46 protein-coding genes (1 of these 46 running past the window's edge) are annotated in these 45,609 nt (G+C 71.5%); 25 read left to right on the top strand and 21 right to left on the bottom strand.

Annotated elements, in window-relative coordinates; all coding sequences use genetic code 11:
* The first annotated feature begins 407 nt into the window (after positions 1–407).
* Positions 408–2,177, top strand: a complete 1,770-nt coding sequence (locus tag AB0N03_RS34570) for an MFS transporter (protein ID WP_364380681.1) — start codon at positions 408–410, stop codon at positions 2,175–2,177.
* A 66-nt stretch (positions 2,178–2,243) separates the two neighbouring features.
* Here AB0N03_RS34570 and AB0N03_RS34565 read toward each other — a convergent pair whose 3' ends face one another.
* The 3 genes from AB0N03_RS34565 to AB0N03_RS34555 form a co-directional block, all read right to left on the bottom strand.
* Positions 2,244–3,341 carry an acyltransferase gene (locus AB0N03_RS34565; protein WP_364380678.1) on the bottom strand — a complete coding sequence of 366 codons (1,098 nt, stop codon included), beginning with the start codon at positions 3,339–3,341 and terminating at the stop codon, positions 2,244–2,246.
* A gap of 97 nt (positions 3,342–3,438) precedes the next feature.
* Complete coding sequence (locus AB0N03_RS34560; protein ID WP_364380675.1) at positions 3,439–4,101, bottom strand: peptidylprolyl isomerase; 663 nt, start codon at positions 4,099–4,101, stop codon at positions 3,439–3,441.
* 24 nt (positions 4,102–4,125) lie between these two features.
* Positions 4,126–4,380, bottom strand: coding sequence for a DUF2631 domain-containing protein (locus AB0N03_RS34555; RefSeq protein WP_155545384.1), 255 nt, complete (start codon positions 4,378–4,380; stop codon positions 4,126–4,128).
* 94 nt (positions 4,381–4,474) lie between these two features.
* Between AB0N03_RS34555 and dxr the strand changes: the two genes are divergently transcribed.
* The 4 genes from dxr to AB0N03_RS34535 all read left to right on the top strand — a co-directional run bounded on the left by dxr (position 4,475) and on the right by AB0N03_RS34535 (position 8,746).
* Complete coding sequence (gene dxr / locus AB0N03_RS34550; RefSeq protein ID WP_364380672.1) at positions 4,475–5,677, top strand: 1-deoxy-D-xylulose-5-phosphate reductoisomerase; 1,203 nt, start codon at positions 4,475–4,477, stop codon at positions 5,675–5,677.
* A 2-nt stretch (positions 5,678–5,679) separates the two neighbouring features.
* Positions 5,680–6,897: a site-2 protease family protein gene (locus AB0N03_RS34545; protein WP_364380669.1), complete on the top strand. Its 1,218-nt coding sequence runs from the start codon at positions 5,680–5,682 to the stop codon at positions 6,895–6,897.
* A 114-nt stretch (positions 6,898–7,011) separates the two neighbouring features.
* Complete coding sequence (ispG, locus tag AB0N03_RS34540) at positions 7,012–8,163, top strand: flavodoxin-dependent (E)-4-hydroxy-3-methylbut-2-enyl-diphosphate synthase (RefSeq protein WP_364380666.1); 1,152 nt, start codon at positions 7,012–7,014, stop codon at positions 8,161–8,163.
* 16 nt (positions 8,164–8,179) lie between these two features.
* Positions 8,180–8,746, top strand: a complete 567-nt coding sequence (locus AB0N03_RS34535) for a methyltransferase domain-containing protein (RefSeq protein WP_364380663.1) — start codon at positions 8,180–8,182, stop codon at positions 8,744–8,746.
* Here AB0N03_RS34535 and AB0N03_RS34530 read toward each other — a convergent pair.
* Positions 8,735–8,989 carry a hypothetical protein gene (locus AB0N03_RS34530; RefSeq protein WP_364380660.1) on the bottom strand — a complete coding sequence of 85 codons (255 nt, stop codon included), beginning with the start codon at positions 8,987–8,989 and terminating at the stop codon, positions 8,735–8,737. The two genes, AB0N03_RS34535 and AB0N03_RS34530, sit on opposite strands and share 12 nt — an antisense overlap.
* Before the next feature lie 82 nt (positions 8,990–9,071).
* Here AB0N03_RS34530 and AB0N03_RS34525 point away from each other — a divergent pair, with 82 nt between their 5' ends.
* Positions 9,072–9,884, top strand: a complete 813-nt coding sequence (locus AB0N03_RS34525) for an AraC family transcriptional regulator (RefSeq protein WP_364380657.1) — start codon at positions 9,072–9,074, stop codon at positions 9,882–9,884.
* Positions 9,874–10,263, top strand: a complete 390-nt coding sequence (locus AB0N03_RS34520; protein WP_364380654.1) for a VOC family protein — start codon at positions 9,874–9,876, stop codon at positions 10,261–10,263. Before AB0N03_RS34525 ends, AB0N03_RS34520 begins: the two co-directional genes overlap by 11 nt.
* 89 nt (positions 10,264–10,352) lie before the next feature.
* Here AB0N03_RS34520 and AB0N03_RS34515 read toward each other — a convergent pair whose 3' ends face one another.
* The gene (locus AB0N03_RS34515; RefSeq protein WP_364380651.1) at positions 10,353–10,520 is read right to left on the bottom strand and encodes a DUF4177 domain-containing protein; all 168 of its coding nucleotides are present in this window, start codon (positions 10,518–10,520) and stop codon (positions 10,353–10,355) included.
* Positions 10,521–10,619: 99 nt separating this feature from the next.
* Here AB0N03_RS34515 and AB0N03_RS34510 point away from each other — a divergent pair, with 99 nt between their 5' ends.
* The 3 genes from AB0N03_RS34510 to map all read left to right on the top strand — a co-directional run bounded on the left by AB0N03_RS34510 (position 10,620) and on the right by map (position 14,214).
* Complete coding sequence (locus AB0N03_RS34510) at positions 10,620–11,474, top strand: DUF4081 domain-containing protein (protein ID WP_364380648.1); 855 nt, start codon at positions 10,620–10,622, stop codon at positions 11,472–11,474.
* A 62-nt stretch (positions 11,475–11,536) separates the two neighbouring features.
* On the top strand, positions 11,537–13,333 hold the full coding sequence (locus AB0N03_RS34505; RefSeq protein ID WP_364380645.1) for a penicillin-binding transpeptidase domain-containing protein: 1,797 nt from the start codon (positions 11,537–11,539) through the stop codon (positions 13,331–13,333).
* A gap of 23 nt (positions 13,334–13,356) precedes the next feature.
* Positions 13,357–14,214 carry a type I methionyl aminopeptidase gene (gene map, locus AB0N03_RS34500; protein WP_364380642.1) on the top strand — a complete coding sequence of 286 codons (858 nt, stop codon included), beginning with the start codon at positions 13,357–13,359 and terminating at the stop codon, positions 14,212–14,214.
* 45 nt (positions 14,215–14,259) lie between these two features.
* Here the strand turns inward: map and AB0N03_RS34495 are convergent, their stop codons facing one another.
* From AB0N03_RS34495 to AB0N03_RS34475, 5 genes are all read right to left on the bottom strand, one after another.
* Positions 14,260–15,063 (bottom strand): ABC transporter permease, encoded by an 804-nt coding sequence (locus tag AB0N03_RS34495; RefSeq protein WP_364380639.1) that lies wholly within the window; start codon positions 15,061–15,063, stop codon positions 14,260–14,262.
* Positions 15,063–16,019, bottom strand: a complete 957-nt coding sequence (locus AB0N03_RS34490) for an ATP-binding cassette domain-containing protein (protein ID WP_364380636.1) — start codon at positions 16,017–16,019, stop codon at positions 15,063–15,065. Before AB0N03_RS34490 ends, AB0N03_RS34495 begins: the two co-directional genes overlap by 1 nt.
* A 29-nt stretch (positions 16,020–16,048) precedes the next feature.
* The gene (locus AB0N03_RS34485) at positions 16,049–16,891 is read right to left on the bottom strand and encodes a DUF4097 family beta strand repeat-containing protein (RefSeq protein WP_364380633.1); all 843 of its coding nucleotides are present in this window, start codon (positions 16,889–16,891) and stop codon (positions 16,049–16,051) included.
* A 66-nt stretch (positions 16,892–16,957) separates the two neighbouring features.
* Positions 16,958–17,449, bottom strand: a complete 492-nt coding sequence (locus AB0N03_RS34480; RefSeq protein WP_364380630.1) for a hypothetical protein — start codon at positions 17,447–17,449, stop codon at positions 16,958–16,960.
* Between the two features lie 193 nt (positions 17,450–17,642).
* Positions 17,643–18,326 carry a FadR/GntR family transcriptional regulator gene (locus AB0N03_RS34475; protein ID WP_364380628.1) on the bottom strand — a complete coding sequence of 228 codons (684 nt, stop codon included), beginning with the start codon at positions 18,324–18,326 and terminating at the stop codon, positions 17,643–17,645.
* Between the two features lie 49 nt (positions 18,327–18,375).
* Here AB0N03_RS34475 and AB0N03_RS34470 point away from each other — a divergent pair, with 49 nt between their 5' ends.
* From AB0N03_RS34470 to AB0N03_RS34460, 3 genes are all read left to right on the top strand, one after another.
* Positions 18,376–19,605, top strand: coding sequence for an MFS transporter (locus tag AB0N03_RS34470; protein WP_364380625.1), 1,230 nt, complete (start codon positions 18,376–18,378; stop codon positions 19,603–19,605).
* 154 nt (positions 19,606–19,759) lie between these two features.
* Positions 19,760–20,656 (top strand): XRE family transcriptional regulator, encoded by an 897-nt coding sequence (locus tag AB0N03_RS34465; RefSeq protein WP_364380622.1) that lies wholly within the window; start codon positions 19,760–19,762, stop codon positions 20,654–20,656.
* An 85-nt stretch (positions 20,657–20,741) separates the two neighbouring features.
* Positions 20,742–22,544, top strand: a complete 1,803-nt coding sequence (locus AB0N03_RS34460; protein ID WP_364380619.1) for a proprotein convertase P-domain-containing protein — start codon at positions 20,742–20,744, stop codon at positions 22,542–22,544.
* A 61-nt stretch (positions 22,545–22,605) separates the two neighbouring features.
* Here the strand turns inward: AB0N03_RS34460 and AB0N03_RS34455 are convergent, their stop codons facing one another.
* A complete protein-coding gene (locus tag AB0N03_RS34455) occupies positions 22,606–24,000 on the bottom strand; it encodes a mycothione reductase (protein WP_364380616.1) in 1,395 nt (464 codons plus the stop codon).
* Positions 24,001–24,098: 98 nt separating this feature from the next.
* Positions 24,099–24,935, bottom strand: a complete 837-nt coding sequence (locus AB0N03_RS34450; protein ID WP_364380613.1) for a M15 family metallopeptidase — start codon at positions 24,933–24,935, stop codon at positions 24,099–24,101.
* A 247-nt stretch (positions 24,936–25,182) separates the two neighbouring features.
* Here AB0N03_RS34450 and AB0N03_RS34445 point away from each other — a divergent pair, with 247 nt between their 5' ends.
* Together AB0N03_RS34445 and AB0N03_RS34440 are read left to right on the top strand one after the other, a co-directional pair.
* Positions 25,183–25,998: a serine protease gene (locus tag AB0N03_RS34445; RefSeq protein ID WP_364380610.1), complete on the top strand. Its 816-nt coding sequence runs from the start codon at positions 25,183–25,185 to the stop codon at positions 25,996–25,998.
* A gap of 18 nt (positions 25,999–26,016) precedes the next feature.
* Entirely contained in the window at positions 26,017–26,451 is a 435-nt protein-coding gene (locus AB0N03_RS34440; protein WP_364380608.1) for a GNAT family N-acetyltransferase, read from the top strand.
* 117 nt (positions 26,452–26,568) lie between these two features.
* Here the strand turns inward: AB0N03_RS34440 and AB0N03_RS34435 are convergent, their stop codons facing one another.
* The 3 genes from AB0N03_RS34435 to AB0N03_RS34425 form a co-directional block, all read right to left on the bottom strand.
* Complete coding sequence (locus tag AB0N03_RS34435; RefSeq protein ID WP_364380605.1) at positions 26,569–27,744, bottom strand: 8-amino-7-oxononanoate synthase; 1,176 nt, start codon at positions 27,742–27,744, stop codon at positions 26,569–26,571.
* Positions 27,745–27,852: 108 nt separating this feature from the next.
* Positions 27,853–29,448, bottom strand: coding sequence for a DEAD/DEAH box helicase (locus AB0N03_RS34430; protein ID WP_364380602.1), 1,596 nt, complete (start codon positions 29,446–29,448; stop codon positions 27,853–27,855).
* Between the two features lie 328 nt (positions 29,449–29,776).
* Positions 29,777–30,622: an RIO1 family regulatory kinase/ATPase gene (locus AB0N03_RS34425; RefSeq protein ID WP_364380784.1), complete on the bottom strand. Its 846-nt coding sequence runs from the start codon at positions 30,620–30,622 to the stop codon at positions 29,777–29,779.
* 617 nt (positions 30,623–31,239) lie between these two features.
* Between AB0N03_RS34425 and AB0N03_RS34420 the strand changes: the two genes are divergently transcribed.
* Positions 31,240–32,778, top strand: a complete 1,539-nt coding sequence (locus AB0N03_RS34420; RefSeq protein ID WP_364380599.1) for an NAD(P)/FAD-dependent oxidoreductase — start codon at positions 31,240–31,242, stop codon at positions 32,776–32,778.
* Between the two features lie 203 nt (positions 32,779–32,981).
* Here the strand turns inward: AB0N03_RS34420 and AB0N03_RS34415 are convergent, their stop codons facing one another.
* Entirely contained in the window at positions 32,982–33,878 is an 897-nt protein-coding gene (locus AB0N03_RS34415) for an MBL fold metallo-hydrolase (protein ID WP_364380596.1), read from the bottom strand.
* Positions 33,879–33,977: 99 nt separating this feature from the next.
* On the opposite strand from AB0N03_RS34415, the gene AB0N03_RS34410 reads away from it, so the two are divergent.
* Genes AB0N03_RS34410 through AB0N03_RS34400 form a run of 3 tightly spaced genes read left to right on the top strand, consistent with a single transcriptional unit; the run spans position 33,978 to position 35,288 of the window.
* Positions 33,978–34,184 carry a hypothetical protein gene (locus tag AB0N03_RS34410; protein ID WP_364380593.1) on the top strand — a complete coding sequence of 69 codons (207 nt, stop codon included), beginning with the start codon at positions 33,978–33,980 and terminating at the stop codon, positions 34,182–34,184.
* Positions 34,181–34,420 carry a hypothetical protein gene (locus AB0N03_RS34405; protein WP_364380590.1) on the top strand — a complete coding sequence of 80 codons (240 nt, stop codon included), beginning with the start codon at positions 34,181–34,183 and terminating at the stop codon, positions 34,418–34,420. The genes AB0N03_RS34410 and AB0N03_RS34405 overlap by 4 nt, the downstream gene beginning before the upstream one ends.
* Position 34,421: 1 nt before the next feature.
* Positions 34,422–35,288, top strand: a complete 867-nt coding sequence (locus tag AB0N03_RS34400) for a LysR substrate-binding domain-containing protein (RefSeq protein ID WP_364380587.1) — start codon at positions 34,422–34,424, stop codon at positions 35,286–35,288.
* On the opposite strand, the gene AB0N03_RS34395 is transcribed toward AB0N03_RS34400, so the two are convergent.
* Positions 35,258–35,812: a suppressor of fused domain protein gene (locus AB0N03_RS34395; RefSeq protein WP_364380584.1), complete on the bottom strand. Its 555-nt coding sequence runs from the start codon at positions 35,810–35,812 to the stop codon at positions 35,258–35,260. The genes AB0N03_RS34400 and AB0N03_RS34395 overlap by 31 nt on opposite strands.
* An 84-nt stretch (positions 35,813–35,896) precedes the next feature.
* Here AB0N03_RS34395 and AB0N03_RS34390 point away from each other — a divergent pair, with 84 nt between their 5' ends.
* Positions 35,897–36,967 (top strand): FAD-dependent oxidoreductase, encoded by a 1,071-nt coding sequence (locus tag AB0N03_RS34390; RefSeq protein WP_364380581.1) that lies wholly within the window; start codon positions 35,897–35,899, stop codon positions 36,965–36,967.
* 7 nt (positions 36,968–36,974) lie between these two features.
* Here AB0N03_RS34390 and yaaA read toward each other — a convergent pair whose 3' ends face one another.
* Positions 36,975–37,721 (bottom strand): peroxide stress protein YaaA, encoded by a 747-nt coding sequence (yaaA, locus tag AB0N03_RS34385; protein WP_364380578.1) that lies wholly within the window; start codon positions 37,719–37,721, stop codon positions 36,975–36,977.
* 96 nt (positions 37,722–37,817) lie between these two features.
* Here yaaA and AB0N03_RS34380 point away from each other — a divergent pair, with 96 nt between their 5' ends.
* The 3 genes from AB0N03_RS34380 (at position 37,818) to AB0N03_RS34370 (ending at position 39,852) form a co-directional block, all read left to right on the top strand.
* A complete protein-coding gene (locus tag AB0N03_RS34380) occupies positions 37,818–38,771 on the top strand; it encodes a GNAT family N-acetyltransferase (protein WP_364380576.1) in 954 nt (317 codons plus the stop codon).
* A gap of 66 nt (positions 38,772–38,837) precedes the next feature.
* Positions 38,838–39,671, top strand: a complete 834-nt coding sequence (locus AB0N03_RS34375; RefSeq protein ID WP_364380573.1) for a helix-turn-helix transcriptional regulator — start codon at positions 38,838–38,840, stop codon at positions 39,669–39,671.
* Positions 39,672–39,687: 16 nt separating this feature from the next.
* A complete protein-coding gene (locus AB0N03_RS34370; protein ID WP_364380570.1) occupies positions 39,688–39,852 on the top strand; it encodes a DUF397 domain-containing protein in 165 nt (54 codons plus the stop codon).
* Here the strand turns inward: AB0N03_RS34370 and AB0N03_RS34365 are convergent.
* The 3 genes from AB0N03_RS34365 to AB0N03_RS34355 all read right to left on the bottom strand — a co-directional run bounded on the left by AB0N03_RS34365 (position 39,833) and on the right by AB0N03_RS34355 (position 43,196).
* A complete protein-coding gene (locus AB0N03_RS34365; protein WP_364380567.1) occupies positions 39,833–40,735 on the bottom strand; it encodes a 2-hydroxyacid dehydrogenase in 903 nt (300 codons plus the stop codon). The genes AB0N03_RS34370 and AB0N03_RS34365 overlap by 20 nt on opposite strands.
* A gap of 16 nt (positions 40,736–40,751) precedes the next feature.
* Entirely contained in the window at positions 40,752–42,590 is a 1,839-nt protein-coding gene (locus tag AB0N03_RS34360; protein WP_364380564.1) for a S1 family peptidase, read from the bottom strand.
* A 261-nt stretch (positions 42,591–42,851) separates the two neighbouring features.
* Positions 42,852–43,196: a VOC family protein gene (locus AB0N03_RS34355; RefSeq protein WP_364380561.1), complete on the bottom strand. Its 345-nt coding sequence runs from the start codon at positions 43,194–43,196 to the stop codon at positions 42,852–42,854.
* Positions 43,197–43,319: 123 nt separating this feature from the next.
* On the opposite strand from AB0N03_RS34355, the gene AB0N03_RS34350 reads away from it, so the two are divergent.
* Both AB0N03_RS34350 and AB0N03_RS34345 read left to right on the top strand, forming a co-directional pair.
* The gene (locus AB0N03_RS34350; RefSeq protein WP_364380559.1) at positions 43,320–45,068 is read left to right on the top strand and encodes a proline--tRNA ligase; all 1,749 of its coding nucleotides are present in this window, start codon (positions 43,320–43,322) and stop codon (positions 45,066–45,068) included.
* A protein-coding gene (locus AB0N03_RS34345; protein WP_364380556.1) for a hypothetical protein crosses the window boundary here: on the top strand, positions 45,068–45,609 show its 5' portion. 352 nt of this gene lie beyond the right edge of the window; 542 of the gene's 894 nt are visible here — the first part of the coding sequence; the start codon lies at positions 45,068–45,070; the stop codon falls past the right edge of the window. Before AB0N03_RS34350 ends, AB0N03_RS34345 begins: the two co-directional genes overlap by 1 nt.

The raw sequence follows: 45,609 nt of genomic DNA, 5'->3' as shown, positions 1-45,609 counted from the left end.
ATTGGGTGCGTTGAGCGCACCGAAGGCCACATTGGGTGCGTTGAGCGCACCGAAGGCCACATTGGGTGCGTTGAGCGCACCGAAGGCCACATTGGGTGCGTTGAGCGCACCGAAGGCCACATTGGGGCGCTGGCACATCGCCAACGAGCAGCCGCGAGCTCCCGGCCAGCGAGTGTCCCCAATGACTCATTCCGGACCTCCGACGCCCCGAATGAGTCATTCGGGACGTCCGAACCAGCTCTCGCCCAGGCTCGCCCCCCGAAACGAACCCACCCGAGTAAAGGATCCACAAAGGACAATCAACCCAGTGTGATCATGCTCTCGCAGGGGATTCGCCAAGTTGGTTGCCATACGCAAGCAAGTTGCTTAGCCTAGCTAAGGGACTTTGCGAGCAGAAGGGTTGCACAGTGGCGGAACGCCGGACGTATTCGATCGCGGAACTGGGGCCGCGGTACAAGTGGATCGCGCTGTCCAACACGACGCTGGGCATGCTGATCGCCACGATCAACTCCTCGATCGTGCTGATCGCGCTGCCCGACATCTTCAAGGGCATCGGCATCAACCCCCTCGAGCCCGCCAACACGAGCTACCTGCTGTGGATGATCATGGGCTTCCTCGTGGTCACCGCGGTGCTGGTGGTGAGCTTCGGCCGGCTCGGCGACATGTACGGCCGCGCGAGGATGTACAACCTCGGCTTCGCCGTCTTCACCGTTTCTTCCATCATGCTGGCCGTCACCTGGTTCGACGGTGACGCCGCCGCGCTGTGGCTGATCGGCTGGCGGATCGTGCAGGGCGTCGGCGGCGCCTTCCTGATGGCCAACTCCTCGGCGATCCTCACCGACGCCTTCCCGGCCAACCAGCGCGGGCTCGCGCTCGGCATGAACGGCGTCGCGGCCATCGCGGGCTCGTTCCTCGGCCTGGTCGTCGGTGGCGTCCTCGCCCCGGTCGACTGGAACCTGATCTTCCTGGTGTCGGTGCCCTTCGGCGTGATCGGCACGATCTGGGCGTACCTCAAGCTGCACGACACCGGCATCCGCAAGCACGCGCGGATGGACTGGTGGGGCAACATCACCTTCGCCGTCGGCCTGATCTCGGTGCTGGTCGGCATCACCTACGGCATCCAGCCCTACGGCTCCTCGCAGACCGGCTGGGGCAGCCCGATGGTGCTTTCCTGCCTGATCGGCGGAGCCGCGGTGCTGATCGGGTTCGTGATCATCGAGACCAAGGTCGACAACCCGCTGTTCCGGCTCTCGCTGTTCAAGATCCGGTCGTTCACCTGGGGCAACGTCGCCAACCTGACGGCGTCGCTCGGCCGCGGCGGGCTGCAGTTCATCCTCATCATCTGGCTGCAGGGCATCTGGCTGCCGCAGCACGGCTACACCTTCGAGCAGACGCCGTTGTGGGCGGGCATCTACATGCTCCCGATGACGGTCGGCTTCCTGCTGGCCGCGCCGACGTCGGGCATCCTCGCCGACCGGATCGGCAGCCGCCTGCTCGCCTCCACCGGACTGCTGATCACGGCGATCACGTTCCTGCTGCTGATCATCCTGCCGGTGAACTTCGACTACTGGGCGTTCGCCGCGATCCTGCTGATCAACGGCATCGGCATGGGCATGTTCTCCTCGCCCAACCGCGCCGAGGTGATGAACAGCCTCCCGGCGGACGCGCGCGGCTCCGGCGCGGGCATGATGACGACCTTCCAGAACGCGGCGATGGTCCTGTCGATCGGCTTCTTCTTCAGCCTGATCATCTCGGGCCTGTCGAGCAGCCTCCCGTCGACGATGCACGACGGCCTGATCGCCCACGGCGTCCCCGAAGCGGCGGCCTCGCAGGTGGCGAACCTGCCGGCGGTGGCGGTGCTGTTCGCGGCGTTCCTCGGCTACAACCCGATCCAGCAGCTGCTGGGCAGCCAGCTGTCGTCGCTGCCGCCGGACCAGGCGTCGTTCCTGACGGGCCGCAGCTTCTTCCCGAACCTGATCTCGGGGCCGTTCCAGTCGGGCCTGGCGGTGGCGTTCGGCTTCGCGATCGCGGTCTGCCTGATCGGCGCGGTGGCGTCGTTGCTGACGAAGGACGCCCGCCCGAAGGACCGCGAATCGGTGGGTGAAGAGCTGGCGGCGGTCGCCGGGGAGGCGGGCACCGGTCCGAGCGAACTGGTCGCGCCCGCCGTCGAACGCTGACCGTGGTTTCGAAAAGCCGGGTGCCGCACTGCGCGGCACCCGGCTTTTCCCGTCCTGGGGCGTGCGTCAGGCCGTGACGAGCGCGGGTTCGGCGACCTCGGCCGCCGGTGCCGTCTTCTTCGCGCGCCGGCGGGTGATGATCCTGCGCCCGACGTCGATCATCGGGACCTCGACCCAGCGGTAGAGCAGGTCGGCGGCCAGCAGCCCGACGATCGTCACGGCGACCGCGGTCAGCGTCCGGTGCGGGGCGAACTGCGGGATCGCGCCCGCGAGCGCCACCGCGACGACGCCCTGCATGAGGTAGAGCGAGTACGACCGCTCCCCGACGAACCGCATCGGCCGCAGCGACAGCACCCAGTTCAGCGGTCCGCCGCCGGCGACCAGCGACGGCACCAGCAGCGCGGCGAAGAGGATGTAGATCGTGCCGGTGACCGAGCCGCCTTCGTCGCCCAGCAGCTCGGTGATCTCGCCGAACATGGTCTGGACCGTGATCAGCGCGGCGGCGACCACCAGCCCGACGGCGGGGTGCGTGAACACGCGCAGCGCGGCGAAGCCCTTGCGGTGGTGCAGCGCGATCGCCAGCGTGCAGCCGATGAGGATCGGCGAGTACGCGCCCGCGTAGGGCATGAAGGGGATCAGGGCGAGCATGAGGGCGACGAGGCCGAGGGAGAGGCTCAGGCGCTTCACGAAGCTGAGCGCGCCGATGCCGAACGCGAGCAGCGGCCAGACGAGGTAGAACTTCTGCTCGACGCCGAGCGTCCAGGCCTGACCGAACAGGGCCATCTGGTGGTATTCGCCGACGAAGGCCACGTTCCAGGGAAGGGCGGCGATGATCCCGCTGTGCCGCAGGCCCATGCCCCGGAAGTAGGCGAAGACGACCACGATGCCGATGACGACGTAATACACGGGCAGGATCCGGAACGCCCGCCGGATGTAGAACTCGGCGAGCGACACCCGGCCGTTGCGGGCTTCCTCACGCAGGGCCAGGGTGGTGATCAGGAAGCCGGAGAGCACGAAGAACAGGTGGACGCCGATCCAGCCGTTGGCCCGCACCCAGTTGGGTCCCCCGTAGTGGAAGACGACGACGAGCACGGCGGCGATGGCGCGCACCCCGTCGAGGGCGCCGAATCTGCGGGTGGCCAGGTATTGCTCGTGCGTCATCATCGCGGGTCCCCCTCAGGCTGCTCGACTCGCCCAATGTAATCGGGCGATCCTCTCATTCACTCTTTGGGGTGACGTTCCGGGTGGCGCCCGTGATCCGCTACCAGCCGAGCGACGCGCGCTGGATCTTCACCGGGTGCGCCGGAGCGCCGTCCAGCGGCCCGTTCGGGTCGGTCGGGATGATGCCGTCCGCGACCATGTGGTCGATCGCCGACATCCCCCGGACCACGGTCCCCAGCACCGAGTAGCCGGCTGGGATGTTCGCGAACGAGTGCACGACGAAGAACTCGGACCCATTGGTCCCCGGCCCCTGGTTCCCCATGGCGACGGTCCCGCGCGGGTAGGTCTCGGCACCGGAGACCTCGTCCGGGAACTTGTACCCCGGCCCGCCCTTCTCGACCTCGTGGATGTCCCCGCACTGGAGAACGCCCAGCCGCGAAGAGTTCGAAAGCCGCCAGCACTGCGACCGGTCGTAGAACCGCTGGAGGATCAGCGAAACCATGTTGTGCACCGCGCAAGGCGCCGCCCCGGCGCGGTTCAGCCGCACCGTCACCGGGCCGTAGTTGAAGCGGAACGTCACGTCCACGGTCCCGCGCGTCAGCGCGAACGGCAGCGGACGCACCACCGGCCGCGCCGCGGGGTTGTCCGGGGTCGGCGTGAACGAACACCGGACGACCGGCGCCGAAGCGGCGGACGCCGAGGCCGGCGCCGCCAGCAGCGCACCCAGGACACCGATGAGAGCCAGACCCCAGCGCAGCTTCATGCCGGGGACGTTAGCCCTGACCGACTACTTGCGCCAGGCGGTGCGCTGCTTGCGGATGTCCAGCACGAGCAGCAGGATCAGGAACAGCGAGAGGCCGACCAGCCAGACGTTCTCGGTGTTGTTCTCGTGGTTGCCCTTGATCATCACCAGCAGGATGATCGCGCTGACCCAGCCGGCGATCCGGGTGGCCTTCGGGAACGAACCGTGCCAGCCCCAGGCCGCGGACGGCTCGTCGCGGGGGTCGACCTCGGGCCGCTTCTCGACCGCCTTGCCTGCCACGATGAACTCCTCAAGACCCTTGAACCACGGACGCGCCGATGATCCCACACCTCCGGGTGCACCGCGGAGACGCCCCGCGCGACAATGACCCGCGATGACTACCTCGCGAAGCGTTCTCGTGCTCGGCTCCACCGGGTCCATCGGCGTGCAGGCCTTGGACGTCGCGGCCCGCAACCCGCACCTCTTCCGGGTGGCCGGCATCGCGGCGGGCGGCGCCGATCCGGGCGCGCTCGCCGCGCAGGCGCTCGCCCACGGCGTCGAGGCCGTCGCCGTGACCAAGGCCACGGCCGCCGAAGACGTGCAGCTCGCGCTGTACGCCGAAGCGCAGAAGCGCGGCTACGACCAAGGCGAGTTCAAGCTCCCGAGGCTCTTCGCGGGTTCGGACGCGGTCACCGAGCTGATCGACGCCGTACGCGTCGACACCGTCCTGAACGCCCTGCCCGGCTCCCGCGGCCTCGAGCCCACGCTCAAAGCGCTCGCCACCGGCGCCACCCTCGCGCTCGCGAACAAGGAGTCGCTCATCGCCGGCGGGCCGCTCGTGCTCGCCGCCGCCAAGCCGGGGCAGCTGGTGCCCGTCGACTCCGAGCACTCCGCCATCGCGCAGGCCTTGCGGGCCGGGAACGAAAGCGAAGTCGCCCGGCTCGTGCTCACCGCTTCCGGTGGCCCGTTCCGCGGCCGCCAGCGCGCCGACCTGGCCGACGTCACCGTCGAGCAGGCGATGGCGCACCCGACCTGGTCGATGGGCCCGCTGATCACCATCAACTCCGCCACCCTGGTCAACAAGGGGCTGGAGCTGATCGAGGCGGCGCTGCTGTTCGGCATCGAGCCGGCGCGGATCGACGTCACCGTGCACCCGCAGTCGATCGTGCACTCGATGGTGACCTTCACCGACGGCTCGACGATCGCCCAGGCCAGCCCGCCCGACATGCGGCTGCCCATCGCGCTCGCGCTGCACTGGCCCGACCGGGTTCCCGCTGCCGCCCCCGCCTGCACCTGGGACAAGGCCGCGACCTGGACGTTCGAGCCGCTGGACGACGACGCGTTCCCGGCCGTCGAGCTGGCCCGCCACTGCGGCACGGTGGGCGGCTGCCTGCCCGCCGTCTACAACGCCGCGAACGAGGAGCTCGTCGCGGCGTTCCTGGCGCAGAACACCAGCTTCACGTCGATAGTGGACACTGTTTCCGAGGTGGTGGGAGCTGCCGACGAGTGGCGTCGCGAACCGCGCGACGTCGACGACGTTCTCGCCGCCGAGCGCTGGGCTCGCGCGCGGGCCGGTTCGATCATCGAGGGGAAGTAGCGGTGTCCTACATCATCGGTGTGGTGCTCTTCGCGCTGGGGATCTGCGTCTCCGTCGCCCTGCACGAGGCCGGCCACATGGTCACCGCGAAGGCCTTCGGCATGAAGGTCCGCCGGTACTTCGTGGGCTTCGGGCCCACAGTGTTCTCCTGGCGTCGCGGCGAAACCGAATACGGCCTGAAGTGGATCCCGCTCGGCGGGTTCTGCGACATCGCCGGCATGACCGCGCTCGACGAGGTGACGCCGGACGAGGCGCCGCGCGCGATGTGGCGGTTCAAGACCTGGAAGCGCACGGTCGTCATGTGCGCCGGGTCGGTCACGCACTTCATCCTCGGCTTCGTCGTGCTCTACCTGATGGCCGTGACGATGGGGCTGCCGGACCTGACCGCCCCCACCACGACCGAGCCGGTGCTGGCTTCGACCTCCTGCGCCCGCGCGGCCACGACGAAGGAGCAGGCACAGGACCCCGCCTGCCCGAAGGGCGCGGCGCGTCCCGCGGAGGAGGCGGGGCTGCGGGCCGGCGACAAGGTCCTCGCGATCGGCGGCAAGCCGGTCGCGACGTGGGACGAGATGCTCGCCGCCGTGCAGGGCACCAGCGGCCGGACTGAGTTCGACGTCCAGCGCGGCGATCAGCGGCTGGCGCTCATCGTCGACGTGCCGAAGGTGCAGCGCTGGTCCACCGCCGGCGTCAAGGAGGTCGGCATGATCGGCGCCTCGCCGAAGCTCCCGGCCGCGACCACGCAGTACGGCCCGGTCGCCGCGGTCGGCGCCACGTTCAGCTTCACCGGCACGATGTTCTCCGAGACGGCCCAGCGGCTCGTCGAGTTCCCCGAGCGCATCCCCGCCGTCGTCACCGCGATCTTCGGCGGCGAGCGCGACCCGAACACCCCGGTCAGCGTCGTCGGCGCGAGCCGGATCGGGGGCGAGGCCGTCGAGCGGGGCATCTGGGTGCTGTTCTTCTTCCTGCTGGCCAGCCTGAACTTCTTCATCGGCGTGTTCAACCTGCTGCCGCTGCTGCCGCTCGACGGCGGGCACATCGCGGTGGTCTGGTACGAGCGCGTCCGCGACTGGATCCGCGCCCGGCGCGGCAAGACGGCCGGCGGCCCCGTGGACTACACCAAGCTGTCCGGGATCACGATGGTGCTGGTGTTGATCGGCGGCGCGGTGACGCTACTCACGGTGACGGCGGACATCGTCAATCCGATCCGGATCGGGCAATAGCCGCCACGGAGGGGGTCCGGTCCCTCCGCGGCGGGTCACACCGGGCGTAATACTGCTCACCGTGACGGTTGACATGGTGAAGGTGGCCCGGTCGGGGTAGGTACGCTGGAAACCGTGACCGTCGCACTCGGTATGCCCGCCCTGCCCCCGCCCGTCCTCTCCGAGCGCCGCAAGACCCGCCAGCTCCAGGTGGGCCCGGTCGGCGTCGGCAGCGACTTCCCGATCTCCGTGCAGTCGATGACGACGACGCTCACTTCCGACGTCAACGCGACCCTGCAGCAGATCGCCGAGCTGACCGCCGCGGGTTGCGACATCGTCCGCGTCGCGTGCCCGTCGGCCGACGACGCCGAGGCGCTGCCCGCGATCGCGAAGAAGTCGCAGATCCCGGTGATCGCCGACATCCACTTCCAGCCGAAGTACGTCTTCGCCGCGATCGAGGCCGGCTGCGCCGCGGTGCGCGTGAACCCGGGCAACATCCGGAAGTTCGACGACCAGGTCAAGGAGATCGCGCAGGCCGCGAAGGACCACGGCACGCCGATCCGGATCGGCGTCAACGCCGGTTCGCTGGACAAGCGGCTGCTCGAGAAGTACGGCAAGGCGACGCCGGAGGCGCTGGCCGAGTCGGCGCTCTGGGAGGCGTCGCTGTTCGCCGAGCACGACTTCCACGACATCAAGATCTCGGTGAAGCACAACGACCCGGTGGTCATGGTCCGCGCGTACGAGCTCCTCGCCGAGCAGTGCGACTACCCGCTGCACCTCGGCGTCACCGAGGCGGGCCCGGCGTTCCAGGGCACGATCAAGTCGGCCGTGGCGTTCGGCGCCCTGCTGCGCCAGGGCATCGGCGACACGATCCGCGTGTCGCTGTCCGCGCCGCCGGTCGAAGAGGTCAAGGTCGGCATCCAGATCCTGCAGTCGCTGAACCTCAAGCAGCGCAAGCTGGAGATCGTTTCGTGCCCGTCCTGCGGGCGCGCGCAGGTGGACGTCTACACGCTCGCCGAGCAGGTCACGGCCGGGCTCGAGGGCATGGAGATCCCGCTGCGCGTGGCGGTCATGGGCTGCGTCGTCAACGGCCCGGGCGAGGCCCGCGAGGCCGACTTGGGCGTGGCTTCCGGCAACGGCAAGGGCCAGATCTTCGTCAAGGGCGAGGTCATCAAGACCGTGCCCGAGCACGCGATCGTCGAGACGCTGATCGAAGAGGCCATGCGCATCGCCGAAGAGGCGGGGGAGTCCCTGGGCGAGGGCGAGCCGGTCGTCACCGCCGGCTGATTTTCGGGGGGTCCGGGTGGCGAAGCCCCCGGCCCGGGGCGAAGCCCCGGATGTCCTCGGCTTCGACATCCTGGGCCTGCCGCCGGGCGCGCGCTGGCTGGATCTCTGCTGCGGCAGCGGACGCGCGCTCCTCGACGCGGCCGCGGCCCGGCCGGACCTGGACCTCACCGGCGTCGATCTGGTCGGGTACTTCGCCGCGACCGGCCCCGTGCGGTTCGAGACCGCGTCGATCGCGGCGTGGGCGCCCACGGGCCGGTTCGACCTCGTGACCTGCGTGCACGGGCTGCACTACGTCGGCGACAAGCTCGGCGCGCTGCTGCGGGCGGCGTCTTGGCTGAACGAAGACGGCGTGTTCGTGGCGAACTTCGACGTGTCCGGCGTGTGCCTGCCGGGCGGCGCGCGCCGGCTCCTCCCGGCTCTGCGGGCCGCGGGGTTCGCCTACGACTCACGCACCCGCCGGATCCGGCGGACCGGCCCGTTCACCGGGACCCTGCCGTTCCGCTACCTCGGCGCGGACGACCGGGCCGGCCCCAACTACACGGGCCAGCCGGCGGTCCACTCGCACTACGAGTCATCCCTGTAGGTGGTGCTGGGCGGCGTCGCGGATCTGCAGGCGGACGTTCTCCAGCGCGGCGGCGACCTCGTCGATCTGCTGCGACGCCAGCTGGATCGCGCCCTGGATCGCGGTCGCGGTCGAAGTCTCCCCGAGCAGGCCGAGCACCTGCGCCTGCAGGTCTTCGAGCTCGCTCTTGGTGGCGAGCGCGATGCCGGTGGGCACCTCGTCGGCGAGCAGCTCCAGCTGCTGCGCCTGCTCCTGGATCGTCATCGGTGGTTCCTTCCGTCCTGCGGTCGCATCTTCCGTGTTAGCAGAACCGGAACTGTCGGTGGTGACGTTTACGCTGGTTTTCGTGAGCGTGACCTGGGCCGTCCGGCAGCCGCACCCGGTGGTGCGGCCCCTGGTCACGCGCTATGTCGGGTACGCGCAGGACGAGGTGACGCTGCCCGTGCACCGCGGGCTGCCGTCCCGGCATGTGACGCTGGTCATCAGCCTGGCCGGTCCGGTCCGGATGGCCGGGCACAGCCTGCAGGCGCTCGTCGGCGGCCTGCACACGCGCGCGGTGCTGATCCGGCAGGACCGCAGCCAGGCCGGGCTGCAGCTGGAGCTCGACCCGCTGGGCGTGCGGACGCTGTTCGGCGTCACGGCGGCGGAGCTGAGCGGCGAGGTGCACGACCTGGCCGAGTTCGGCCTGGGCTCGCTGCCGGACCGGCTGCGGGAGCTCCCGACCTGGCACGAACGGTTCGCCCTGCTCGACGACGTGCTGGCCGCCCGGGCGGTCGAGCCGGTGCCGCCGCCGCCCGAGCTGGGGGAGGCGTGGCGCCGGATGCGGGGCGCGGACGGACGGGTGCGCGTCACGGAGCTGGCTGGCGAGGTCGGCTGGAGCCGCCGTCACCTGGGCGAGCGGTTCCGGACGGAGCTGGGCCTGGCGCCCAAGCAGGCGGCGCGGGTGCTGCGGTTCGAGCGGGCCGGTCGGCTGCTCCGGCAGGGGCAGGCCGACCTGGCGTCGCTGGCCGTCGAATGCGGGTACTACGACCAAGCGCACCTGACGAACGAGTGGCGGGCGCTGGCCGGGTGCACGCCGGGGACGTGGATCGCCGAGGAGCTCCCGTTCCTCCAAGACGAGGGGGTGCCGGCGGGGCAAGACTCGCCGTATGACTCCTGAACCGAACGTCTGGCCCGCCCTGCGCTACGACGACGCCCCGGCGGCGGTCCGTTTCCTCGTCGACGTGCTGGGCTTCACCGAGGCCTTGGTGGTGCCCGAAGGCGACTTGATCGCGCACGCGGAGCTGCGCTGGCCCGAGGGCGGCGCGGTGATGCTGGGCAGCGTCCGCCCCCCGGACGGAGTCCACGACGCGATGAAGCCCGGCACGGGCGCGGTGTACGTGGTGTCGGACAAGGTGGACGAGATCCACCGGCGCGTGAAGGACTCGGGCGCGCAGATCACGGCCGAGCTGACGGACACCGGCTACGGCTCCCACACGTTCAGCCTCCGCGACCCGGAGGGCAACGCCTGGACGATCGGCACCTACCGCGGCGCTTGACCAGGGCAGGGCCGACCGATCGCGGCCACGCCGGTGCGGCCCCGAGCGTCGCGAATGACTCATTCGGGACCTCCGGCGCCCCGAATGAGTCATTCGCGACCTTCGAGCCGCCCCTTCACCTCCGCCGAGGTGATCGCCTTGAGCTGCCACCCGTCCTCCGCGTGGTCGTTCAGCAGCTTCTCCAGCTTCCCACCCGACATCTTCCCTCCGACGAGCTTTTCCCGGACCTCGACGACCTTGTACGTATACCGCTGCATACGCCCCATCCTCCTCGCGAACCACGACCCGGGTGTTCATCTGACCGTGTCCGGAGCCTCGCGTTCCGTTCAGGCGCCGAATCTGGCACCCTGGACCTCGTGTTGCGGCTTGCAGGTGCACGGCTGCTCGATGATCGGGACTATCCGGCGGTCCGTGCCGCGCTCGCCGCCGACCCGGTGGGCAGCTGCATGGTCAGCGCCCGGGTCGAGGCCGCGGGCCTCGACCCGTGGCGGCTCGGTGGCGAGCTCTGGGCCGCCGACAGCCGGCCGGTCCGTGCCGGGCGGCTCCAAGGCCTGTGCTTCGCCGGGCCCAACCTGATCCCGCTGAGGGGCAACGCCCCCGCGTTGCGCTCCTTCGCCGACCGTGCGCTGCGGAGGCAACGCACCTGCTCCTCGCTCGTCGGCCCCGCCGAACAAGTCCTCGGCCTGTGGGACGAGCTCCAGGACGAATGGGGCCCGGCCCGCGAGGTCCGCGACGACCAGCCGCTGATGGCGCTGGACACCCAGCCGCTCGTGCAGGCCGACCCGCTGGTCCGCCCCGTCCGGCCGGACGAGCTCGAGCGGTACCTGCCCGCGGCCGTCGCGATGTTCATCGAGGAGGTCGGCGTCGACCCGCGCAGCGGCGACGGCGGCGCCAGCTACCGCGCCCGCGTCACCGAGCTGATCGGCGCCGGGCGCGCGTTCGCCCGGTTCGAGAACGGCGAAGTCGTGTTCAAGGCCGAGATCGGCGCGATGTCGGCGACCGTCGGGCAGATCCAGGGCGTCTGGGTCCACCCCGAACGCCGGGGCGGCGGCCTCGGCACCGCCGGCACCGCCGCGGTGGTCAACCGGCTCGTGAAGGGCCTCGGGCGCACCGCCAGCCTCTACGTCAACGCCTTCAACACCCCCGCCCTCGCGGCCTACCGCAAGATCGGCTTCCAGCAGGTCGGCCAGTACGCGACGGTCTTGTTCTAGCCACTCTTCCGTGGCGGCGTTTCAGGCCGGTCGGCACGCCGCTGACCAGGCATCATCCGGCCATGAGTGCACGTCGACACCGCGGTGCGCTCGCGGTGCTGCTGCTCGTCGCCGCGACCACGGCCGGGTGCTCGGGCGACGGTCCCGAGGACGCCCTCGCCACCTTCCTCGACGCCGTCGCGGCCGGGGACGTCGCCGCCGCGGCCGCGAACACCGACTCGCCGGACGCGGCCGCGACCGTGCTGTCGCAGGTCCGCGGCGTGCTCGAGCCCGAGTCCCTGGAGGTCGACGACGAAGAGGTGAAGGAGCCGGCGAACGGCGACACCGTCACCGCCGGCTACCAGCTCACCTGGCACCTGCCGCACGGCCGCACGTGGACCTACCGCGCCGACGCCCAGCTGCGCGCGGCCGAGAACGGCTGGCAGGTGCACTGGCAGCCGACGGTCGTGCACCCCCAGCTGACGGTCGGCCAGACCCTCGGCCTGCTGCCGCAGCTGCCCGAGACCGCGCCGGTCCTCGACCGCGACGGCGTGCCGCTGATGCGCCCGCAGACCGTGATCGGGGTGGTCGTCGACCCGCAGAAGACGGGTAACGCGAGCGCCGTCGCCGGCTCGCTCGCGAAGGCGCTGCACCGGTACGAGCCGTCGGTCACCGGCCGGTCGGTGCTGGACGGGATGAGCAAGACGAAGCCCGGCGACGCCTACCCGGTGATCAGCCTGCGGGCCGGCGACTACCAGCGGGTCAAGCCGGTGATCTACGACCTGCCCGGCGTCCGGTTCGCCAGCCAGGAGCGGCTGCTGCCGGTCACCCGCGGCTCCGGGCAGCAGGTCCTGCCCGGCATCCGCACGCTGGTCGAGCAGCAGCTGGCCGGGGCCGCGGGCTGGCGGATCGTCACCCGGGACGTCACCGGCGGCGAGGTCTCCGAGCTGAAGGCGGAGCCGCCGCACCCGTCGCCCGCGGTCACCAGCACGCTCAGCGCGAGGATCCAGGCCGCCGGCGAGAAGGCCCTGGACACCGAGCCGTACCCGGCCGCGCTGGTGGCGATCCAGCCGTCGAGCGGGGACATCCTCGCCGTGGCGCAGAACCAGGCCGCCGACGACGAGGGCTCGCTGGCCCTGTCCGGCCGCTTCCCGCCCGGGTCGACGTTCAAGATCGTGACGGCGGCGGCCGCGCTGTCGACGGGAGACGTCGAGGCCGGCAGCCCGGTCGACTGCCCCGGCACCACGACGATCGAGAACCGCGTCATCCCGAACGAAGGCCGGTTCGACCTCGGGCGCGTCCCGCTGAAGACGGCGTTCGCGCGCTCGTGCAACACGACCTTCGCCCGGCTCGCCGCCGGGCTGCCGTCCTCGGCGCTCACCGACGCCGCCCGCTCCTTCGGGATCGGCGCGGATTTCGTCGTCCCCGGTCTGACCACGGTGACCGGCGCCGTCCCGGCCAGCGACTCGGCCGTCCAGCGCGCCGAGAACGGCTTCGGCCAGGGCACGGTGGTGACCAGCCCGTTCGGCCTGGCGCTGGCCGCGGCCACCGTGCAGGCCGGGAAGGTGCCGACGCCGTCGATCGTCAAGGGCCTGCCCGCGACCGCGCAGAACGTCGGCGACCCGCCGTCGGACGACGTCCTGGGCGCGCTGCGCGGGATGCTGCGCGAGGTCGTCACCAACGGCACCGCGACCGGGCTGCGGGACATCCCCGACGTCGCGGGCAAGACCGGCACCGCCCAGTTCGGCGACGGCTCCCGCTCGCACGGCTGGTTCGTCGGCTACCGCGGCGACCTGGCGTTCGCCGTGCTGCTGACCGAGGCCGGGTCGTCCAAACCGGCGGTGCAGGCCGCGCACCGGTTCCTGGCGGGGGTCGGCTGAGCGGGCCGTCGTAAGGTGGAGGCATGTCCGTTCGTGCCCCGCTGGTTCCCGGCGTCCAGACGCCGCGCCGTGACGTCCCCAGTTCCATCGCCCGTCCCGAATACGTGGACAAGCCGGCACCGAAGCGGGACACCGGCAGCGGCGTGCGCACCCCCGAGGTGATCGAAGCGATGCGGGTCGCGAGCCGCATCGCGGCGCAGGCGCTGGAGGAGGGCGGCAAGGCCGTCAAGCCGGGCGCCACCACCGACGACATCGACAAGGTGGTGCACGAGTTCCTGCTCGATCACCACGCGTACCCCTCGACGCTGGGCTACCGCCGGTTCCCGAAGTCGTGCTGCACCTCGCTCAACGAGGTCATCTGCCACGGCATCCCGGACTCGACGGTGATCGAGGACGGCGACATCTGCAACATCGACGTGACGGCCTACATCGGCGGCGTCCACGGCGACACGAACGGCACGTACCTGGCCGGCGACGTCTCCGAGGAGGCGCGCCTGCTGGTGGAGCGCACCCGCGAGGCGACGATGCGGGCGATCAAGGCGGTCCGGCCGGGCCGGCAGCTCAACGTGATCGGCCGGGTCATCGAGGCGTACGCGAAGCGCTTCGGCTACGGCGTGGTCCGCGACTTCACCGGCCACGGCGTCGGCCCGGCGTTCCACACGCCGCCGACGGTGCTGCACTACGAGGAGCCCTCGGTGGACACGGTGATCGAGGAGGGCATGACCTTCACGATCGAGCCGATGATCACCCTGGGCACGATCGACTACGACATCTGGGCCGACGACTGGACCGTCACCACGAAGGACAAGAAGTGGACGGCCCAGTTCGAGCACACCCTCGTGGTGACGGCCGACGGCAGCGAGATCCTGACCCTGCCTTGACGTGGCAAAGGCCCTTCCTCCGATGAGGAAGGGCCTTTGCCGCACTCAGCTGCTCGTCGCCTTCTGGTAGCAGCGCACCGAAAGCGGCACGAACACCGCCAGCAGCAGCACGATCCACAGCACCGAAGCCAGCATCGCGTGCTGCATCGGCCAGACGTCGCGCGGCGGGAGGGCCGCGCTCGTGTTGCCGAACAGCTCACGCGCCGCCTGCGTGACCGCCGAGACGGGGTTCCAGTCGGCGATCGCCCGCAGCGGGCCGGGCAGCCGTCCGCTGTCGACGAACGTGTTGGCCAGGAACGTCAGCGGGAAGACGACCACCATCGAGACGTTGTTGAACACCTCGGGCTTGCGCACGGCCAGGCCGAGCGCGCCCATCACCCACGACAGCGCGTAGGAGAACGCCAGCAGCAGGACGATCCCGCCCAGGGCTTCCAGCACTCCGGTGTGGATGCGCCAGCCGACGAGCAGGCCGACCAGGCCCATGATGAGCAGGCTCGCCGAGCTGAGGATGAGGTCGGCGGTGGTCCGCCCGATCAGCACGGCCGCCGGCGACATCGGCAGCGAGCGGAACCGGTCGATGATGCCCTTCTGCAGGTCGTCGGTCAGCCCGTAGCCGGTGACGATGCCGCCCATCGCCACGGCGAGGGTGAAGATCCCCGGCAACATGAACTCGCGGTACGACAGGCCGGGGATGTCGATCACGCTGCCGAACACGTACCCGAAGAGCAGGACGAACATCACCGGCGTGAACACGAGGGACCCGAGCAGGTCCAGCGACCGGAAGATCTTGATCGAGTTGCGCTTGGCGACCGTCACGCCGTCGGTCACGGCCATCTGCACCGCGTTCATCACACGGCCTCCTTAACGGTCTCGGCCACCTCGTGGCCGGTGAGGGTGAGGAAAACATCGTCGAGGGTGGGACGGCGGACGCCGACGTCGCGGACTTCGACGCCTTCCGCGGTGAGCAGCGCCAGCGCTTCGGTAAGCGCTTTCGCGCCGTGGGTCACGGGCACGGTGAGCCGGAAGCCCTCGGCCTGCGGCTCGCCGCTCGCGAGCCGGGCCAGCGCCCGCTGCGCGACGACGAGGTCGTCGTGCGTGCCGACGGTCAGCTCGATCCGCTCGCCACCGACGAGGTCCTTGAGCTCGTCCGAAGTGCCCCGGGCGATCACGCGCCCGTGGTCGACGACGGCGATGCTGTCGGCCAGCCGGTCGGCCTCTTCGAGGTACTGCGTGGTCAGCAGCAGTGTGGTGCCACCGGCGACCAGCTCGGTGATGACGTCCCAGAGCTCGGTGCGGGCCCGCGGGTCGAGCCCGGTCGTGGGCTCGTCGAGGAACAGCACCGGCGGGTTCGCGACGAGCGCGCCGGCCAGGTCGAGCCGGCGCCGCATGCCGCCGGAGTAGCCCTTGACCGGGCGGTCGGCGGCGTCGCCCAGGCTGAACCGGGCCAGCAGCTCCCGGCCGCGCGCCTTGGCCCGCTTGGTGCCCAGGTGGTACAGCCGGCCGACCATCTCGAGGTTTTCGGCCCCGGTCAGTTCGAGATCGACGGCGGCGTACTGCCCCGACGCGCCGATGTGCGTACGCAGCTCGTGCGCGTCCTTCACGACGTCGAACCCGGCGACCGTCGCCCGGCCGGCGTCCGGCTTCTGCAGCGTCGTGAGGATCTGGACGGTGGTGGTCTTCCCGGCGCCGTTCGGCCCGAGCACCCCCAGCACCGTGCCTTCGGGCACCGACAACGTCATCCCGTCGAGCGCGGTGACCTTCCCGTACTTCTTGACCAGTCCTTCGGCCACGATGGCGTCTGACATGGATCTTCCCCTTCGTGTGCGTGGAGTTTTCAAGCGCGCCGGATGACGATGTCGCCGGTGTAGGTGTGGGCCTTGACCTCGACGGTCTCGGTGCTCCCGCCGGGCCCGTCGGTGGCGCTGAGCGTGTTGCGCACGCTGCCGGTCAGGGAGTTCAGCTCGAGCCACGCGGCGCTGCCCTCGCGGACGCCGACCTCGATCTCGCCGACGGCGGTCTCGAGGACGACGCGGTCGCGCACGACCTCCGCGAGCCGGATGTCGCCGGACGCGGTCTTGGCGTGCACGGCCGCGTGGGCGAGGTCGACGAGGATGTCGCCGTTGGCGACGCTGACGCGCAGGTCGCCGGTCACCTCGCCGACACGGGTCTCGCCGTTGGAGTTCTTCAGCACGGCGGTGCCGTCGATCTCGCGGATCCGCAGCTCGCCGGAGCCGGTGTGGACTTCGGCGTGCCCGGTGGCGCGTTCGACGGTGACGTCGCCGGTGGCGGTGCTCGCCTCGATCACGGCGGCTTCGTCGAGGTGGATGTCGCCGACGGAGGTCTTGAACCGGCTGTTCCCGATGCGGCCGCTGACGCGGAAGTCGCCCATCGCGGCGGTGCCCTGGATCTGCGAGCCGGCCGGCAGTTCGACCGTGACGTGCAGGGCGCCGGCCTTGCCCCAGAGCTTGGTGACGTACTTCGGGCCCTTGACCAGCAGCTCGCCGTGGGCGAACTCGACGCGGGTCCGGGCGACGGCCTTGACGTCCTCGTTGTCGGCCGGGTCGGCCGCGGTGACCTCGACGGTGGTCTCCGCACGCTCGCCGGCGACGATCCGGACGTCCGCGACGCTCACGTCGATCGTGACCGCGATCGGCTCGGGAGTGGGGAAAACAGGCATGGCTGCGCCCTCCTGGGGTGCTCGGGTGGCGTCTCCGCAGGTCGAAGACGTGAAGGAAGAGAGGAGTTACTGAACCCAGCCGGTGTACTTCTCGCCGAAGGCCGACCGGCGCTGGGTGGTCTGGCTCTTGCCGGGGCCGAGCGCGCTGGTCGCGGCCCGGACGAGCCAGGCGTTGATCGAGACCCGGTCCCGGCCGGCGGCTTCCTCGACGCGCTGCTTGAGCTGCTCGGGCAGCCGCAGGTTGATCCGGGCGACGGCGCCGTCGTCGGCTTCGGGTGGGGACGACGGCGCTTCCGCCGGCGCCGGTTCGGGCGTGGTGGGCAGCGAAACGGCGAACTCGGCGTCGCGGCGGCGAAGGCGCACTTCGACGGAGCCGGGCGCGAGGTCGCGGGTGATCTCGTCGGCCGCGGCCGAGAGCGCGTCGAGCAGGGTGAGCCGGATCGCCGATTCGAGCGGCGCGGTGAGCCGCTCGGCGAGGGCGACGGCTTCCTCGCCCGCCGCTTCGGCGGCCACCGCGAGCTCCCGGCGGAGTTCGTTCACGAAGGGCGTCAGGTCCATGGCACTACTGTGGCACCACGGTGGTGCCACGACAACCCTGAATTGGCACCCTTAAGGGTCAGAAGTGATGCCACTGGTCTCGATGCGCAGGTCAGCGAGGCAAGCGCCCCAATGTGGCCTTCGGTGCGTTCAACGCACCCAAGGGGCCCTTCGGTGCGTTCAACGCAACCAAGGCCACATTGGGGCGTTCGGGTCAGGCGCGTTCGACGCGCTCCAGGAGCTCGTCGAGGAACCCGCAGGCCTCCTCGGCGGCGCGGTCGGGATCGCGGTTCGCGATGGCGTCGGCGAGACCTTCGTGGCCGATCTCCGGCACGTGGCCGACGCCGGGCGTGATGCTCGACGTCGCCGCGACGCTCGCCGTGATGACCTCGGTCAGCCCGCGGTAGAGCTCGGTGAGCAGCCCGTTGTGCCCGGCGCGGACGACGGCCGTGTGGAACTCGGCGTCGGTGTGCGCGAAGTCCTCCCAGCGGCGTTCGCGCAGCTCCGTCTCGCGACGGGCCAGCAGCGACCACAGCTCCGCGACCTCCTCCTGGGTGCGCGACAACGCGGCGAGCCGGGCGCCTTCGGCTTCGAGGGTGCGCCGGACCTGCAGGACCTCGCGCAGCTCCGAGCCGCAGAGCCGGCGGATCGCCCCGGACACCTCGCTGGTCGCGCGCACGTACGTGCCGTCGCCCTGGCGGACTTCGAGGATGCCCGTGTGCGCGAGCGCGCGCACGGCTTCGCGGATGGTGTTCCGTCCGACGCCGAGCTGTTCGCCGAGCTCGGCTTCGGTGGGGATGCGCTCGCCGATGGGCCATTCGCCCTGCGCGACCGCGGTCCGCAGCTGCTCGATGACCTGGTCGACCAGGCCGGCCCGCCGGGTGGTGGCCAGAGGCACAGGAATTATCCCTTCATCCAATCATCCTACGTATGCGATAGTAGCGGTCATGCGCGTCGAACACCGTGAATCCGCCCTGGAACCCGAGCTGGACGGCGCCGTGGAGATCCGGACGCCGGGGGTGGTCACCGCCGGCGCGCTGCTCGCGGTCGCGGTGGTGCTCACCGCCCTCAACCTGCGCCCGGCCATCACCGGGGTCGGGCCCATGCTCGCCGAAATGCGCGCCGACCTGGGCGCCTCCGTGGTCTGGGCGGGCGTGCTCACGACGTTGCCGACGCTCTGCTTCGCCGGCGCGGGGCTCGCCGCGCCGCTGCTGGCCCGCCGGGCCGGGATCGGCGCCGCCATCGCGATCGCGCTCACCGCGCTCGCGGCCGGACTCGTCCTGCGCGTGCTCGACGGCCCGGCCGTGGTGCTCGGCGGGACGCTCGTCGCCACCGCCGGGATCGCCCTGATCAACGTGCTCATCCCGGTGGTCATCAAGGACTCCTTCCCCGCTCGCATCGGCGTCATGACCGGCGTCTACACCGCGGCGCTGCAGGGCGGCGGCGCCCTCGGGTCGGCGGTCACCCCGCAGCTCGGCGACGCCTTCGGGGGCTGGCGCCCGGCCCTGGGCGCCTGGGCGGTGGTGGCCGTCGTCGCGCTGGTCGGGTGGATTCTCGCAGCTCGCGGCACCGGCCGGGCATCGCGTCACGCCGAGGCGGCCGACGCCGGCCGGTCGCTGCTGCGCAACCGCCTCGCCTGGATCGTCACGATCTTCTTCGGCCTGCAGGCGTTCTACGCCTACGCCGCGATGGGCTGGTTCCCGCAGGTGCTGATGGACGCCGGGGTCCCGCGCGACCAGGCCGGCCTGCTGTTCGGCCTGGTCTCGCTGATCGCCGTCCCGATCAGCCTCGTCGTCGCGCCGATGGCGGCCCGCCAGCGCGGCCAGGGCCTTTGGATCGTCACCCTCGGCGTGTTCGGCTTCATCGGGACGACCGGGCTCATGCTCGCGCCGTCGTGGTCGCCGCTGCTGTGGAGCCTGCTGGCCGGGCTCGGGATGAGCGTGTTCTCCCTCGCCCTGACGGTGATCGCGCTGCGCGCCCGGACCGGCGCCGACACCGCCCGGCTGTCCGGCATGGCGCAGGGCTTCGGCTACCTGTTCGCCGCGCTGGGGCCGTTCCTGTTCGGCCTGCTGCACGACGTCGCGGGCGGCTGGCAGGTGCCGCTCGCCATGCTGCTGGGCTTGCTGCTCGTCCAGATGGTGTTCGGCGCGCTCGCCGGCCGCCGCCGGTTCGTCTGATCCTACTGTGTCGTTCGTCAAGAATCCGACCATAGTCACGGCCGGATGGCTTTCGTGGCAACAGTTGCCTGCCGCTCGAGGGCCGGCCTACTTTTGGTCGGATTCTTAACTGTTAATACGGTTCGCCGGAGTCGGCACCGCTTAAGATCACCGGATGGCCGTGCCGTCGCCGGACCTCGGGACGCTGCTGCGCGTGGGCCCGTTCGACGCCGCCCTGCGCGCGGCCATCCGCGCCCGCGGCCTGAGCCTCGACCGGCTGCGTGAGCACCTGCGGACTCGCGGTGTCACGGTGACGACGGCGACGTTGAGCTACTGGCAGTCCGGCCGCAGCCGTCCCGAACGACGGGACTCGGTGCGCGGGCTGGGTCAGCTCGAAGCCGTCCTCGAGGTCCCGGCGGGCTCGCTGGTCGCGTTGCTCGGGCCGCCGCGGGTGCGCCGGTCCGCGCACGCGGAGATCGGGCGGTTCTGGCCGGACGGCCGGCCCATCGACGCCGCCGTGTCCGATGTGGACATCCGGTGGGACGAGCGGCTGACCCGGCTCAGCCAGCACGACGTCGTCCTCGTCGGTCCCAGTCGCGAGGAGCTGGAGATCCGGTCGCGGCAGGTGCTGCGCGCCGAAGCAGACGGCCCCGACCGGTGGGTGGTGATCCTGCACCTCGACGAGCACGACCGGCCGCTGCCGGAGCTGCGCGATCTGCGTGGCTGCCGAGCGGGCCGTCGGGTCCTCCGGCCGGGAGACGGCCTCCTCGTCGTCGAACTGCTCTTCGGCAGGCCGCTCCTGCGTGGCGAAACGATGCTCACCGAGCACACGCTCGTGAATCGCGCGCCGCACCCGGTCGCGACGAACTACGAACGCAAGTTCCGGCTCCCGGTCCGCGAATACGTGCTCGAAATCCGGTTCTCGCCCGAGGCCGTTCCGCCGGTGTGCCGCCGCTTCGCGGAGCCGGGTGAAGACGCCGATGTCGTCCCGGAATCCGGTGCGGTGCACGGGGTCGCGTTGAACTTCGGCCCGGGCCGGTACGGATTCGACTGGGACTGGCCCGCCAGTTAACTGTTAAGGACTTCCGGATCTTCAATCCGGTCTTTCCCGCGTTCTACGGTCTGCGCACTCCACTCGCCGATCCGAGGAGAAACCGATGCGCAGATTCGTTTCCGTCGTGAGCGCGGCCGCGCTCGGACTGGGGCTGACGCCCGCCGAGGCGGCGCCTCCGCCGGCCCACCCGCAGGCCGAGGTGGACGGCGTGGCCGTCGCCTTCGGACTCACCGCGGCCCGGGCCCGGGCCCAGCTCGCGGCCCAGGACGACGCTCACCGGCTGGCCGCCGCCCTGCCCGCCTCGGTACGCGCGGAGTCGGCCGGGCAGTGGTTCGACGCGGCCGCCGGGAAGCTGACCGTCGCCGTCACCACCGGTCAAGCCGCCGATCAGGCTCGGGCCGCGGGTGCGGCGGCCCACGTGGTCGCTCGGAGCCAGGCCGACCTGGACCGCACCGACGCGGCGGTCCGGGCGCTGGTCGGGAAGGGCGTGCCCGGTGTCTACGGCTGGGGTGTCGACGTCCGCGGCAACGACGTCGGCGTCGACGTCGACCGGACGAAGAAGACCGCGGAAACCGACAGCTTCCTTTCCCGGGTCAAGGATCTCGGCGTCCGGATCACCGAGACCTCGACGTCGCCGCGGCAGCAGTCGGGCACGATCCAGACCGGCAACCCGTGGTGGCCGGGCAGCGAGAGCAACTGCTCGGTCGGCTTCCCGGTGACGGATTCCGGCGGTGCCAAGCACTTCCTCACCGCGGGCCACTGCACGAACGACCGCGACCAGGCCGCGTACGGCGCTTCGGGCCAGCAGAACAAGCTCGGCACGTCGAACGTCGGCGGCACCCACAGCGTCAATGCCCGCGAAGGCGATATGGGCGTCGTCGCGGTGACGGAGGCGGGCTGGAACCTGTCGGCGTCGGTGAACACGTGGGGAGAGCCGGCGGTCACGCTGTCCGGCGCGGACGAGGCGATGGTCGGCGACCGCGTCTGCCACTCCGGCAACACTTCGCACTGGAAGTGCGGCGAAGTGAAGTACACGCACAAGTCCGTCGACTACGGCGGCGGCCTGGTCATCGACGACCTGACCTGGACGACGGCGTGCTCCCTCGGCGGTGACTCGGGCGGCGGCTGGCTGCTCGGCGACAAGGCCACCGGCCTGCACGACGGCGGCCCGTCGCAGTGCGTGGACAACCCGTCCGACGGTGACCTGTCCCTGTTCCAGCCGGTCATCGAGGCGCTCAACAAGTGGCAGCTCACCCTGGTGACCAGCGGCGGCACGGGGGACACGACGGCGCCGAGCGCGCCCGGCAACCCGCGTGCCACCGGCACTACGTCGAACAGCGTCTCGCTCGCCTGGGACGCGTCGACGGACAACGTCGGCGTCACCGGCTACGACGTCTACAACGGCTCCGCGCTCGCGACGAGCGTCGCCGGGACCGGCGCCACGGTCTCCGGCCTGAACCCGGACACGGCGTATTCCTTCACGGTCAAGGCCCGCGACGCCGCCGGGAACGCGTCTCCCGCGAGCGCGGCGGTGTCCGCGCGGACCCAGGCCGGGGGCGGCGGGCGCACCTTGAGCAACGACACCGACTACGCGATCCGCGACTACCAGCAGGTGTTCAGCCCGATCGCCTCGACGCTCACCGGCAGCGCGGCCGCCACGATCGGCGTCTCGCTGACCATCCGCCACACGTGCGCCGAAGACCTCGGCATCACGCTGCTCGACCCGCGAGGCCGGGCGTACGCGCTGAAGTACAGCGGCGGCAGCACGTGCACGCCGTGGGCCGGCGCGCGGACGTTCACCGTCCCGGCTGCCGCCTCCCCGGCCGCCGGCAAGTGGCAGCTGCGCGTCACCGATTACGGGCCCGGCGACACCGGCACCCTCGACACCTGGTCCCTCACCCTCTGAAAGCCATGAGGGGCACCTTCATGGACTTTGAAAGCCATGAAGCTGCCCCTTATGGAGCAGGTCAGTCCAGGGGCAGGTTGAGCAGCGCGTTCTCGATCAGCTCCGGCATGGCCGGGTGGATCCAGTACTGCCCGCGCGCCATCGAGTGCGCGTCCAGGCCGAAGCTCATCGCCTGGATGAGCGGTTGGATCACCGACGCCGCCTGCGGCCCGATGATGTGCGCGCCGAGCAGCTGCCCGGTCGCCGGGTCGGCCAGGAGCTTCGCGAAGCCCGTCGTGTCCTCCATCGCCCAGCCGTACGCGATCCCGGCGTAGTCCTGCTTCGAGGTCACGTACGAGACGCCCTTGTCGCGCGCCTTCTGCTCGGTGAGCCCGACCGACGCCACCTGCGGGTGGGTGAACACCGCGTGCGGCACGAACCGGTGGTCGGCGGTGATCCGCTCGTCGGGGTGCAGCAGGTTGTGCTGCACCACGCGGGATTCGTGGTTCGCGACGTGCTTCAGCTCGTGCGGCGAGGAAAGGTCGCCGAGCGCGTAGATGCCCTCGACCGCGGTCTCCTGGTAGTCGTCGACCACGACGTGTCCACTGTCCGTTGTGGTCACTCCGGTGGCGGCGACGTCGAGGAGGTCGGAGTTCGGCTTCCGGCCGGTGGCGATCAGCAGCAGGTCGGCCTCGACGGTCTCGGCGCCCTGCGGGCCTTCGAGGTCCAGTGCGACGCCACTGTCGGTCGTGCGCGCCCGCACGGTCTTGCGCTCCAGGCGGACGTCGAAGCGTTCCGTGGCCAGCTCGGTGAAGCGCGCGCTGACGTCCTCGTCTTCCGAGCGCAACAGGCGCCCGGAGCGGTTGACCAGCGTGACCCGCACGCCGAACGACGCGAAGACGTGCGCGAACTCGGCCGCGATGTACCCGCCGCCGAGGATGACGATGCGCTCGGGCAGCTCGTCGAGCCGCATCACCGTGTCGGAGGTGTGGTAGTCGACGTCGCTCAGGCCCGGGATGTCCGGGATGACCGGGCGCCCGCCCGCCGCGAGCACGAACTTGTCGGCGGTCAGCACCTCGTCGGGGCGGCCGTCGGAGAAGCTGACGCGCAGTTCCTTGTGCCCGGTGAAGCGGCCGGTGCCCTCGAAGACGTCGACGTTCTTGTTGTCCTCGTGGCTGCGGCGGTACTCCGCGCCACCGGCGGCGATCGGGTCGATCCGGCCGAAGACGCGGTCGCGGATGTCTCGCCAGCGAACGCCCTGCAGCTCTTCGTCGACGCCGTACTTCGCGCTGTGCGAAGGCGTGTACGCGACGTCGGCGGCGTAGACGAACATCTTCGTCGGGATGCAGCCGACGTTCAGGCAGGTGCCGCCGAAGGTCCCCTTCTCCACGATCGCCGTCTTCTTGCCGGCGAAACCGGGTCCGAGGACGGAGTTCCCCGATCCCGTCCCGACGATCACCAGGTCGTAGTGGGGCACTGCATCCTCCGCGGGGAGTCGGTTCCGGTCGATTCACCCTAGCCAACCGCTTGTGCGAGGCGGGTGTTCCCGCCTGTGCTCAACGTCGTATTACGTGGTCAGTGGCCGGTCGCGGTGAAGTGCATCCGGTCCTTCGGGCTGGTCCAGGCACCGCCCCAGCTCCAGCCGATCGCGGCGAACGCGCGCACGGTCGCGTCACCGGCCAGGACCATGCCCGGACGGCGGTTCGAGCGGGCGAGGTAGGCCGAGGCCAGCTCGGGCAGCACGAGGTCGCCCTGGGTGTAGGGGTTGCAGAACGGGTTGACGTCCACCGCGAGCCCGTAGGCGTGCGCCGACCAGGACGTCTGGCCGCGCGCCGGGCGGCAGACGAACGCGCTGGTGCTGTTGCCGTCGCCGGTCGGCGGCGCGGTCAGCTCGGCGGGGCTGGTCACGCGCATCTCTTCCAGGGGGAAGCGCGCCGCGAAGAGCTGCCCGAAGACCTCGGTGATCCCGGCGGCGCCCTGCGCGTTGACCAGCATCTCGCCGGTGTGCGTGCGGCCGTCGAACCCCCGGAAGGACATCGTCAGGTAGCGGAGGGCGGTCGGCTTGACCGGGCAGCCGGGCTGCCAGGTGCTGCGCGCGAGGACGTCGGCGGGCACGGCGCTGACGGTCGCGTGGTACTTGCCGTCCGCCGGCGGCGGTAAGACGTCTTTTGTCGGAAGTGCCCGGTTCACCAGTTCGGGTGGCGTCGGCTCGATCTTCCCGAAGCCGCCGGAGCCGAGGGGGAGCGGGCGGGCACCCACCTGCCAGGGGACGACGGGCGCGCTCGACGTCGCCGGCGGGGCCGGAATCACCGGGGCGGGGGGTTTGGCCACCGCGGTGGAGGACGGCGTCGCGGCCACCGGCTGCGGGACCGAAGGCGCCTCCGACGAGCAGGCGGCCAGCGTGAGGGCCATGACCGCCCCCGATATCGCCGTCGCTGTCCGCCGCATCGAATCAGCTTGACAGAAGCGTTCGGTGAGCGCGGAGTCCACCCGTTTCAGTGACACCGCTTCGGGCCCACTCCGATTAGGGTATTCAGCGCCGCTCGTTCACGCACCGGAGTCATCCGGGTGTCGAGTGCTTCGTCTTGTGCTGTCTTGCTTGTGTTGATTTTGCTCGTGTTGATGTGCTCGTGTTGATGTGAAAGAGGGGGAACGACCCATGTCCGTGAAGTCCCGCCGATCCCTGCTGCTCGCGAGCGGCGCGCTCCTCGCGGTCGCCGCGGTCGCCGTCCCGGTGGTGGTCGGCACGGCGTCGGCGGACCCGGCGTCCGCCGACCAGCCGCGGATCGTCGGCGGTGAGAAGGCCTCCCTCTCGGACCACCCGTACGCGGTCTACCTGACCGACGCGGCCGGCAACCAGTACTGCGGCGCGGTGATCGTCAGCTCGACGGCGATCGCGACGGCGGCGCACTGCGCCAAGGCCGTCGCGAAGGAGGACGTCCGCGTGGTGGCCGGCCGCGAGGACAAACGCACCGCCGAGGGTGACGTCCTGAGCGTCTCGAAGGTCTGGATCAGCAAGGGCTACAACGACCCGACGCAGGGCGACGACATCGCGGTCATGACCGTCCGCGGCCAGCTCGGCTACCGGCCCGCGAAGCTGCCCGGCAGCGATGACGCGGCTTCGTACCGGGAAGGCACGCGGGCGACGGTGCTCGGCTGGGGCCGCGTCGCCGACGGCGGCGACCGGTCCGACTACCTGCGCAGCGCCCAGGTCCCGGTGGTCTCGGACAGTGCCTGCCGCTCCGACTACACCGTGTACGACCAGCGGACCATGGTCTGCGCGGGCTACGCGGAGGGCGGCGTCGACGCCTGCCAGGGCGACTCCGGCGGTCCGCTGGTGGTCGGCGACACGCTGATCGGGATCGTGTCGTTCGGCGACGGCTGCGGCAAGGCGGGCAAGCCGGGGGTCTACACGCGCGTCTCGGCGTACACGAGCGACATCGAGGCCCAGGCCAAGCCGCGCCTCCTCGGCTGAGCGTGATAGGCAGGGGGCATGCCGACCCTGCACGACGCGACCGGCCCCGAGCTGACCGCCGCCCAGCTGCACGACATCCTCCGCCTGCGCGTGGACGTGTTCGTGGTGGAGCAGAAGGCGGCGTACCCCGAGCTGGACGGCCGTGACCTGCGGCCGGACACCCGCCACCTGTGGTTCGAGGACTCGAGCGGGGTGACGTCGTACCTGCGGGTGCTCGCCGACCCGGACGGTGTCCGCCGCATCGGCCGCGTGGTGACGGCGGCCTCCGCCCGCGGCCAGGGCTTGGCGGCCCGCTTGATGGACGCGGCCCTGCTCACCCCGGGCGAATACGTCCTGGACGCGCAAACGTACGTCCAAGGCTTCTACGCGCGCTACGGCTTCGTCGCGGAAAGCGCGGAGTACACGGACGAAGACGGAATCCCGCACATCACGATGCGCCGCCTCCCGCAGTAACGCCGATACGCGAACCGACCGTCCAGGCACGCGAGCCGACTGTCCAGGTACGCGAGCCGACTGTCCAGGCACGCGAGCCGACTGTCCAGGTACGCGAACCGACCCTCGGGGTACGGCTCAGGCGGTCGCCCCGCGCGGAGCGGTAGCCGTGATCACCTTCACCGCGCGGTCCACATCGGACTCCGTGAGGTCGGCCCGCGCGGTCAGCCGCAGCCGTGAGATCCCGTCCGGCACCGACGGCGGCCGGAAGCACCCGACCCGGATCCCCTGCTCCGCGCACGCCGCCGCCCACGCGACGGCCGTCTCCGCGGACGGCGCCTGAACCGAGATCACGGCCGCGTCCGGCAGGCTCACCTTCAGCCCGGCCGCCTTCAACGACATCGCGAGGTTGCCCGCGTTCTCCAGCACCTTCTCCGCCAGCCCCGGCTCCTCCTTCAACGCGTGCAACGCGGCCAGCGCGGCAGCGGCACTCGCGGGCGCCAGAGCGGTGTCGAAGATAAAGCTGCGAGCCGTGTCGATCAGGTGCTTGATCACGCGACGCGGCCCCAGCACCGCCCCGCCCTGGGCGCCGAGGGACTTCGAGAGCGTCAACGTCGTGACGACGTCCGGTGCGCCCGACAGCCCGGCCGCGTGGACCGCCCCGCGGCCGCCGTCGCCCAGGATGCCGAAGCCGTGCGCGTCGTCCACGAGCAGCGCCGCGCCGTGCGAACGGCAGATCCCGGCCAGCTCCTCGAGCGGGGCGAGGTCGCCGTCGACCGAGAACACCGAGTCGGTCACCACCAGCGCACGCGGTTTGCGCCGGGTCGCCAGCGCGTTCTTGATCGCCGACGGCGTCGAGTGCGCGACCGCGGCGACGTCGGCCCGCGAGAGCCGGCAGCCCTCGATCAGCGACGCGTGGATGTACTTGTCGGTGACGATCGCGGACTCGGACCCCGACAGCGCCGTCACCGCGCCGAGGTTCGCGGCGAAGCCGGACGAGAACACGAGCGCCGCCTGCACGCCGCAGAACCGCGCGAGCTCCAGCTCCAGCTCGGTGTGCAGCTCGGTCGAACCGGTGACCAGCCGTGACCCGGTCGACCCGGCGCCCCAGCGCAGCGCGGCGGCCGCGGAGGCCCCGGCGACGCGCTTGTCACGGGCCAGCCCGAGGTAGTCGTTGCCGGCCAGATCCAGCTCGTCCGCCTTCGCGGGACGCGGCCGCAGCTGCCGCACGAGCCCCGCGTTCGCCCGCTTCTCCGCCTCGGTGTCGAGCCAGTCGAAAACCTCTTCGGGCGGAAGCGTCGGCGGCGTAGTCACGTCCCGCAGTCTCCCATCCGGACTCCGCGCGGCCGGGAAGCGGGCCCGGAAACGCCGGAAGCCCCGGACCGCGGTCCGGGGCTTCCGAAAACTTGCCGAGAAAAGAAATCAGCTGTCGTAGCCGCGACGCGGGCCACGGCTCGGGCGGCCGTAGCCACCGCCGTTGCCCGAGCGGGGCTGACGCCCACGGCCGCCGAAGCCGCCGGGACGACCCTCACGGGAGCCCTGGCTGTAGCTGCCACGGTCGCCACCGCGGTCACCACGGTCGCCGCCGTAGCTGCTGCCGCCGCGCTCGCCCTGGCTGCTGCTGCCGCCGCGGTAGCCACCACGGCTCGAGCCGCCGTGGCCACGGTCACCGCGGAAGCCACCGCCGCCGCCGCGACGCGGGTTCTCGCGCCGCCGCTCGATGACCGGCTCGCCGCTGGGCTCCTGGGCGCCGGTGATGCGAGACAGCGCTTCGTCACCCGGACGGACCATGGTGGACTCGGCGCGGACGCCGGCCCGGTCGGTCATCCGCTTGACCATGCGGCGCTGGTCGTTGGTGACCACCGTGACGACGACCCCGGACGCCCCGGCGCGCGCCGTGCGGCCCGCGCGGTGCAGGTAGTCCTTGTGGTCGGCCGCCGGGTCGACGTGCAGCACCAGCGAAATGTTGTCGACGTGGATGCCGCGCGCGGCGACGTCCGTGGCGACCAGCACCGGGGTGTGGCCTTCCTTGAAGTCGGCGAGGACGCGGTTGCGCTGCCCCTGCGTCTTGCCACCGTGCAACGCCGCCGCGTTCACGCCCTGCTCGCGCAGCCGCTCGGCGAGGCGGTCGACGTGGTGCTTGGTCCGCACGAACATGATCGTGCGGCCCTCGCGGGCGCCGATCTGCGTGATGACGTCCTGCTTGTCCTGGTGCGACACCTGGAGCACGTGGTGGTCCATGGTGTCGACGCTCGCGGTCGACGGCGCGACCGAGTGCGTGACCGGGTCGGTCAGGTACTGCCGGACCAGGCGGTTGACGTCACCGTCGAGCGTCGCCGAGAACAGCAGCCGCTGGCCGCCCGGCGGGGTGAGGTCCATGATCTCGCGGACCTGCGGCATGAAGCCCATGTCCGCCATCTGGTCGGCCTCGTCGAGCGCGATGAAGTTGCAGTCGCCCAGGTGCGCGGTGCCCTGCCGGACGTGGTCCGACAGCCGCCCCGGGGTGGCGATCAGCAGGTCGACGCCGCGGGAGAGCGCGTCCGCCTGGCGGGCGAAGGCCATGCCGCCGACGGCCGTGCGGCACCACAGGCCGAGCGACCTGGCCAGCGGGGTCAGCGAGTCGGCCACCTGCATGGCCAGCTCGCGGGTCGGGACCAGGATCAGCGCGCGGGGGCGCTTCGGGCGGGCCTTGCCGTCGGCGAGCCGGGCCAGCATGGCCAGGCCGAAGGCGAGGGTCTTGCCGGAGCCGGTCTGGGCGCGGCCCAGGATGTCGCGGCCGGCCAGTGCGTCCGGGATGGTCGCGGACTGGATCGGGAAGGGGCTGGTGATGCCGGCCTCGGCCAGCGCGCGGAGCAGCGGCTCCGGCAGGCCCAGTTCGGCGAAGGTCCTGGTCGCCACGGTCTCGACAGCGTCATCGCGCAGCATGTCCCCACCGGCGGGGCGCTGACGCGGCCGACGGTCGGGACGGTCCGCGTGCGCGGACGTCGAGGAAGGACCAGAGTTGAACGTGACTGTCACAAATGCCTCTCGGACGTGGTTCGTCACAAGGAGGCCCGGGCTCCCCGCGCGCAGGCAGGGCAAGATGGTGTGCGGTGGGCGTTCACAGGGACGGACCCCGGCACACTGTGTCTTGTCGCTTTCCGACACTGCGCGCCGCTTTTGGGATTGCGGATCACCGCGAGCCATTCGGTGGCTCTGGAGGCGACGGACACCAACTCATCCACGCCGCCGGTTGCGGTCTTTACGTACTGTACCTGAAGGGGAGCTGGTCCTCCGCATCGAGGTAACCGGTTGTGGGCGGCGTCGCAGGCGTGTTCCACGCCACACCCGCGACACCGCCGCGAGATCACCCGAGCCCGGCGGCGGAGACGAGGTCCGCCAGCAGCCCGTCGACGTTCGTGACGTGCTCGCCGAGGCCGCGGCCGTGGAACCAGCCGGCGAGGTTGCGCACGTCCCGCGCGAGGAACTCGACGCCGCCGGGGTTGGCGACGACGTCGACCACCTGCGGCAGGTCGATCACCACCAGCCGGCCCCGGTGCACCAGCAGGTTGTACGCCGAGAGGTCGCCGTGGGCGAGGCCTTCCGACGCGAGCAGTTCCAGCGCCGCGGTGGCCTGGAACCACAGGTCCTTCAGCTCGTCCGGCTCCGGGCGCACCTGGGCCAGGCGGGGCGCGGCCGTCCCGTCGTCGTCGCCGAGGAACTCCAGGAGCAGTTCGGTGCCGTTGCGCTGCACCGGGTACGGCACGGGCGCACCGAGCGTCCACAAGCGACTCAACGCGGCGAACTCCGCGACGGTCCACTGTTCGGCGATCAGGTTGCGGCCGAACGCGCTGCGCTGCGCCATCGCCCGGGTTTCGCGGGAGCGGCGCATCCGCCGTCCTTCGAGGTAGCCCGCGTCGCGGTGGAACAGCTTGTGTTCGTCGCTGCGGTAGCGCTTCGCGGCGAGCAGCGTGCCGGGGGTGCGGGGCAGGCCGCGCCGCAGCAGGTGGACGTCGGCCTCCTTGCCGGTCTTGAGGACGCCGAGGTCGGTGTCGACGGCGGCGAGCTCGGTGACGACCCACTCGGGCCGGGGGATCGGGCCGTGTTCGGCGTCGTCCCAGGTCGACCAGCGGTCGGCGCCCTCCGGCAGCTGATTTTCGGTGTAGGCGTCGTCGCGGAGCTTGGCGAGGCGGACGCGTTCGCCTTCGGTCAGCCGCCCGCTGCGGGTGGGTTCAGGTTCGTCGTCGAACCGCGCCCGGCGGGAGGGGCGTTCGCGGGTTTCGTCCTCGAACCGCCCGCGGCGGCCGGTTGGCGCACGCTGCGAGAAGTGCTCATCGGTTTCGTCGCCGAACCGCGTGCCGCGGGCAGGGCGTTCGCCGAAGAGGTCGAAGTCGTCGGAATCGTGCTGGCGCACTGGTGGGGTTCTCCTTGGTCAGGGGTGCCCCACCGGGCGCGTGATCAGCCTCGGGGGGCGGGTGGGTGAGGGCGTGAGAAGGCCCGGACATCCATCACGACAGGCACCTCCCGCTCTCGAACCCCGGCTCCCTGCCGGCTGCGCTCCAGCTTGCCGGACCGATCCGCGGCCGCGCAACCGAATAGCGCGAAAGGACCGTTCGTGCGCTTTCCTTGAATTCCGCCCGCCGGCGTGGTCACGATGAGGGGGCAGGCTCACCGAGCAGGGGCCGGGCAAAGTCACGGTCGCGCGCGACGTTTGGCGGAGGGTGGCGACGTCATGAACGACTCTTTCCTGTCGTCCAGCGTCGTGAACGACCCTTTCATGACGTCCCGCCCGGCATCCGCGACTTTGCCGAGGCCCTGGAGGAGGGGTGGATGGATTCCTACGACGTCGTGGTCGTCGGCGGCGGCCACAACGGGCTGGTGGCGGCCGCGTACCTGGCGCGGGCGGGCCGGTCGGTGCTCGTGCTCGAACGGCGCGGCGAGACCGGCGGCGCCGCCGTGTCGTTCCGCGCGTTCGAGGGTGTCGACGTCCGGCTTTCGCGCTATTCCTACCTGGTCAGCCTGTTGCCGAAGAAGATCGTGGCCGACCTCGGTCTCGACGTGCGGCTGAAGCGGCGCCGGATGTCGTCCTACACGCCCACGGGCGACTCGGGTCTCCTTGTCGACACGGGGGACGACGGCCGGACAGCGGCGTCGTTCCGCGCGGTCACCGGGTCCACGTCGGACTTCGCGGCGTGGCGCCGGTTCTCGAAGCTGACCGGCGGTGTCGCCGAAGGCGTCTTCGGCACGCTCACCGAGCCACTGCTGTCCGAAGTGGACTTCCGCTCGCGAGTGGGCGGCGCCGAGGCGTGGTCGGCATTGTTCGAGCGGCCGATCGGCGAGACGCTCACGTCGTGGTTCGGCGACGACACTGTCCGCGGCGTCGTGCTCACCGACGCCCTGATCGGCACGTTCGCCGCGGCGGGCGCCGAGGACCTGCGGCAGAACCGCTGCCTGCTCTACCACGTGATCGGCAACGGAACCGGCGACTGGGACGTCCCGGTCGGCGGCATGGGCGCGGTCACCGGCTCGCTCGCGTCGGTGGCTTCCGCGGCGGGCGCGCGGCTCGTGACCGGGGCGGAGGTGCTGTCGGTCGACCCCGGCGGCGAGATGCGTTACCGCCGTGACGACGCCGAACACGTCGTACGCGGCAGGTACGTCCTGGCGAACGTCGCGCCGGACACGCTGGCGCGGCTGCTCGGCGAGGAGCCACCGGAGCGCCCGGAAGGGGCGCAGCTGAAGGTGAACATGGTGCTGTCACGGCTGCCGAAGCTGCGCGACCCGCACGTCGACCCGGCCGAGGCGTTCGGCGGCACGTTCCACGTCAACGAGACGTACACCCAGCTGGAGACGGCCTATCGCGAGGCGGCGGCGGGAAAGATCCCCACGCTGCCGCCGTGCGAGATCTACTGCCATTCGCTGACGGACCCGTCGATCCTCGGCCCGGCCGAACGCGCGGCGGGCGTGCAGACCCTGACGTTGTTCGGCCTGCACATGCCGGCGCGCCTTTTCGAGGGGCGCAACGAAGAGGCGCGCGAAGCGGCGTTGCGCGCGACGCTGGCTTCGCTGAACAGCGTGCTGGCCGAGCCGATCGAGGACTGCCTGCTGACCGGCCCGGACGGAAAGCCTTGCGTGGAGGCGAAGACCCCGCTCGACCTGGAGGCCGAGCTGGGCCTTCCGGCGGGGCACATCTTCCACCGCGACCTGGCTTGGCCGTTCGCGACGGACCCGGCGCAGGTGGGCAAGTGGGGAGTGGAGACGCCCCACGAACGCGTCCTGCTGTGCGGCGCGGGAGCGGTGCGGGGAGGTGGTGTCAGCGGAATCCCCGGCCACAACGCGGCGATGGCGGTGCTGGACGCGCGGGCGGACTGAGGCCCCACGTCTTAAATGAGTCAGTCAGGTCTCCGGCGGTCCCGAATGACTCATTCAAGACCTCTGGCCTGGCGAATCTGCCCTGCCCGACAGCACTTGCCGCCACCGGCGACCGGCGCGCGCCCGGCGCCGGCTCGTACGGCAGCGCAGGGCGCGAGGCCCGACCGCACACCGGCCGACGGTCCCACCATCACCCACGAGCATCACCCCCGAGCGGCATCGTGCTCGGCGCACAGGCACCCGACCCCCGGCTCGATCCACTCCTGCCCGGCCCACCCGGGATGGCGTTCGACGAGCAGCGAACGCACCTCGGCAGCGATCTCACGCACCCCGAGACCCGCGTCCCGCCGGCGCCAGGTCTCGTCCCGCAGCTCGCGCAGGTAGTCGCGGACGTCATTGAGCACCGGAACACCACCGACCTCTCCGTGCCCGGGCACCACGACCCGGGGCTCGCGGGCGGCCAGCCGGTCCAGGACCGAGAGCCACCCCACGCCGGTCACGTCCGTGTCGTGCGGCGGGAACCACGGGAGGATCGCGAACTGCCCGGTCTCGGCCAGGTCGCCGGTGAACAGCACGCCCGCGTCCGGCACCTCGACCACCTGGTCGCCGACCGTGTGGCCCCGGCCCGTGGGCCGCAGCCGGACTATCCGGCCGCCCAGGTCGAGCTCCCGCGAGCCGTCGTAGACCTCGTCCGGTGCCGGCACCCGGACGTCCGCCAGCCGGGCGGCGACCACCGGGTCCAAGCCGCGGAACATCTCGAGGTAGCCCGCGCCCTTCGTGGCGAGGTCGTCCGCCTGGGCGCGGTTGACCAGGTAGGTCGCCGCGCCGGCGAACACCTGCGCGCCGTACGCGTGCTCGGGGTGGAAGTGCGTCGTCGTCAGGTACAGGCGGCGGCCGTTCGCCACCGAAGCCGCGAACGCGAGCACCTCCGACGCGTTCGCGGTGCCGAGGCCCGTGTCGACGACCAGGACGGCGTCCGTGCCGCCGATGACGCCGATGTTGGGCACGAGGTCGACGCGGTCGTTCGGGATCACCAGGAGGTCCGGGGCGAGTTCCCGGGCCCCGGCCACCCGCACGGCGGGATCGGTCAGGTCGGTCATCCCTCGATTCCACCGCCGGGACACCCAAGCCGTCCAAGACCGATCTCGTGGCGCCGATACCCGGCGGACATCGTCGCCGGTCGGGGTTACTGTTCGGCTATGGCGGTGGATCAGGAACTCGTGGACGCGGCGATCGCGCTGGCGCGCACCCGGCTCGGGGGCACGCCGTGGTCCGGGGCGGCGGCGCTGCGCCTCGACGACGGCACGGTGCTCACGAGCACGGCACCGGAATTCCCGAACAGGGCGTCAGCCTGTGCCACGAAACCGGCGCGATCTGCGAAGCCTTCAAGCTGGACAGGCGCGTGACCGGCTCGGTGTGCGTGACCGCCGCGGACGAAGAGCGCGGCTACTGGATCCTCGCGCCCTGCGGCGTCTGCCAGGAACGGCTCTTCGCCCACGGCCCGGACGTCGAGGTCGCCGTGCCCGAGCCCGCGGACCCGCGCCGGTGGCGGGCCCTGCGGCTGCGGGACGTCCAGCCGCACTGGTGGGTGCGCGTGTTCCCCGACGAGGTCTGGCCCTTCGAGGCCGGGCAGCCGGGCTGAGATGGAGTTGCGCACGCTGCGTTACTTCGTGGCGGTCGCCGAAGAACTCCACTTCGGGCGGGCCGCCGCGCGGCTGCACATGAGCCAGCCGCCGCTGAGCCGCGCGGTCAAGCAGCTGGAGGCCGACGTCGGCGCCGTCCTGCTGGTGCGCTCGGCCGCGGGCGTCGCGCTCACCCCGGCCGGCTCGACGCTGCTGGAGGAGGCCCGCGCCCTGCTCGACCAGGCCGACCGGGCGCGGGTGCGCGTGGCCGCCGCGGCCGGCGCCGCGACGATCACCGTCGGCCTCCTCGCCGACAGCGCCGACCCGGACGCGACGCGGCTGGCCGACGCCTACCGCCGGCAGCACCCGGGCCTCGAGGTCCGCGTCCGCGACACGGACCTGACCGACCCGACGTGCGGCCTGCGCGCCGGGCTGGTCGACGTCGCCCTGACCCGCGGGCCCTTCGACGAGGCCGGCCTGACGGTGCACCGGCTGCGCGAAGACCCGGTGGGCGCGGTGCTGCGCGCCGACGACCCGCTGGCCCGCCGCGACCACCTGGAGCTGGCCGACCTGGCCGGCCGGCGCTGGTTCCGGTTCCCGGAGGGCACCGATCCGGTCTGGCAGTCGTACTGGCACGGCGGCGAGCCGCGTGAGGGGCCGGTGGTGCGCGCCGTGCAGGAATGCCTGCAGGCCGTGCTGTGGAACGGGACCGTCGGGCTGATGCCGCTCGGCCACCGGCCACCGGGCGAGCTGACCGTCGTGCCCCTGACCGACCTGGCGCCGAACCCGGTGGTCGTCGCCTGGAAGGACGCGAGCCCGTTGGTCCGGTCGTTCGTGGGGCTCGCGTCGGCCGCGTATCAGACGATCGGCGGGCGACGGACGTCGTAGAGGTCCCAGTCCAGCTGCCAGAACGCGTCGATGCCGTGCTCGCGGATGTACTTGCGCTCGGTGTCGTGCACCGGGAAGCAGCCGGCGATGCTGATCGGCGCGCCCCCGATGTCGATCAGCGTGTACTGGTCCGCGTCGAGGCCGGCCGGTGCGCACACGGCGAAAGCGGTCATTTCGGACTCGGGCGCGATCGGCTCGCCGAAGTCGATGGTGTCGCCGTAGACGAACGGGCAGGTGCCCCGCAACTGCTCGGCGAGGTAGCCGATGGCCAGCGCCCACACCGGGTCGTCGGACCGGACGCTGATCCACAGCTCCGGTTTCACGCCGTGCCATTCGACGTGGTCGGCCAGCGAAAGGCCGTACGTCACCCCGGTCAGGTATCTCGGCTCCGGTTCGTCGGCGTAGACGAACGCGATGACGTCGTCGAGCCCGGCGTGGGTCGACGGAATCGGCTGCAGCCGGGGTTCGGTGCTCCCGGTCAGGGTGTCGAGATGGGCGACATACCGCTCGGCACGGCTCGGCATGGCGCGCAGCATACGACCGGCCGGTCGAGTGCGTGAGGCAGTCCTGGTGGCCCGGGCGCGGCACGATCGGGCAGGGTGGGGGACATGCGAGTGCTCGTGATCGGCAGCGGAATCGGCGGCGCGGCAACGGCCTGGCACCTGGCGGGCCGGGGCGCGGAGGTGGTCGTGGCGGACGCGGCCCGGCCGGGGACGGCCACCGAAGCCGGCGCCGGAATCGTCAGCCCGTGGACGTCGCGCTGGGAAGACGCGCTTTACCCGCTCGCGTCGGCGGCCGGCCGGTACTACCGCGAGTTCGCGGCCGAGCTCGAGGATTCGTCGTTCGAGGTCGTCGGCGGGATGGTCGTGTCGGCCGACGACGCAGAGCTGGCCGAGGCGCACGACCGGCTGACCGCGCGGGCGGCGGACGCGCCCGAAATCGGGGAAATCCGGCGGCTCGACTCCGCGCAGGCGCGTGAACTGTTCCCCGCGTTGGCGCCCGGACTGAGCGCGGTGCACCTGGCGGGCGCCGGGCGCGTCGACGGCCACCAGCTGCGCCGGGCCCTCCTGACGGGCGCCGAACGCCGGGGCGCGAAGTTCCTCGAAGGCGAGGTCGCGTTCCGCGCCGACGGGACGGTGGTGAGCTCGTCGGGCCCGCTGGAAGCGGACAGCGTCGTGGTCGCGGCCGGCGCGTGGAGCCGGGAACTGCTGGCGCCGCTGGGGATCGACCTGCCGGTGACGCCGCACCGCGGCCAGATCAGCCACTTCGACCTGCCGGGCACGGACACGTCGGCGTGGCCGGTGGTGCTCCCGCGCACGAGCCACTACCTCCTGGCGTTCGGCGGCGGCCGGGTGGTGGCGGGCGCGACGCGCGAGGCGGAATCCGGCTTCGACTACCGCGTGACGGCGGCGGGCCAGCGCGAGGTGCTGGACAACGCGCTGACGGTGGCCCCGGGCCTGGCGGACGCGACGCTGACGGAGACCCGCGTCGGCTTCCGCCCGGGCACACCGGACGGCCTGCCGATCCTGGGTTCGCTGCGGCCGGGTTTGACGGTGTCGACGGGCTTCGGCGCGGGCGGGCTGACGAACGCGCCGTTCGCGGGGAAGCTGGTCGCGTCGATCGCGCTGGGGGAGGACCTGGGCTTCGACCTGAGGCCGTTCGCCCCGGACCGGTTCTGAACGGCCGTCAGCCTTCGGTGACCAGCTCCAGCGCGTAGTCACCCGTGCGCTCCACCGCCAGGCCCGCTTTCCTGATCACCTTCACCAGCTGGTCCACAGTGGACGGTTCGGCCCGCGTGATCGCCAGTTCGCGCGCCAAGCGGCCCTTGTAGGCCTTGTTGAAGTGGCTGACCGTCACGCGCTCGCCGCGGGCGTTCTGCGTCACCACGCGGACCGTCACCGCGTCCGGGCGCAGCTTCGCGAACGCCGAGTACGTGCCCGAGCGCAGGTCCACCACCAGGCCCTCCACCTGCCGCAACACCGGTTCGAGCACCGGCTTCCAGTGCCCGCGGACCGTCCCCAGCGACGGCAGCGAGTTCCCGCCCGAAAGCCGGTACGCCGGGATCGGGTCGGTCGCCGACACCACGCCGAACAGCGACGACGTCACCGCCAGCCGCCGGTGCGCCTTCTCCAGGCCCGCCTTCGTGAAGCTCTTCACGTCGAGCGCGTCGTACAGGACGCCGGTGTAGCGGCGCAGCGCCGGCATCGTCGGCGACGTCAGCAGCTCCGCGTTGCGCGCCACCTCCCCGGCCTGGCGCTCGGTGAGACCCAGGGCCGCGACGCTGCCCGGGACGTCGCGGGCCAGCTCGACCAGCGCGTCGGCGAGCTTCGCGCGTGCCGGGTTCAGCTCGGGGAACGACAGCGCGCCGAGGTCGAGGGGGCCGCCGCGGCCGCCGTCGGCCTTGGTCTCGGAAGGAGGAAGGAGCACCAGCACGCACCGAGCGTACTGTGCCGAATTTACCGATCCGACCTCTGGCCGGATCGGTAAATCGGGGTGCGCGGACGCCGCCGCCCGGCCTAGCCTCCCGCCATGGACCTCACCTGGCGCCCGTTGACCCTCGACGACGTCCCCGCGCTCACCCGGCTGTACGCCGCGGCCGAGGAAGTCGACCGGACCGGTGACCACTTCAGCGACGAAGACCTCCGCGACGAGCTCGAAGGACCCAACATCGACCTGGCCCGCGCCACCACCGGCGCCTGGGCGGGCGAGACGCTCGCCGGCTACGGCCTGATCCGCCGCCGCGACGCCGCGGACCCGGTGCACATGATCCGGCTGCAGTCGGTGGTGCACCCGATGCATCGGACGGACGCCGTCGGCGCTCACCTGGTCGAGTGGTTTTCGCGGACGAGCCGCGAGGTCAACGAGCGCGCCTTCCCCGGCGCGCCGTTCGAACTGCACCACGGCCGGCACCAGCACGAGCGCTGGATCACCGGTGTCCTCGCCGGCGCGGGCTTCACGCACCAGCGGACGATGGTGAACATGCGCGTCGGCCTCGCCGACCTGCCGCCGCAGCCGCCGCTGCCGGACGGCGTCACCGCGGTGCCGTTCGACTTCAAGTACGACCTCGCCGCGCTCGACGCCCGCAACGACACCTTCGCCGGCCACTGGGGCAGTACGGCCTACGAGCCGGAGGCCTGGCACCACCTGGTCACCGGCTCCAAGGACTTCCGCCCGGACGTGTCGTTCCTCGTCCTCGACGGCGACAAGGTCCTGGCGTTCGTGCTCAGCCACTTCTACCAGTCCGAAGCCGCGGCGACGGGCATCCGCGAGCACTACGCCACCTGGGTGGGAACGCGGGCGGTCCTGCGCGGCCGCGGCGTCGCGTCGGGGCTGCTGGGGCACACGCTCTTGGCGGCGAAAGCCGCGGGATTCGCCCGGTCGGCGCTGAACGTCGACGTCGACAACGCGCACCGCGCCCTGGGGGTTTACGAGCGGTGCGGATATCGCGTCGAGGACGAATGGCACGTGTACGTCCGTTCCTGAAACTGTCCTGAATTCGGGACACCCCACCGCTGATCGGGGAATGGACGGCATTCGTACCATCGCCTCATGAAGCCGACTTCCGCGTCCCCGGGTGCCAGAGCGCTGGCCGCGTCGCTGCGCGAATTGCGGATGACGCGGGGCAAAGGACTGCGCGAACTTGCCCGGATGGTGCGGATTCTGCCGCAGTTGCTGTCGGCGTGGGAAAAGGGGCAACGCGTCCCCGGCCCCGAGGACATCGCCCGGCTGCTGGGCGCCCTCCAGATCGACGACGCGACGTACGAGCGCATGATGCGCCTGGCCAGGCGTGCGAAGGACGACAACTGGCTGGATTCCAACCCGTCGGATCTGCCGCCCGCGCTGAGCGGCATCGTCGAGTACGAGCGCACCGCCACCCGCATCACGAACTGGTACCACGCGATCGTGCCCGGACTTCTGCAGACGGCCGATTACGCCCGCACGATCCTGAGCAATTCGGAGATCGGCCTGGAACAGGCCGACGCGATGCTCATCGCGCGGCTGAACCGGCAGCGCGTTCTCACGAAGGCCGACCCGGTCCGCCTCAGCGCACTCATCGGTGAGGTCGCGGTCCGTGAGGCGATCGGCAGCACCGACATCATGTCGGACCAGATCGACCACCTGCTGGAAATGATGACGCTGCCGAACGTTTCGCTGCGGATCGTGCCTGCGAACATCGGCTACCACCCCGGGCTGATCGGCTCGTTCATCCTGTACGAGTTCGCCGATCTGCCCTCGATCGTGCACCTGGAAAGCTCGCACGCGACGGCATTCCTGCACGAGTCCGATGTTGTCGGCAAGTACCGGAAGCAGGCTAGGATCTTGGCCGGTACAGCTTTGGGCGACGACGCCACCCGAGCCCTGCTTCGGGAGGTCGCGCGATAGTTCGGGAGGCCACGGGATGAACGGTTGGCGCAAGTCGAGCTACAGCGGTGGGCAGTCGGACTGCGTCGAGGTGAAGCTCGATCACTCTATCGGCGTCCGGGACACGAAGGCCCGTGAGCAGGGGCAACTGACCGTCACCCCCGCTGCTTGGGCCGCCGTCGTCAGTGCTCTACGAGGTTGAGCAGCTCCTCACCCTGCACGTACCTCCGCAGCTGCTCGCCCGCCAGCTTCTTCGCGCGCGGATAGAACGACGCCGACCCGCCGGCGATGTGCGGGGTGATGACCACGCCCGGCACCGTCCACAGTGGATGGTCCGCGGGCAGCGGTTCCGGGTCCACGACGTCGAGGCCCGCGCGCAGGCGGCCGGTGCGCGTCTCGGCCAGGAGGGCGTCCGTGTCGATCGCCGTGCCGCGGCCGACGTTCACCACCAGCGCGTCGTCCGGGAGAGCGGCCAGGGCCTTCGCGTCGAACAGGCCGCGCGTCGCCGGCGTGTCCGGGAGGATCAGCACCACGATGTCGGCCTCGGGCAGCAGGTCCGGCAGCTCGGCGACGCCGTGGACGCCGTCGTCCGGCCGCGCGCGGCTCGCCACCCGGGTCACCACCGCTTCCGCGGCGAGGAGCTGGCGCTCGATCGCCTGCCCGATCGAGCCGTAGCCGACCAGGAGCACGCGGCTGTCGGCGAGGGACCGCGTGTGCTCGCGCGTCCATTCGCCGCGCGTCTGCTGCGCGAACCAGCGCGGTAGGTCGCGCTGCGCCGCGTGGATCAGCGCGAGAGCGTGCTCGGCGACGCTCAGGTCGTGGAGCCCCCGCCCGTTCGCCAGCCGCACCCCCTCGGGCAGCAGCGGCACGAGCGTCTCGACGCCCGCCGACAGCGACTGCACCACCCGCAGCGACGGCAGCTCCTTGATGAGCTTCGGCGGCTCGGGACCGCGGTCGTAGGGCAGCACGTAGAACTCGACGTCGGCCAGCTGGGCCGGGGGAGGTTCGACGCCGTCGTAGTAGACGGCGTCGAGCCCCTCCGGTACCTCGATGTCGGTCCACGGCAGCAGTACGCGAGCGCTCATGCCGCCTTTCTACCCGCTAGCGCGTGTAGTAGCCCTGCAGGTCGACGACCAGGTGCGTCGAGCCGGCGGAGTTGCGGACGTCGAAGCGCGCGCCGGCGCCGAGGCGGACCGTCGCCGCGTTGGAGGTGTTCTCGCCGGGCGAGGCGTTCACCGTCGACGGGACTCCGCTGTAGGGCAGGTCGTGCGACCAGGCCGAGAGGAACGACCTCATGCTCGGCTGCGCGTCGGTGAGGTTCACCGCCGCCGCGGTCGCGCCGGACGGCAGGTCGCCGGCCGGCACCGTGACGATCCCGCCCGGGCCCAGCGGCGCCGGCGGTGTCGCGGCCCGAGTGTCGAGCAGGCGGACGGAGGTGGACAGCGCGGCGTACCGGCTGCCCGCGTCGCCGGGGACGAAGGCGCCCGCCACCGACAGCAGCGCGTGGCCCTGGCCGTGGTGGAGGAAGACGCGGATGGCGCCGTCGTCGCCGATGCGCACGAGCGACTGCGTTGCGCGGTCCTCGCCCGTGGCGACGTTCAGCGTCGACGGGCCGGGCGAGCCCTGGGCGAAGACGCTGAAGAAGGTCTCGGAGTCGGTTTCGGTCCCGGTGAGGTTGACCGCCACCGCGACGGCGTCCGCGGGCACGCCCGCCACCCCGCGGACCGGAACGGTGACGATCTCGCCGCCGGTCAGCTTGCCCGGGTGGCCGCCGAGCGACGTCCGGGTGTCGAGGACCTCGGCCGGCTTGTCGTTCGGCTGGTACGTCGCCTCGCCCGAGGCGCTGTAGTAGCCGAGGTAGTCGACGAGGACGTCGACCGAGCCGGCGTTGTTGCGGACCTGGATCTTCCTGTCCGGGCCGACGGGGACGACGGCCATGACCGCGGCCGTCTTGCCGGCGCCGAGGTTGAGGTTGGACGTCGTGGGGAGCGCGTCGCCGTACGCGGTGAGGAAGGTACCGGCCGTGCCGCCGGTCCCGACGATGCTGATCGCGACCGCGCCGGCGCTCACCGGCAGATCCGGGATGGTGACCGGGACGGACTCGCCGGCCGTCAGGGGCTGGTGATGGCCGCCTTGCTCGGTGCGCGTGTCGAGGACGCGCTGAGCGGTGGGCAACGCGGTGTAGGCGTCGCCGCGCAGGCGCAGGCCGATCCAAGCGGCGATGTCGTCGACGCGGGTCTCGATGCCTCCCTGACGGGTCTCGGCCGAGCCGAGGCAGCCGGCCTGCCACGACGTGTGGTGCAGCCCGACCAGCTCGGTGACGCCGTTGCGCTGCTGGAGCAGGGGCCCGCCGGCGTCGCCTTGGCAGGTCGTCGCGGACGCCGGGTCGCCGAGGATGGCGAGGGTGGTGGCGGTGCTGCTCTGCACGGAGACGGCGGCGGTGTGCAGCCGATCGGGCACCCACTCGGTGGCGGTGCGGCCGTACCCGGCGACGAGCGCGGAGTCGCCGGCCGCGAGGGCGGTGGTGCCGAGGGCGACCGGGGTGACGCCGGCGACGGGCGCGGACAGCTTGGCGAGGGCGACGTCGCGATCGGCCCGGAAGAGGACGTCGACGATCGCGCGTTCGGTGCCGGGCGTGGCGCCCCGGCCGACGATGGCCTTCGAGGCCGGCTTCGGCGGCCCGGCCTGGCCGGCGTTCTCCGGGAAGCAGCTCGCGGCGGTGAGCACCCACTGCGGGGCGACGAGGGCCCCGCTGCACCCGTGGGCGCTGCCGACCTCGACCCGGGCGGCGAAGGTGTAGGAGCCGTCGGGAGCGGGAGGGCCCCCGCTGACGGCGGCACTCGGCACGGCGGCCACCAGGCCGGCGACCGCGACGGCGGTGAGCACGGCCCCGGCTCTGGCTCGTCCGGACGCGCTGAAGACACCCTTGACGGGCAGCATGGATCCCCCTGTGGATTCGAGCAGTGATTCGAGCTGTGGAGTCGGAAATTTCGCGAACAGGACACGTCGCGGGTCACCGCTGACCAAGGACCTCCCCGTTCCCTGCGGCGCGATGCTAGCGGGGCGAGCCGCCAGGTCGCCAGGGTCGGAACGGGGATATCGGCGAGCGCTGATCCGAACGGCCGAGCGTGCTCGGGCTCGACCCCGCGGCCCGGACCCGGCTGTGTCCGTCCGCCTCACGAACCCCGCGCGCCGCTCACCTCATCCCGATACGCAGAACTCGTTGCCCTCCGGATCCGTCAACACGGTCCACGCCAACCCGGGTACCTCGTGCTCCGCCACCTCCGTCGCCCCCAGCCCCACGAGCCTCTTCACCTCCGCCCCGCGATCGTCCCCACCGAAGTCGAGATGGACCCTGTTCTTGCCCGCGCGCGGCTCCGGCACCCGCTGCAACCCCAGCGGCAGCCCGCCCTCGGGCGGCGCCAGCACCAGGAACTCGCCTCCGTAGTCCTGCGCCACCGCCGTGCCCAGCGCCGCCGTCCAGAACTCCGCCAGACTGCGCGGATCCGCGCAGTCGATCGTGATCATGCCCAGGTGGATCGCCATACCCCGAAGCTAGCGGCCACCACCGACAAAAACCGGCCGCCGAGTAACCCGTTGGAGTCACGGCCGGGGGAGTGACTACCCTGAGCGGGACTTTCACACCCGCCCGGAGCAGGGAGCCCCGCAGTGATCACCAGGACTTCGTCGTTGTTCCTTCGCACCTTGCGCGAGGATCCGGCGGACGCCGAGGTACCGAGCCACCGGCTCCTGGTACGCGCCGGCTACGTCCGCCGGGTCGCCCCGGGCGGGTACTCGTGGCTGCCCCTCGGCCTGCGCGTGCTGCGCCGCATCGAAAACATCGTGCGCGACGAGATGAACGCCATCGGCGCGCAGGAGATCCAGTTCCCCGCGCTGCTGCCGAAGGAGCCCTACGAGGCGACCGGCCGCTGGACCGAGTACGGCGACGCTCTCTTCCGCCTGAAGGACCGAAAGGGCGCCGACTACCTCCTCGGCCCGACGCACGAAGAGCTCTTCACGCTGACGGTCAAGGGCGAGTTCAACTCCTACCGCGACTACCCCGTCACGCTCTACCAGATCCAGACGAAGTACCGCGACGAAGCGCGCCCCCGCGCCGGCATCCTGCGCGGCCGCGAGTTCGTCATGAAGGATTCGTACTCCTTCGACCTCGACGACGAGGGCCTGGAGCGCTCCTACCAGGCCCACCGCGGCGCCTACACGAAGCTGTTCGACCGCCTCGGCCTCGAATACGTCGTGGTCAAGGCGACGTCGGGGGCCATGGGCGGCTCGGCGTCCGAGGAGTTCCTCGCGGTCGCGGAGACGGGCGAAGACACCTACGTCCGCAGCACGGAGTCGGGCTACGCGGCGAACGTCGAAGCCGTCGTGACGCCCGCGCCGGCGGCGCAGCCGATCGAGGGCCGGCCCGACGCGCAGGTGCACCACACGCCGAACACGCCGACCATCGAGTCGCTGGTGAACTTCCTCAACGCCGCCGGGCTCGGCCGCGAATTCACCGCCGCGGACACGCTGAAGAACGTCATGCTCAAGGCGCGCAAGCCCGGCGCCCAGGAGTGGGAGCTGGTCTGCGTCGCGCTCCCCGGTGACCGCGAAGTGGACATGAAGCGCCTCGAAGCGTCGCTCGAGCCCGCCGAGGTCGCGCTGCTCGACGAGGCCGACTTCGCCAAGAACCCGTTCCTGGTCAAGGGCTACATCGGCCCGAAGGCGCTGCAGGACAACGGCGTGCGCTACCTCGCCGACCCCCGGATCGTGCCCGGCACCGCCTGGGTGACGGGGGCCGACAAGGTCGACCACCACGTCGTCGACCTGCTGGCCGGCCGTGACTTCACGCCGGACGGCACCATCGAGGCCGCCGAGGTCCGCGAGGGCGACGCGTCGCCGGACGGCCACGGCACCCTGGTCGCCGCGCGCGGCATCGAGATCGGGCACATCTTCCAGCTCGGCCGCAAGTACGCGGACGCGTTCGAGCTCGACGCGCTCGGCCCCGACTCCAAGCCGATCCGGATCACGATGGGGTCGTACGGCGTCGGCGTCTCGCGGCTGGTCGGCGTCCTCGCCGAGCAGAACCACGACGAGCTCGGCCTCATCTGGCCGCGCGAGGTGTCGCCGTTCGACGTGCACGTCGTCATCGCGGGCAAGGACGACGCGGTGCGCGCCGGCGCCGAGAAGATCGCCGCCGAGCTGGACACCGCCGGTCTCGAGATCATCCTCGACGACCGCAAGGCGACACCGGGCGTCAAGTTCGCCGACGCCGAGCTGGTCGGCGTGCCGACCATCCTCGTGGTCGGGCGCGGCCTGGCCAACGGCGTCGTCGAGGTCAAGGACCGGCGCACGGGCGAGCGCGAGGAGATCGCGGTCGACGCCATCGTCGAGCACCTGGTCAAGCTCGTCCGGTCCTGATGGGCCTGTTCTCCCGGCGTTCGGACGACACGACGCCGGGGTACGAGGACAACGCGGCGCTCCGCGGGTTCGGCGGTTACGAACCCGCGGACGCGCCCGCGCCGTCACCCTCGCCTGAACCGCCGAGGGCACCGCCGAAGCGGATCCGCCCGGCGCCGAAGCCGCTGAAGTGGCGGCGGGCGCCGTGGCTCGGGCTCGTACTCATCGCGCTGATCGCCGGAGTGCTGAACGCGCTGGGCGTCGGCAAGACCCACCACGCGTCGTCGACGCCGACTTCGCGTCCGCCGCGGGTGGAGACGCCGGCGCCGCGGACGGTCGTCCCCGCGGTGACGAGCGGCTGGCAGTCCGTCGCGGCGCGAGACGGCTCGTACGCCTACGACGTCCCGCCGAACTGGGAACCCGCGCCGACCACGCAGCACGGCTGGGACGAACCGTCGATCCGGCTGATCACGAGCGCGTTCCTGGGCAAGGACTTCTGCGCCCGGGACACGCTGGGCGGCGCGGGCGTCACCACCGAGCCACTCGCCGATCCCGAGGCAGC

It is taken from the genome of Amycolatopsis sp. NPDC051061 (assembly GCF_040682935.1).
Taxonomy (GTDB): domain Bacteria; phylum Actinomycetota; class Actinomycetes; order Mycobacteriales; family Pseudonocardiaceae; genus Amycolatopsis.
The sequence above is the reverse complement of the archived record's forward strand: the minus strand, read 5'-3'. Positions and strand labels throughout refer to the sequence as shown.

Coding starts and splice junctions, on each gene's coding strand:
- AB0N03_RS34400 (WP_364380587.1), top strand. CDS start 34,422: ATGGAGTTGCGCACGCTGCGTTACTTCGTGGCGGTCGCCGAAGAACTC.
- AB0N03_RS34495 (WP_364380639.1), bottom strand. CDS start 15,063: ATGAACGCGGTGCAGATGGCCGTGACCGACGGCGTGACGGTCGCCAAG.
- AB0N03_RS34445 (WP_364380610.1), top strand. CDS start 25,183: ATGTCCGTGAAGTCCCGCCGATCCCTGCTGCTCGCGAGCGGCGCGCTC.
- AB0N03_RS34465 (WP_364380622.1), top strand. CDS start 19,760: ATGGCCGTGCCGTCGCCGGACCTCGGGACGCTGCTGCGCGTGGGCCCG.
- AB0N03_RS34460 (WP_364380619.1), top strand. CDS start 20,742: ATGCGCAGATTCGTTTCCGTCGTGAGCGCGGCCGCGCTCGGACTGGGG.
- AB0N03_RS34515 (WP_364380651.1), bottom strand. CDS start 10,520: ATGCAGCGGTATACGTACAAGGTCGTCGAGGTCCGGGAAAAGCTCGTC.
- AB0N03_RS34485 (WP_364380633.1), bottom strand. CDS start 16,891: ATGCCTGTTTTCCCCACTCCCGAGCCGATCGCGGTCACGATCGACGTG.
- AB0N03_RS34480 (WP_364380630.1), bottom strand. CDS start 17,449: ATGGACCTGACGCCCTTCGTGAACGAACTCCGCCGGGAGCTCGCGGTG.
- AB0N03_RS34470 (WP_364380625.1), top strand. CDS start 18,376: ATGCGCGTCGAACACCGTGAATCCGCCCTGGAACCCGAGCTGGACGGC.
- AB0N03_RS34565 (WP_364380678.1), bottom strand. CDS start 3,341: ATGATGACGCACGAGCAATACCTGGCCACCCGCAGATTCGGCGCCCTC.
- AB0N03_RS34520 (WP_364380654.1), top strand. CDS start 9,874: ATGACTCCTGAACCGAACGTCTGGCCCGCCCTGCGCTACGACGACGCC.
- map (WP_364380642.1), top strand. CDS start 13,357: ATGTCCGTTCGTGCCCCGCTGGTTCCCGGCGTCCAGACGCCGCGCCGT.
- AB0N03_RS34505 (WP_364380645.1), top strand. CDS start 11,537: ATGAGTGCACGTCGACACCGCGGTGCGCTCGCGGTGCTGCTGCTCGTC.
- AB0N03_RS34365 (WP_364380567.1), bottom strand. CDS start 40,735: ATGAGCGCTCGCGTACTGCTGCCGTGGACCGACATCGAGGTACCGGAG.
- AB0N03_RS34420 (WP_364380599.1), top strand. CDS start 31,240: ATGGATTCCTACGACGTCGTGGTCGTCGGCGGCGGCCACAACGGGCTG.
- AB0N03_RS34530 (WP_364380660.1), bottom strand. CDS start 8,989: ATGACGATCCAGGAGCAGGCGCAGCAGCTGGAGCTGCTCGCCGACGAG.
- AB0N03_RS34390 (WP_364380581.1), top strand. CDS start 35,897: ATGCGAGTGCTCGTGATCGGCAGCGGAATCGGCGGCGCGGCAACGGCC.
- AB0N03_RS34355 (WP_364380561.1), bottom strand. CDS start 43,196: ATGGCGATCCACCTGGGCATGATCACGATCGACTGCGCGGATCCGCGC.
- AB0N03_RS34450 (WP_364380613.1), bottom strand. CDS start 24,935: ATGGCCCTCACGCTGGCCGCCTGCTCGTCGGAGGCGCCTTCGGTCCCG.
- AB0N03_RS34380 (WP_364380576.1), top strand. CDS start 37,818: ATGGACCTCACCTGGCGCCCGTTGACCCTCGACGACGTCCCCGCGCTC.
- AB0N03_RS34360 (WP_364380564.1), bottom strand. CDS start 42,590: ATGCTGCCCGTCAAGGGTGTCTTCAGCGCGTCCGGACGAGCCAGAGCC.
- AB0N03_RS34370 (WP_364380570.1), top strand. CDS start 39,688: ATGAACGGTTGGCGCAAGTCGAGCTACAGCGGTGGGCAGTCGGACTGC.
- AB0N03_RS34415 (WP_364380596.1), bottom strand. CDS start 33,878: ATGACCGACCTGACCGATCCCGCCGTGCGGGTGGCCGGGGCCCGGGAA.
- AB0N03_RS34440 (WP_364380608.1), top strand. CDS start 26,017: ATGCCGACCCTGCACGACGCGACCGGCCCCGAGCTGACCGCCGCCCAG.
- AB0N03_RS34490 (WP_364380636.1), bottom strand. CDS start 16,019: ATGTCAGACGCCATCGTGGCCGAAGGACTGGTCAAGAAGTACGGGAAG.
- AB0N03_RS34395 (WP_364380584.1), bottom strand. CDS start 35,812: ATGCCGAGCCGTGCCGAGCGGTATGTCGCCCATCTCGACACCCTGACC.
- AB0N03_RS34560 (WP_364380675.1), bottom strand. CDS start 4,101: ATGAAGCTGCGCTGGGGTCTGGCTCTCATCGGTGTCCTGGGTGCGCTG.
- AB0N03_RS34375 (WP_364380573.1), top strand. CDS start 38,838: ATGAAGCCGACTTCCGCGTCCCCGGGTGCCAGAGCGCTGGCCGCGTCG.
- dxr (WP_364380672.1), top strand. CDS start 4,475: ATGACTACCTCGCGAAGCGTTCTCGTGCTCGGCTCCACCGGGTCCATC.
- AB0N03_RS34410 (WP_364380593.1), top strand. CDS start 33,978: ATGGCGGTGGATCAGGAACTCGTGGACGCGGCGATCGCGCTGGCGCGC.